Here is a 57,671-nt window from a genome sequence, read left to right as displayed (position 1 = left end):
TCATCTTCAAAAATCAATACCTTTTTTCTCATATCTTCATTATAATTCCAATGCTTTACTAAGCGCCCGCGTCTAGGTATTTTAAATATAACAGTAGATCGCTTACAGCAAATTACCATCATATTTTCAGGTGCCAAAGATAGAGAAGAATTTGAAATTATTACTCAACGAGCATTCAATGCATCATTAGTTTTTGAAATACTTCTTTTTTTATGCCTCTGATAGGGTAGATGTATCAAATAATTTACTTCACCTGTTAGCAGAATAGGTACGGTCGAGCCATATGATTGTGCTACGCTAAGTTAAGCAATCATATATCGACCTCTTCCTTCTTAAAGATATTGATTTTTTAAATATTTTGGTAAATTGCTCCCTATTCGTGACCAACTTTGTATCTATTTTATGGAAATCATTCTTTTAATATTACATTTAGCCTTAGTGGTATATGCGATTTATCGCGTGCTTAACTCTCCATCTTTAAGCAGTACGAGCCGATTATTATGGATTATAGGAATTCTTATCTTTCCATTTATTGGATCAATTGCATTTTTAGTATTCAGTTCAAGGTAATTATCGCATTGTCCAACACAAACAAATTTGTTTGGTCAAGTACGAGGGTGTTTTAGTGACGAACATCGAAAGTGCAATTTTCATCTTCATTAGAAACCACCATGATTAGATGTAAGATGCCGTAAAAAGAATCGCACGATCTTTGCTGCGCGTAGTACGAGGTTTAAAAAGTGGCGGCTATTAATGTATTTCTTTACCTTGGCAATATAACCAAACTATAACCATGAGAATCTCATCAATATGCCTTTTGACACAATTTTTTAGAGCATATGTATTGGTCGCGTTGCTCGGTGGTTGCTCTTCTACAGTTCAAACAGCTAAAGTAAGCACATTGACTGCTAATTATTGTACGCCCAACGTCCAATATGATCAAGAGATTAGTTTTGCTGGATTCTCAGATCAAGATAGTGTTGCCGTTAGGAGTTTATTATCCGAACACGACTTTGCACTTTGCAAAAATATAGGTCTGATATCCCATATCAATAAATATTTATTAGCTTCAGATACGTTGGAGAGCCTCGTTGCAAGGCAACACATTATCGATTATTACCTCATCTTTAGTACAGAGTTAGAAGCGATTGCTGCAGAGTTGGATTGTAACGGTGAGCGAATCGAGCAATTGGCCAACTATGTTGAAAAGCGTAACAATCGCATCGTGTCGCGGTTAACTGTTGCGTCGATAATTTTGGGATCGGCCACCGCACTAGCCAGTACTGCATTCGAAAATAATCCTGTTAACAATGTGATTAATATCTCCGGCGGAGTTGGCTCAGCGGTACTGGGTTTCTGGGCACTGAAACCGCATGAAAAAAAAGTGGACATGCGTATCGAACGCAACATGTTGCACAGCATATGGTATGGTACAAATGCAGATAATATTTATCCTTTGTCACTTTGGTCAATTTTGAACGAAAAGACGTTTAGTAATACTGCCAATACTTCGTTGATTGAGTCTATACGTATGCGCTGGGCGAAGTATGGTTTGGATGAGGAAACCGATGTGCAGGATTTAGCCATGTTGTATTTTAAAGATGGCGGCACATACACAGCAGAGCAGCTTCGCAATTTGGCCAACATGCATAACGAATTACAAGCTTCCATACGTGGTATCAATCAGGACTTACGAAGTCTTGTATATACCGTAGCCAAATTGAGGATACAGCGCTAACGCGCGAGGAAGTTGCATACCATTTTAGAAAGTTTCTGGTTACCTAGGATCTAGCAATATTATCTGTAGAAGTGGCTACATCTCTACAGTCAATGCATTCCTCATCAGCAAAAACGTCAACAATAACTCGTACTTTTATTTGTACGAATAAAATGGCAAAGCATGCAACATAGAACAGTATTCTTAACTTTTTTTCTTCTTATTCTTTCGATCAATATTGGTATAGCTCAGGACATACATCAGATTCCGGCTTTTCAACAGTTTAGTCGATACGATGATGGTAGGAGTTTTACCGTAGATTCATTGGCCATGGAAGGAGTCAATGTGTTGATTTTTTATGATCCGGGCTGCGGCCACTGCCAAGAGCTAGGAAATGATATCGCTGAAAACTGGGAGCAATGGAACTCGTCGACGTCTTTTTACTTCATATCGATGGGAGAAAAGGAGGATGTTGATCGATATACGCAACAATATGCCAAAGGGTTGGATCAAAAACCAAATGTCACTTTCTTGCACGATCCAGCTGGCGAGTTTATAACACTTTTCGACCCGCAAAACTTCCCCTCCACCTATATCTACTCAGGAAAGGAAGGATCATTGATCCAGTTCTACGATGGTATAAATAGCACTAAAGATATGAAACAGCACCTGAGCAGGTAATTGAACATGCTTAGGCATAGCGTCGGAGTTACTTCTTCTTGATTACTTCTCGAATAATTGCTAACGCAGTTTCATCCACAGGCTCATTACTGTTGGACAAAACGATCACTGCCGAGCGTTCGTCAGGAATAATGGCCATAAATGAGCTACTTCCTGCAGTGCCGCCATTATGCCAAAAAAGATTTTGATCTTCCAGCAAATCCGTATGCCAACCTAAGCCGATATCCATATTATCTTCTGGAATATAGAAAGTAAATAATTTCGTGGCTGACATTGCCCGTTGGATCGCGTTTTCGGGCGTAGCTAATTGCGTAATTGCGTAGCGCAGCATATCGTCAATTGTGGATTTGATTGCTCCTGCGCCGGCCATGGCCTTCCAGTTCCATATCGGTACCGCTGTACCATCTCTATATACGGTAAGGATATTTGCATTTTTAGCATCTGGTTTTAGTTCGGTCGCGCGCATATGCAATGGCGAAGTAAGCGTCTCTTTCAGGTACGTATCGAAAGATTTCTTGGAGATAATAGCTAATAATTCTCCCAACAAACCATATCCCAAATTACTATACGCATATTCTGTTTCTGGCTCATGATCGAGCTTTGCGTCGCGCAAGTAAGTAAAAAGTGCTTTGCGATCATAGTGGGCATATGGATCGGTTTCAACAAACGATGACGTTTTATTCCAGTTGTCTGGAAGCCGTGGCAATCCTGAAGTGTGGTTGGCCAAGCTACGGAAAGTGATCTTTTGCAAAGCTGGATTTTTCGCGATCGAATCCGGTAAGAATTTGACGATGCTATCGTCCAAGCTTATCACTTCACGCTCTACTAGATCGGCTAGCAATGTTGCGGTGAATGTCTTGGTAAGTGATCCAATTTCGTACACGCTTTCTTCGGTTGGTAGCGTCTTATTGCCTTTTTTCGTTTCGCCAAAGAAATACTTTTGCACCTGTCCGCGATGTATAATACCGATGGCTAGAGAGCGTGCATTTGTTTTCTGCGTATAAGTATTTGCAATATTGCGCAACTTAAACTCAAAAGGATCCATTGCCTGTGCTGAGGTCGTTGTATCATTTATGGACGTTTCTTGAGCAAGCTTCTCCGTCGCATCTTCTTTGTACTGTTGGAACAAAATGGTATGGTATCGATTAGTACTATCTACTCCGAGCACCAGCAGCAGACGTTCTGTGTCAAAATCAAGTCGGTAGCTCGCAATCCCACGCTCAAATTTAATCCGTTCCGCGTTTCTAATATTCCCCAGTGCGTACAACTGTTGCAACGTTGTGCTCAGTTGCTCTTGAGAAATCTGCGCCTGAAAGGTAGGATTGGCCAATTGGTAGATGGAGTCAGCCTGTTGAGTATTAAATAAATACTCAATTTGATTATACAAAGCCCGGTTCACCTTCTCGTCGGCAGATTGCGCAAATGCAGCCTGTCCACCAAGTAAAAAGCTCAGAAATAGCAGTAGATAGTTCTTGTACATTTATCAAAATTAGGCAAAGAAATTTTGAAAAGATAAGATTATTGAACTTCGAGGCTTCGAAAAATTGTCTTCATTTCCTCAATGGCCTTCGGATTGATATTATAGCCGATCATCGAAATGGCTTTATTAGTATCGAATCGAGTGATAAAATAGGCTTGGATAATCTCGCCGCTTCGTTTGCTTCGCAAATTGGCCATCACTTCTTCGGCTGGAGCTTCGCCCACATTCAACGGGCGTGAGAATAGTATCGAATCGACTTCAAATATTGATTGTACTTGATCTACAATAAACTTGGTTTGATCCGTTACCTCAGCAGCCAATGATTTGCGATCAATAAAAAATGAGGCGGGCGTCCAATTGTTTTTGTCTGCTTGTGTGTATTGTAAAGCGGATCCAGTCTTTCGACTAAAATGAAAAGATGTGCCGGCTGTATTAAGCTTAAAGCCCATATTTTTGAAAGGATCGACTACGACCTCAGGATGATAGCGTACAGAAAGGATCGTCTGCATAATAGCACTATCAAGATCTCTATCAGCATGATAAGGGTAATGGCAATTAAATGCAATCGTTTCTTTTTCATTACCCAAAACCAAAAAAATACGATGAAAAAGAGATGTGTCGGAATCTCCCTTTTGCGTACCTACATAAAGTCTTGCTGGCAGATTATTAATGCTATATTGTGCATGCTCGACCATTGTCGACTTATCATTATTGATCACAATAGGAATTGCTTGCGCAATATATTGTGAATATGGCGTAGCAACTTCAAGTACCATTATGGTACTTTGAGTTGCTAGGTTTTGAAGACCAGTGAAAGTAGTAGCTGGCTCGAATCCTGCTGCAGGAGCTAGGCTGACTTTAGCTCCTGCAATCATTTCATGTTGTGGCGTGGCTTCGTTGACAATCAATGTCTGCGCATCTGCGTTATACGACAAGATCAGCATAACACATGCAAAAGGAATCACCAGCCACCAATTTTTCATTTTACTTTAAGATCGTGAATTTTTTGTTCAATATCCTTGATGATAACGGAAATAAAATCTCGGCCAGTTAATTCTGAAGCTTGTTGTAACGCGCCAGGGCTAAATACGTTAATTTCCATGATCTTGCTGCCTACGATATCTAGGCCTACCAAGTACATGCCGTCTTTGACTAATTGATCGGCGACAAGTTTAACCAACTTCAGCGTACCTTCGTCAATATCTGCGGCATGCATCGTGGCACCTTGGTGCACATTACTACGGATTTCATTTTCAGGCTGCACGCGACGAACTGCCGCATATTTACCATCGATCTCAATCGGCTGGCCATTTAACAAGAAAAATCGAAGATCACCTTTACTGGCTTCTGGTAAGTATTCCTGCGCTATAATATAACCGTCGCGAGCGATCGCTTCTACCGTTTGTTTTAGGTTTTGCGCACTGTCTTTATTAATGAGGAATACATTTTTACCGCCCGATCCTTTCAATGGCTTTAAGATAATCTTCTCCTCATTTTTGTCGAAAAAATTCTGAACATCGACATAGTTTCGTGTTACAATAGTTTTGGGGCGAATGCTTTCATCAAAATTTTCGAGGTAAAGCTTATTGCTCGCACGCGTTAGTGCTTCCGGATTATTGATCACGAATACACCTTGTTGCTGTGCCAATTCAGCAAATTGCAATCCTGCCGCTGCTGCCCAAGGACGAGCGGTCATCTCGTCTGCCGCATCAAATCGTAACCAAAGCACGTCGATCTGATGCAGGTTGACTAAGCTTTTTTCTGTTTCGCGTACTACATGAATGAAGTCCGATTCAGTTTGTATACTTTCGTGTGGTGATACCTGCCGAGCATGCGCACCGACAACAATTTCTGGATCGTAGTAAAAGTCGGCTAGTCCGATATAAAACACTTCATGTCCGCGTTCTAGCGCTTTTAAGGCCAAGGAGGTAGTCGTATAATAAGCGGCCTCTTTGTGCGTTTGGTTGATAACGAATGCTATTTTCATAAAAATTATAAACTTAAGTGAAGATGCGCAGCCCATTCTAAGCTCTAATTGCTCAGAAAGCGCGACCGTGCTCTGTTATTGAATCATTTTAAAAATCCCGGAATTCTTTCTGAGCGCTTCCAGCTCGTGCAAATACGGTTTTTCTAGGTATCTCGGCTGCAATGAAGGCGGCTTGATGATACCTTTTAGCATTAATTCCTGAATGATCGGAATATATTCTTTACGGATCTTGCCCATCATCAGCAGCGTGATATCATGCCCTTCTTTAATGTATTTGACGAGTTCAATCAGACCTTGCAGATACAGCGCATCTTTGGTTAGTCCGCCGCTTCTGTATACTCGCATAGTCATTTGAAAGGCCGTTTCGTGATTAAAATTGTATCGTTCTACCAGCATGGAGAAGGTGTCAACAAACTTATTGCCCGCAATCATATGATATACCGCTACGACACGACCTGCCAAGATGCGTAGTCGTTCATTTGTCAATTCGCCCACCATGTATTCGGACAATACGGCTAATCCTTCTTGCAGCTTTTCGTATCCCGGTACGCCTAATTTAAAAAGATTAAAAGGTTGCTGTTTGCCATTAAAATATGTGACTATATGTGTGCCCACTTCATGCTGTATCAAAGCTTGTGCACGATTGCGTGGCAAACTATATTGTTTGCTAATGTTGAGCACGCCTTGATTCACCATCACACCAGAAATATCGTCGCGCAAACGTACGGTAGTATTGAATTCTGGGTGCTGCGCCTTTAAGTATTGGATCTCTTGCTCGGCCAAAGCAGCAAATTCTTTTGCGTGCATTATATCCTGCGCATTGGTACGGATCACGGTGTCGTCTTCAGTAATGGTGAGGATCGCTTTTGCTTTATCGAGCAAACTTTCAGCCACATTGCCAAATATTTGCAAGCTACCAAGCATAAACCCTTCTTTGCCCCGCTCACTCAACATAGTCATCATGGCATCTAGTTCACGGCGTTTGTCGCGAAACAGATAAGCGATCGTAGGATCGTAAAGGTCTTCTATGCGTAGATTGTACAAGTTGCGCTTAATGATATCGGGATCTATCGGCATGGGCCGATATTGAAATACGGGCGTTTTGCGGAAATTGTCTTTCTTGAACTGTAACCAAGCTTCGTGTGCATTTACTGGAGTGATGAGTAGTAAGAAATCAAAACGCTGACTTTCTTTGGCCAACTGCTGATCGATCTCCCACACGAGTGGTGCAATTTCATTCTGATGTACAATCTTAAACTCGGTAGGTTTTGCGGTAGTGTGAATGCGGATAAACTCAAAAAAGGTGCGCGACAAACTCTTGGAAAGGGTTTCGCGAAACTGCCGCATGAGAATGGGTAATATTTCATGCTTCTCATGCAAATAGTTATCCTTTACGCGCAAGCCGATGTACTGCACTTGGCTATTCTTCTTCTCTTTCAGGTCGATGATCGGTACAGCATCATCGGGCCCGGTCGTTTTGGTGCTAGTAATGACTTCTGCCGATAGAGCCGTGCGCTCCGCGTGAATGTGCTTCAATAAATAGTGTGCAACGGATTGTATGCTTTTGCGTGTTATTAGTAGATCAATATCATTGCGTTGCGTACTAGGAGCCACCCAAGCTTCCACGATTAGGCAACCACCGAATTCTTCTACTAATTTTTGAGCAATCGGCGCTAGCCATCGTTGTACTGGGAAATCGGCATCATGGATTGCCAAATAAGAATATTCGGTCTTCACCAGTTCGGCAAGCATCGGGTCTTCTTTCTCACCCATGCGGTACACAAATAGATAAGGTACAATCTTGTTGAAGACCAATTTGTTTTTTGTAGGCAATTGCACATGAAAAGGTGTTTTCATGTGAATATTCTGCAATATGCCTTCGAGAATGCTATTTTCGTTCTTCATTCGCAAAGTATTCATGTAGCATATCCGATGTATGTAGCAACAATTGTTTGTAGCTTTGCAATTTTTCTGGGTACACTTGCCCGGTCCATTCGTCCATAAAATCTTTTCGAAACTCTATGGAAAGCACACAGCCATACGCGCCATAATGATCTGTGATGTATTTCGCAAGATATCCGCCATTGAATTTTATGTTCTCTCGGATATCCACCAATGGTAGGCCTACTTCTTGCTTTCTAACGGCACCGATAAACGCATCGATCAGGTCACGCCATTTAGGGTTGTTGTGCGCTGTTCCCAGATTGATTTCTGGATTTTGATCCTGATCTATCTCCTCAAATTGATCTTTACGCTTCGCATTGTAGCTGTGAATATCGTAGATCACAAAGTAACCGTGTTGCTGAATGGTTTCCTGGACCAATGCATCAATCTGCTTAAACATCGCGTCATGAGTTTCGTGCAAGGTATTGATCAAACCAGTCGGCAGATCTTGATCATACACAGAGATGCCCCAAGCTTGATCTGGTCGTAGATATACAGCGTCTTTACGAATCCGATTCAAATCCAATTGAAAACGCGATGTGGCTGCAATAAATCGGTTAAAAGGTAATTCTGCTAACGTGCCCGTGTGTGGATCTTCTTCGCGCAAGCGCGTGTCGTCGTCCGCTAGTAAATAGGGAAGTAGTTCATCATCGATTTGATGCCCGTCGTGTATGGCAAAAGCCCAAAAAGGAGTGTTGGATTTTTCGATCAGATGTTTGTATTCCATGCGTAGGTGTTTTTCGTATGCTTCAAGCAATGCTAACTAGGTTTATAAACTATTGAGCCTGTAAAAAGTTTGACTTTGAAGAGCGGAAGACCAACGCAATAAATTATAACAGTAAGCTTTCACTACAAAATTTTTGCTCCAAATGGCAATGACATTACTCTGCTTTTCTCGTAATTTTGGCAATATGCTGCCTGCTCCTGAAAATAGACGTAAGATTATCCATATTGATATGGATGCATTTTACGCGTCGGTAGAGCAGCGTGATTTTCCTGAATTGCGCGGCAAAGCTTTGGCGGTAGGTGGCTCACCAGATGGGCGCGGAGTAGTGGCAACAGCCAGTTACGAGGCACGCAAATTTGGAGTCCGTTCTGCGATGTCTTCGCGGCAAGCACTTTCATTGTGCCCTCATTTGATCTTTACCAAACCGAGGTTTGAGGTGTATAAGCAAGTGTCCGATCATATTCGAGCTATATTTCGAAGATATACGGACCTAATAGAACCTTTATCTTTAGATGAAGCGTACTTGGATGTGACGGAAGACAAGGCAGGCATTGGCTCTGCCATCGATATTGCCCAAGCGATAAAGACCGCAATACAGCAAGAATTGCAGCTCACGGCCTCTGCAGGCGTGTCGGTCAATAAATTTATCGCGAAGATTGCTTCCGACATGCAAAAGCCCGACGGACTCACCTTTATCGGACCATCGAAGGTTATTTCATTTTTGGAATTGTTACCGATAGACAAGTTTTTTGGTGTAGGAAAGGTGACCGCACAAAAGATGAAGGGCATGGGCATACACAATGGGGCGGATCTCAAGCGTTTTTCAGAATCCGATCTTAATCGACATTTTGGCAAATCTGGAACATTTTTCTATCATATGGTGCGTGGTAATGATAATCGTCCGGTGCGACCAAATCGTATCTCGAAATCCATCGGTATTGAAGATACCTTCGAGGCAGATATTGCAGAAAGATCCGAGATGATGGATGAGCTGAAAACACTTTGCGAAAAACTGGAAAAAAGGCTAGAAACGAAGGGTAAAAAAGGTAAAACACTAACCGTGAAAATTAAGTTTTCGGACTTTACACAAATCACAAGGAGTAAAACTCAATTAGATGATATTTTCCGTGCAACGGATATGTACGAGTTGGTGCAGGAGCTGATGGATAAAGTGAATGTAGAAGGATTGAAAGTGCGCCTCCTCGGTGTTACGATGTCTAATTTTGCTGAACCGGTATCAATTCCCAAGGAAGGACGTCAATTGCGTTTATTTTAGGTGAAGCAATTTTATCCCCATCATTCTGCGGTGCTATTACGCCACAAAATCCGCTATATCAATATAGTTATCCGCTTTGCTTTTCAGACTTAATGGCACATTTTTCATCACATTGGTTAAACCATTTTGCAGGATGATTTCCAGTTGAATATCTGATTTTTGGGAACTCATTGGTACTGCATACTGCGCTAAAGCAGGCAGCTGTTCGTAGTTATTAGTGTTAATATTCCTAAATAGAAACTTCCGATTTTTCGAATCGTATACAGACAAATGGAAGAGCATCTCTTCAGAAGTTTGGGAGCGAATGTTTAGATTATTATTTGACTCTAATTTTCCGAACAAGGCACTCAGCAGCCTATTCTGATTCGATAATTCTTTCCGTATGGCGGCTACATGATAGCATAATACCAAAAAACAAAAGAATGCTATTAATGATAGGCCAGTTGCGAATAGGTTATCCATTGGTAGTGGTTTAGTAATTATCTACAAGATAAGAATAAAATGGAAATACTAAAAAGCTACCGATTGATCATGTAGCTATATGGTGCGTTTTTTGGTATTAAGGTTTCATTAACAAGTACTTCATAGGGGTTTTATATATTTGCGCCTACACGATCTTACGCCATTTTTATGAAGAAAACACTTTTATTTTGCTTATTCTTAGCTGTGCATACCCTTTTTGCTCAAGTGGAGCAAGTCAATGTTTTTCTCGGATCTTCTGGTGATCACGGCCAATTGTCGCCAGGTGCATCATCAGCCTTTCACCAATTGAGCATTTTACCTCTTACCAACCCGACGACCCATACCGGTTATGAATTTTTGGCAAAAGAAATTCGAGGTTTTACGCATAATCGCATGGAAGGCGTTGGTTGCCAGGGGGCAGGCGGCTTAATACTCATTCAGCCATACTTAGGTTCTGGTAAGCAAATTCCGGTTTTGCACAAGAAAACTGAAGATGCAGGTCCTGGTTTTTATGATGTGGAAACCACCGAGGGAATTGCTGCACAAATCGTTTCTTTTCAAGATTATGGTCGAGAAGTGTTTAGCTTTCCGGGTGGAGCAAAGGGTTTCTACCTCGATTTTTCGCATACCTTTAACAGCGCATTTGTCGATAATCATTTTGAGAGACAGGGAGATCGATTGGTGGGAGCAGTACGTGCTAAAACCACCTGTCATGTCGGTACCTACACGATTTATTACGCATTGGAAGTTCCGTTGGCATCTGAATGGCGTATAGAAGGTAATAAGATTTGGGTCACCTTACCAGAAGACACAGAAGAAGCAGAAGTAAACATCGCATTTTCCGCAGTCGATAGTCCTTCTGCTTTAGCACGATTGGAGCGTAATATGCCAATTTCCTATCTAGAATTAAGAAATGCCGTACAGCAAGATTGGAATCAATGGCTTGGCGCAATAGAAGTGCAGGGTGATCCAGCATTAAAACATATGTTTTACTCTCTGTTTTACCGCACTTTGCAATCGCCCTATCGTATTACCGAAATAGATGGAAGTTACCGCGCCACAGATGGTCAGATCCGAAAAAGCGAAACACCGCGCTTACATGGCTGGGCAGTGTGGGATAATTATAAAACGCAATTACCTTTATTAGAATTGGCATATCCAGCATTTTATCAGCAGGTAGCTTCGTCATTATCTGATCTATATCGTTATGGAAAGTACGATTTTGCTGGCCCAACCGAACCAGCGAATTCCGTACGTACCGAGCATGCTGCGGTAGTGCTACTCGATGCGCGGCGCAAAGGATATGATATTCATCTAGATGCAATCCGTGATTCGCTTATTCGCGATACTGCTCGCTTCGATTTTGCCAAGCCAGATAAAGCGCTCGAAGCAGCATATGATATGTGGGCGATGGATCAATTGTTTGAAGGGAAAGATCCTATATATAAAGAGCGAGCGCAGAGCTACAAAGCGGTGTGGAACAAAGAATTTAAGGATCTATCAAAGCGCGATGTCGATCGTATGTCTGCCCGCAATATGTATCAAGGTACCATAAGGCAATATCGTTGGAATGTACCTTTTGATGTGAAAGGATTGGTAGAGTTGGCCGGAGGCCAACAAGCCTTTACCGAGCAATTGGATGATTTCTACGACAACTACTATTTTAATAGAGCGAATGAACCCGATTTGCAATCATTCACCTTGTACAATGCCACGACCACACCGTGGCGCTATCAAGAATGGGTGCATCGCTTAGCATTGGATACCGTCGTACAATATTATTTCAATGATAATAGCCGCGGTATCGGCGCACATATTGATCGCATTTATAAGAACGAACCCAAAGCATTTGTGCGCACGATGGACGATGATGCAGGCGCAATGTCGGGCTGGTGGGTACTATCGGCTATTGGCTTGCATCAGCCATTGATCGGAGAACCGATCTACTATCTTTCTGTTCCTTTTTTTGATGAAGTTAGGCTAGCAAATAATGGGAAACCATTTTATATCAAAAGAAACGGCGCCGAAGGCGAACGTTATATTGAGCAAATCTTGCTAAATGGAAAAGATTTGGGCCGCGTATGGATTAGTAGACAAGAGATCGCACGTGGCGGGACGTTAGAAATAAAAACTTCAAAAGACCCCACACCATACGGGGCAGAGCAGCCATTTATAACGTCGCTCCATTAACCGCTCAATTATCAGAACAATCAAGGTATTATTTGTAAAAAAAATAACACCTTGATTGTTAGTGCATAGTGTAATTTTGACACTAAAAAGACTACCAATTACATAGATTATATCTTATATTTGCTCCCGAATTACTACTATCTCTATTCAAGCATGTACTGACGAAAGGCGTTAACGCAATTATCGAGATTAATTCTTGACCACTTTCGGTAGGTTACTACATTTAAATTTTTGTTTATATGCAAAGAAAAATTACTACTATTCCTCTTATTATTAAGCTCTTATTGGCACTTGTAGTTTTGCCTGTGTCTATAGTGTCTGCACAACAGCGTGTTGTAGAAGGATTAATTACCGAATCGCTTACAGGCCAGCCGATTGCTGGGGTAAGCATCCGTGTCGTGGGGCAACAATTTGGCGTTTCTTCGCAAGAAGATGGTCGCTATCGAATCGAAGTCAAGCAAGCGGACGCTCGTTTGGAATTCTCCTACGTCGGCTACGGAACTGTACAACGTACAGCAACAACTAATCGACTTGACGTAGCTCTGGAAGCTGCCAGTCGCGATTTGGGCGAAGTTGTGGTCGTGGCTTACGGTACATCGCGCCGCGAGAACATCACCGGTTCGGTCGGTACGATCAATGGCAAGCAATTAGAAAACAGACAAATTTCTAATCTTTCCAAAGGTTTAGAAGGTCAAGTTCCAGGTTTGCAGGCTGTTGCGGCATCCGGACAGCCTGGTGCCGACGCTACTGTACGAATCCGTGGTATTGGTTCAATCAATGCTTCGAGCAATCCGCTGTATGTGGTAGATGGCAATCCGTACGCCGGCGATATAAACGCCATCAATCCTAATGATATCGAATCCATCAGTGTATTAAAAGATGCGGCTTCTAGCGCTTTGTACGGTTCGCGCGGTGCGAATGGTGTTATTATCGTAACGACCAAAAAGGGCCGGGCTAGCGATCGCGCTGCAATCAACCTAAACATCACAAAAGGCATCTCTAACCGCGCAATTCAAGATTATCAACAACTATCTACTGATGATTATTTTCAGTTGTACTGGGAAGCTTTGCGTAACAAAAATTTGTCTAATGGACTGGCGGCAGATGTCGCGGCACGTAATGCAAGCGCGTCGCTCATCAACGATCTAGGGATTAATCCGTACGGTTCTAATTTTCCGCAACCGGTGGGACTGGATGGTCGTCTGGTACCTGGCGCACAGGCACTGTGGAATGATAGCTGGACCGATGTGTTGCAACGAACAGGCCAGCGTACTCAAGCTGATTTAAGTATTAGTGGAGGCGGTGAAAAACATAATTATTTTATTTCAGGAGGTTATTTAGATGATCAAGGAATCGCGATAGGATCTGGATTTAAGCGCTACAATGTGCGAGCCAACATTGATGCGAAAGCACGAGAATGGCTGAACGCAGGCTTCAATGTAGCAGCCAGCAGTGCTTTGCAACAGTTTCCACAATCGGAAGATAGCAACACGGCCAATATCATCAACTTTACTCGGCTTACACCAGGCTTTTATCCTTACTATGAGCGAGAAGCAGACGGCAGTTACAGATTGGATGCTAATGGCAATAGGATTTGGGATTTTGGTGAATATCGCCCAAGCGCTGCTATTCCCCGGTCTAATTTAGCCGCGTCTTTACCGTTGGACAAAAATGATATCCAACGCGAGAATGCGTCGATAAGGACTTATTTAGAAGCCGTATTTAGTGAAAATCTCAAATTCCGCTCGACCTATAGTGTTGATTACATCAATCGCAACGATCACTTTTATGTGAACCCATCCGTAGGTAGAGGGGTAGAATACTTGGGCTCAGTAAATAAAAGCAATGTGCGTACGGTTGGCCAAACTTGGAATAACATCCTGACTTATGACAAGCAATTTGGCTTGCATCATCTGAATGTATTGGGCGGACAAGAATTTTACAGCTTCCAAACAACCAACATGAGTGGCAGTCGCCAACGATTTGTATTGCCGGGTTTGGATGAACCAGTCGCGGCATCGCAACTGAATTCTTTCACTGGTTTGAGTCAAGATTATCGCCTGCTAAGTTTCTTAGGTCGTGCCGAATATGGCTATGATAATCGCTATTTATTATCGGGATCCATCCGTACAGACGGTTCGTCGCGCTTTGCGGCGGGTACACGTTGGGGAACATTCTGGTCACTCGGCGCAGCATGGAAAATCTCCAACGAATCATTTTTACAGGATCAACCATGGTTAGATCAGCTAACTTGGAGAGCAAGCTACGGCGGACAAGGGAATGATAACTTGGGAGTTTACTACGCTTACCAAGGATTGTATTCGATTCTCAACAGCTTAGGTCAGGGAGGTACAGTAACGAATCGATTGGCAACCCCAGATTTGAAATGGGAAACGAATCTCAACTTCAATACGGGCATTGATATCGCCATACTAAAAAATAGGATCGCCTTATCGGTCGAATATTTCAATCGCCAAAGTAAAGATTTGTTATTTACCATGCCGATGGCGTTATCTACCGGATATACAGGCTATGATGCAAACATCGGTACGATGCGTAATACCGGTATCGACGTGGATATCCGTACCATTCCGGTACGTAATGAAAATTTCCGATGGAATCTTGATTTGAACTTTTCACATTTTAAGAATCGTATCACCGAATTGCGACGGCAAACAACATTATCCGCGGAAATAAAATGTTGCGCTTAGGCGGATCAATCTATGATTTCTACTTGCCAACCTGGGCTGGTGTGAATCCAGAAAATGGATCTCCAATGTGGTACAAGGCTGATGAAAATGGCGTACAAACTGACGAAACAACATCAGTTTATGGCGATGCAGGTCGATTTATTCAAGGAAGTTCTTTACCAACACTGGTAGGCGGTATCACCAATAATATTACCTACAAAAACTTCGACTTAAACGCTTTATTGAGTTTCAGTTTGGGTGGTCAAATCTTGGATAATGACTATATACAGTTGCTTCATAATGGAAATAACCCTGGTCGTGCCTGGAGTCAGGAAATGCTAAATCGTTGGACTCCCGAAAACCGCGATACTGACGTGCCACGCCTAACGACTGATAATCTGAACTGGACGTCGGCATCAACACGCTTTTTGTATGATGGTAGCTTTGCCCGTCTTAAAAATCTGAGCGCTGGGTACACCTTCTCGGAAGCCACGATAAGCCGTATCGGTATTAGCCGACTCCGTGTATTTATTCAAGGGGAAAATTTATTCACTTTGTACAAACACAAAGGAATGGATCCAGAACAAACATTAGAAGGTGCGACTTATTTCCGTTATCCGGCTATTAAAACATTCTCCGGAGGAGTACAGATTGGATTGTAAGACTTTTTATAAAATGAACATGAATTTATTCGCAAAAAAATATACCCTATACGGATTCTTAATCCTTTTATGCGCGTTATCAGGCTGTAAAGATCAGTTAGATACGATGCCTACCGATGCGGTGACGGATACAGAGATTTATAAAAACACGAGCAATATCCAGACCGTGATCAATGGCACTTGGCGCTATTTGAATGATACTTATTTCACATTTGCAAACCCTGGATATTCGGCCTTTATGCGGACAAGTGACGCAATGGCAAATGACGTGGCAGTAACTACTAAATATGGTTATCGTGATCCTTATGCATTTACAGAACTGTTTGATCGTTCTACCAATCGGGTTAATGCTTTCTGGACTTTGCTTTACAAGGTAATTGATAATGCCAACAATGTGATCGCCAAGACAGAACAGGCAGAAGGAACACGCGAAGAGAAGGATCTGCTAATCGGGCAGGCCAAAACGCTACGCGCATTTGCTTATCTAAATTTTGCCTCTTTCTATCAATTTAGTTACCTAAAAGATAAAAATGCATTAACCGTTCCAATTTACACAGAGCCAAGCACAACAAGTACACAAGGTCGGCCAAGAGCTAGCCTCGAAGAGATCTATGCATTGATCACATCCGATCTGACTGATGCGGTGAATAAATTGGAAGGCTACGACCGCCCGAATACACAGAAATACCGGATAGATGCCCACGTAGCGAATGGTGTACTAGCTCGAGCATATCTGAATATGGGGCAGTGGGAATTGGCAGCTAACGCGGCAGCGAGCGCAGCAGATGGTTTTCCTCTGATGAACGCGGAGGCATATTATGCGGGCTTCAACGATGCGCAGAATCCAGAATGGATCTGGGGTCATTTGCAAACGACTGACCAAAGCACGGCAAGTTATACGTTCCATTATATGGATGTTTCTTCGTCAGGTTCATTTTACTTCAGCTTCATGGCCGATCCATTTTTCAAAGATCATTTTGCTCCGCAAGATGTGCGTACGGCTTTATTTGAGTGGGACGGATTACCAGGTCGCGAAGGTTTCTTGAGGTATAAGAAGTTTAAATTTAAGCAAAATTTGATTGGCGATATCGTATACATGCGTTCATCAGAAATGTGGCTAATTCAAGCGGAAGGCTATGCCCGTGCCGGCAATGAAACAGCTGCGGTAAATGCGCTCAATACCTTGCGCGAAGCTAGAAATGCCGATCTGTATGCGGCGCAAGAAGGTGATTTGATTGAGGCTATTTTGCTGGAAAGACGTAAAGAACTTTGGGGCGAAGGATTTGGTTTGTCCGACATCATTCGTAATCAGAAATCGGTGGTTCGTAGATCTTTTTTGGATGCTGAGGGAAGTCCGATCAAAGTGACGGTAACTACGCCGTCAGGAGAACAAAAACAAGTGAATGGGCAAGGACATCGCGTCGTGCGACTGCCAGACGGGAACGTATTTGAGGCCAATAGCCGTTACTATATTTTTGCTATTCCATTGGTCGAGCAGCAGCAAAATCCGAATCTGTAATCATAGATCGTGGTATTTATCAAAAGGCTTCATCAGATATGATGAAGCCTTTTTTTTTCCTTATAAACCTGTTTTCAGAGTACGCGTATCGTCAGGTTCATTTTTGTCGATAGTACCTTATTCAAGCGCCTACAAATACTGTTTTCCTGAAATAATCGTACTCCAGTGATACTATCGTTCTCCAGCGAGTTGATGCGGTATACTTGTATACCGTCTTGATAAACAGTCTGGAAAGTGTAAATACTGCATTTTGGGTAAATTAAACACATGTATGCGATATTTATTTTATCTTAAGATGATGTTGTGTACTAATAGTATTTGATCGAATGTGAGGAGGAGTGATTGTTTTTTATTTTTGGATTAAGATTGCTAGATGGCCAAATGGCTGTAACATTGTGTTGGAAAAGATGTATTTTTGAAGTAAATATGGATGGGCGATGAAAAATGTATGGTTTAGTGTAATCCTGTTGTTCGCAGCATTATATAGTACACCGGTTTGGGCGCAGAAAAAGCTGGCGGTGCTCGATTTTAGTGATGATTTGTGTACGTACAAAGGATATTATGATGCCAATCGGTATAATGATACGGTGCTAAATGATACCTATTTCCTGACGCGAGCTACATTGTATTTTGATGGTGATGATTTGACGGAGCTAGAAAACAGCTATACGGCAATTAAAAATCAATTTTCAAGCCTGAAAATCGTGCAAACGCCCGAATTTATTTTGGCTCGAGATTCGATGCTGCGTTATATCGAAGAATCTTATGCTATTCAAAAAGTACGTGTGCAAGCAATAGATGATCCTGAAGTACTCAAAGGTACATTTGAGGAAAATGAGCAAGTTAAACAATACGTAAACGCATTAGTAGCGGGTGGAGACGAGCTATTGGAAGAATACGGCTTGCTAGTGAAAGAACAGATGAAACGCAATGCGTATCCAGACGCATTGTGGAATAAATACGAGGCAAACATCAAGCTCGACCAACGATACGAAATCGCTTTTGACTATGTGCTTACCTATGGTTGGTGGAATCAGGTGAATGACCTGATCTATCACTATGATAACGATGGTAGCCTAACCGAAAAATTTCACGAGTTATTTGTACGAGTAGTTACGGTAGATTGCGATGAGGTTTAAAAAAGATATCCTACCTTTGCCGACTTAATAACGGCTTTGCACTAAGCAAAGCAGGCAGCGGTAGGTATGAAAAAAATTATTCTTCACAAGACAAAAGATAAGGCTGCATGGCAGCTACATCCATGGATTTTCTCGGGTGCAATTTCGCAAAAAGATCGTGACTTGCAGTCCGGAGATCTAGTTTCTGTGTTCAATGCGGATCGTGAGTTTATTGCTTACGGCATATTCAATTCGGTTTCTCGCGTTGCAATACGCTTGTTAGAATGGCATCCCGAGCGCGTGCCTGATGCCGACTGGTGGCGTACTCGTGTTAAGAAAGCCGTAGAGGCGCGTCGCCATTTATTGAACGATCAAAATAATACCTGCCGACTGATATTTGCCGAAGCTGACTTCGTCCCAGGATTGATCGCCGATTTGTATGGTGATTTTATCTCTATTCAAGTGCATGCCGCTGGTGTGGATCAAATTAAACATCTGATTGTAGACGAATTGGTGCAATTGCTAGCGCCAAAGGGCATCTACGAACGTAGCGATATCAAATCAAGAGAATACGAACAACTTGCCGATGACAATGGTGTACGCTACGGCGATACACCACCCGAATACGTAGAAGTTGTAGAGAATGGCATTCGTTATCATATCAACATCGTAGAAGGACAAAAATCTGGTTTTTATTGCGATCAGCGTGAGAATAGGCGATTAGTTGCTCAATTTGCGGCCAACAAATCTGTATTAGATTGTTTCTCGTATTCTGGTGGATTTACTTTAAATGCACTACAGGCCGGTGCTGCCCACGTGACCTCGGTCGATAGTTCGGCATTGGCCATCTCTACCTTAAAAGATAATGTGCAACTGAACGGTTTCGATACATCACGAAGTACGCCCGTACAATCCGATGTAAATAAATACCTGCGCCAATTGGGCGAAGAAGGCCAGAAATTTGATGTGATTGTACTCGATCCTCCCAAATACGCACCATCTAGATCCACTTTGGAAAAAGCATCACGAGCTTATAAAGATCTTAATAGGAGAGGGCTAATGCTGTTAGAAAGTGGAGGTCTGTTGGCCACATATTCGTGTTCAGGTGCGATGGATATCGAAACTTTTAAGCAAGTTATTGCTTGGGCGGCGTTAGATGCCGGTAAGGAGATCCAGTTTATCCATCAATTTCACCAACCTGAAGATCATCCCGTTCGGGCATCATTCTCCGAAGGAGAATATCTTAAAGGCTTATTAGTTAGGGTGGTCTAAAAGACCATCCTAACTTTTTTAGTGCTTGCTCGCATCAGAATCTGTTTCGAGATCATCATCTTTCGGTGATTCTTGCTTCGGGTTCACTACTTTGCGATCAACTTCAGTGGTATTCACCCGAGATTGTTCTGTGATTTCTTTACGTTCATCGATCTCGACCTCGGCAACTTCCGTCTTAATGACGACCTTATTTTTCTTTACTGTCGGCCGTCTTACTATACCCCATTTCATTAATAACTGCTGCGTGGAATTGCGCTGCAAATGCATGCGATCTGGCTCTCCGATCAAAAATCCGTACGCTTCCATCGACGGGATAGCGTCGAAAATTACTTTTATCGTTGCCACCATCGGCAGTGCCAAAATCAGACCAGCAAAACCGAAAATCATTCCGCCTAATAGGATCGCTATAATAGCCATTAGTGGATTGATACTCACTTTGCTACCCACAATATTTGGTGTAATGATATTTCCTTCCAGAAATTGTACGACTTGAAACCAAGCGATAACCCCCACTGCGTACCACGCGCTATCTTTGACAGCCAATGCAAATAGTGCAGGAAGAATGGATCCAATCGCAATGCCAATATATGGTAGCAGCATCAATAAAGAAGCCAAGGTGCCGAAGAACCAAGCATAATCAATGCCCAAGATCAAGAGGCCAATGGTGTTTAATATAGCCACGATTCCCATCACAGTGATCAATCCTAACAGATAGCTTTGTACTACATCGTATATACGATCGAGCGTATCGTGCACCTTTTGTTTAGGGACAGAATGAAAAGCTTTGAAGAAAAATTCACGGAAAAATACCCGATAATACAACAGGAAAAAGGTAAATAAAGGAACCAAAACGGTAGCCGCCAACATACTTCCTATCGAACCAAAAGTCGACGAAAGCATACCACCCACATTGTCCATCGCTTTGTCGCCCTGCTCGCGTAACTGCGCTAGCACTTGGTTGCGTTCTATGCCAAACGTATTTTGCAACCACGCTTCGCAGCTTTCCAATACTGACATCATTTTGTCTGTGATCGCCGACGCGTCTCTACCGATCACAATACTTTCGTACACGATAAACCATCCTAATCCGGAGATTACGATGATCGCTACTATGACGGCAAGTATGGCAGAAAATGCTTTTCCAAGATGCAATCGCTCAAATAATCGCGCTAGCGGATAGAGCATGATGGATATTAATATCGAAAACAACAAGGGTAGCACAACGCTACTTGTGTAGTAGAGAATGAAGATAATGAGGATCATAGCTAGCAAGCTACTGGCAAGACCCATCGAATAGTTGGTTGATTTATTTTGGTTGTTCATGTTTTAAAATAGGTCAATGTTTGCGTAGATCCCGTATATTATTACGAAATACCCTTATTAAAACTCAATATCAACTAAATTGTTTGTTTTCTGCGCGCTATTTCGGAACAAAAAACAGTTGCTGCTACAGCTACATTAAGTGATTCTGCCTTCCCGAACGCTGGAATGGTGACAGCGTGATTAATCTGATTCAAAAGAGTAGGCCGAATGCCATTACCTTCATTGCCCAGAATAATCAGGCCTTCATGCTTAAAATCGGTTTGGTAAATGGAGTCGCCATCCAAAAGTGCACCGTATGATGGTACAGCGTTTTCCTTAATCAATATTTCAATATCGGTATAAACTACTCGCATACGAGCAAGAGATCCCATAGTAGCTTGTACCACTTTGGGATTGTATACATCGACCGTATCTAGTGAAGCGATGATCTGGCGGAAACCAAACCATTCGGCCGTCCGTAAGATGGTACCCATATTCCCTGGATCTTGTACATCGTCCAGTACCAAGTTGTGATGACCCTTCAATTGTTCACGCGTGAGGTTGTCGGTGATTGGAATTTTCACCAATGCCACTGCACCCTGAGGATTCGTCAAAAAGCTTATTTTTTTTAATTCGTCTTCATTTACAGGTACAAGCTTTATATTTTGAGGTATTTTGCTCAATTTTGCAACGGCAGATGGCGTGGCAAATATCGTTTCTACCTGATAGGCTGAGTCGGCAAATTCTAAAATCGACTTAAGGCCTTCCACACAAAAGAGACCATGCTGTCTACGAAACTTTTTATGTTGCAGCGAAGTAATTAAACGAATGAGCGATTTTGATAACATGGCAGGATGATAAGATATCAGACGTATATTCTAGGTGCAATTATAATGCTTTTCGCCCTAATATCCACATCATGCCGATCTGCAAAATACTTGGAGGATGACCAAGCATTGGTCAAAGATATAGATATCGTGGGTGTACCTGCTGGTTTGCGCGAATCTGCTTCCCTTTACATCGCCAATGATATTCGACCAAATTCGCGTTTGTACTTGCAGATTTATAATCTATTCAATACCAAAAACGGACGATACAAAACAGAAGGTATCAAAAACGTAGGTGAACCGCCACGGATCCTCGATTCGGCGATGGTGGATCTGTCGGCCAACCAGATACAGCGATTCTTACAAACCAATGGCTACTTTGATGCAAAAATAACGCCCGAGATTGAAATTAATAAGAAAAAAGCAGCGATCGATTTTCGTGCAGATATGGGTACGAGATATCATATATCGGATATTGATCGCAGTTTTGCGGATGCAAATGTAGAGACCATTTTTCGAGCAGATGTGATGCCTGCTACTCAGGTGCGGATCGGAGGCCCATATATGGAACGTCATCTTTTTGATGAGCGAGAGCGCATGTATGTGGCGATGAAAAACAAAGGCTACTATGAGTACTTGCGGCAATACATGCGCGTGGGAGTGGATACGATTGGTCGGCAAAATCAGACTAAACTATTTATCAATTTTACTAACCCTGACTCTGCGCGACATCAAGTGTTTCATATCAATAAGGTACATGTAAGGATCAAGCAGCAAGATGATCTATCAGCAATACGCAACGAGAGTAGGGTGGATACTGCTCGGCGTATTCGATTTGAAGATCAGACTGGCAAATTCCGATTAAGACCTTTAGCGCGCTATCTCTTTTTGCGAGAAGGAATGCCGTATAGTTTGCATCGCGAGGAGTTGTCGTACAATCGCTTGTTCGAAACCAATGGTTTTCGATCTGTCAAGATCAATTATGAAAAGGTTGATTCGACTAAGCTCGATATACACTATGAGCTTACTCCTCGAGCTACCATGAGTAATCAGATTGAAGGCGAGTTTGTATTCAGTTCTGGTATGAGTGGTTTTAATGTGGCTAATACCTACTCGCATCGTAATATATTCGGTGGCGCGGAGCTGTTGGAAATTCGTGCGCGATATGGTGTGCTCTTCGATCCACGCTTGCCAGGCAGCATTACGAGCAAAATTTTTAATAATGATTTTCAAATCGGTGCTAGTATTGTTTTTCCGCGTATTCTAACTCCCTTTCGGGTACGTAGTGTTGGTTGGTATGGTCTGCCACGAACGACCATATCTTCTAGCTTACAATTGTTTTTTCAAGACAATACGTATTCGAATCGTTACTTTATCAATACGCTCAATTATTCGTGGCATCAGGCAGAAAATATCCTACACAGCTATACGCCTATTGTACTGGAATATCGCGTCGGTCGCTTGAATGAAGCATTTAGTCAGCGCCTGCGAGACCAGGGTTTTCAATTGTACGTAGAGACCAATGATCGGCAATATTTTGGTCTGGGGTCACAATACGCGATTACGTACAACGGTAATAAGCTGAATCGACTCGAAAATTTTTCGTTTATCCGTGGTATGGTGGATGTGAGTGGCAATACCTTGGGCTTGCTCAGTAATTTATTCAATTTTAATACCGATGATCAAGGTCAGCGCTTATTGTTTGGAGTGCCATACTTGCAATATATAAAGGGAGAGGCGGATTATCGCTTATATAGACATTTGGGAGGAAATCGACAATTTGTATTCCGCCTGAATGCAGGCTTGGCGGTGCCCTATGGTAACAATTCCACTTTGTTGATCTTCGAAAAGAGCTTTTTTGCGGGCGGTATGAATGGTATTCGTGCTTGGCAAGCACGAACATTGGGTCCGGGGAATTATAGCCGGGCAGATCTAACGGAAGATTTACGCGTTAATCTTCGAAACTTAGATCAGTTGGGAGAGGTGAAGTTGGAGACGAATGCCGAATTTCGTTTTCGGATTTTGAACAAGTTTTTAGGTGCAAGGCTGAACGGCGCTACTTTCATCGATGCAGGTAATATCTGGCGCTTGCGCGAACTAACGCCCAACCTCAATCCGGGAGGGGAAATCCGAGCAGATAAATTCTTTCAGCAGATTGCGATCGGAACGGGTTTTGGACTTCGCTTCGATATGAATTATTTTACCATTCGTCTAGATGCGGGGCTGAAGGTCAAGGATCCGCAGTTTAGCGGTTCTGAACAATGGGTTATTCAACATTTTTTCAATTCACGAGCTTTCAAAGATGCATATAATGCACGTTTTAGGCCAGATCGTTATAGTTTTATCCAGTACAACTTTGGAGTAGGTATGCCATTCTAGAGCAAACCACGCAGGCCAAAGAAAAAACTATCAATCAATTGTGAAACATCCAACCCTTTGGAGAAATGAAGGTAGACATATATCACCGCAATCGCTACGAAAACGACCAGCAGGCGCTTAAATGCATAGGCAATCAACAGTATAATTAATGGTAACAATACCAGCGTAAGCGCATTCACTTTATAAGGACTTAGGCCTTTTTCTGTTTTGCGGATAAAGTAAAATTTTCCGATTTCCGTCTCACGATTTTTGTGCTTGAAGAATACAAACGTGGAGGATTCTATTGGGTCTGCTACTACTGCCACGCCATCCGTAAAACGTAGATTCTGCTGAAAGCCATTAACACTAAAAAGAAAGTTTCCGCGTATTTTATCGTCCGCTCTTTCGGTAGTATCGACCGCAATAATAGCGAGCTTGCCATTTTGCGATAGGTTTTCTTTAACTAGAAAATCTGCTATTACCTGTGGCTGCGCAAAAAGGTGACCACACGATAATAGAAACAATATGAGAATGAAGAAACGAATCATGTTGATACTGCTTGTGCCTGCAAGTATACGCAAAATGCAGCTGACTAAAGGTAGGAAATCTGATTTCAAAAATTGTGAGTGATAACTTGATATATCGTTAGAAGATCACAGTTTATTTTTAGACATTTGTACTGTGGCTTACACTCTGTTTGATGAGTGTACTGGCTATGCGTCTTAAGAAGGTCGTAGTTGGCACTATGTACACGATTGAGGGAACACCGATTTTTTTAGTAAAAAATTATTATATACATATTTATGTTGCAGATTAGTTATATCCGTGAAAATCGAGACGAGGTAGTCGCGGGATTGCAGAAAAAGAACTTTAAAGAGTTACATTTAGTAGATGAGGTAATCGCATTAGACGAATCGCGCCGCTCCCTACAAAGTAATTCGGAGTCTATTGCTGCCGAAGCTAACTCCAGTGCTAAGCAGATCGGAGAGCTAATGCGACAAGGAAAAAAAGAAGAAGCTGAAGCGATCAAAATTGCGACCTCTGGTCATAAAGCAAAGTTGAAAGAATTGAATGACGCATTGGTGCAGACCGATACGGATTTTCATAATAAACTTGTTCAATTGCCAAACCTACCTCATTATTCGGTACCCGCGGGCGTGTCAGCAGATGATAATGAAGTTGTTTTAGAGCACGGTGCAATTCCTAACTTAGATACGGACGCACTGCCACACTGGGAGTTAGCCGCAAAATATAAATTGATTGATTTTGAGTTGGGAACTAAGATCGCTGGAGCGGGCTTTCCAGTATACACTGGTAAGGGAGCGCGGTTACAACGAGGATTGATTAACTTCTTTTTGGATGAAGCGGTCAAGATGGGTTATTCAGAGACGCAGGTGCCCCATGCGGTAAATGAATCTTCGGCTTACGCGACTGGTCAATTGCCTGATAAAGAAGGTCAAATGTACCATGTTACAGAAGATGATTTGTATTTGATACCTACAGCAGAGGTGCCATTAACAAATCTTTATCGTGATGAGATTGTAAAGGAAGAACAGTTTCCCATTATGCATTGCGCATATACACCATGCTTTCGTCGCGAAGCAGGTTCTTACGGTGCACATGTGCGTGGATTGAATCGGTTGCATCAGTTTGATAAAGTAGAAACAGTGCAGATCGTACAACCTGAGAAATCATACGAAGCCTTGGAAGCGATGAGCAGCTATGTGCAGTCACTACTACAGAAACTGGAGCTCCCGTATCGCGTTTTACGGCTTTGTGGTGGCGATATGAGTTTTGGCTCAGCGCTGACGTACGATATGGAAACATATAGTGCTGCGCAAGAGCGTTGGTTAGAAGTGTCTTCAGTATCCAATTTTGAAACATTTCAGTCGAACCGACTGAAAGTACGCTATCGTAATTCCGACGGTAAGATGATATTGGCACATACCTTAAACGGATCTGCTTTAGCGCTGCCTCGTATTGTAGCAACCTTGTTAGAAAATAACCAGACGCCGCAGGGTATTAAGATTCCTGAAGTTTTAAGACCTTATGTTGGCTTTGATTATATAGATTAGTCGTTGCATTGCGGCAAATAAAACAAGAAAGGCATGAAATTAATATTTCATGCCTTTCTTGCACATTATTGGGTTGACTCTTACAGTCTATTTATCTTTGTTGTCTTTTACCCATGCTTCATAACGATCTTTTTGCTCTGGAGTCAGAATAGCTTTAATTTTTGCGTGCTTTTCTTTCGCTCCTTCTTTGTACCGTTCCTTTTTTGCATCTTCTGTTATCGTCTGATCCGCTTTTAATGCTTCTTTCTGCACGTACATATCTAAAATTGCCTTGTGTACCGTACCTTGTTGATCAGGAGTAAGCTCCAGTTTTTCTGTTAACTCTGTTGATTTTTTGCGTGCTTTCTCTTGCGATTCAGCACTTTGTGCAAATGTTAATGTTACTGCGAATAGAAAACCTAATCCTGTTAAAAATAATTTTTTCATGACTTTTCTCTTATTTTGTTTATTACTCAATTAACTAACCATCTTGTTTGTAATAATAAAACTTTTTAATAGAGATAAAGTTTTTCCTTATATTAAATTAATGATTTTTTAACAATAATTAACAATTATAAATTCGAGCTAGGCTACTTGGATTTATGGTCTTGGTTCCATTCGTACTAGGTATTGATCTTCCTCATTTTCATACAATATTTGGACAACCCACCCTTCCTCATTCGCAATATTTATAAGAGTTTGTTGGTCAATATACAACCAAGGAAATTCGGGACCCTTTCGATCCTTGTACTCGTATTGGTACTTGATTTCACCAAAATAGTGGTTCGGCATTTCGACGTCAAAATCACGGTACAAGTAGGAAATGTCGGAAGTGTCAAAAAGTAGTTGCCCTCTTTCACTCAGCAAAGTTTTGCTATGGCGCAATAAAGTGCGGAAACCTGACAGAGTACCAGCAATGCCAATTCCATTCATCAAAAATAGCAATGTATCATACCGCATATTCTTGTGCTCAAAAAAATCAGCATGTACGATGTCTTGTACTCCACGTTGATGCATAATATTAGTAGCATGCCCGGATATTTCTAATCCAGTAACGCGAAACTTCTTATTTTGAAGATGCAACGAATGAGAGCCGGCTCCTGCACCAACATCCAATACATGTCCATCGCAAAGAGCTAATGCGATGGATTCCAGTTCCGAAAAATCTTCTTCGCTTCGCAAAAAAATGTCAACAGGCATTTCATCAGTATCGCCATAACTTGTATGAAGATAGAGTGGTGGGCGATGAGCTACTTGGTTATATTCGGCCAATAGCGCATCACCGTAAGGATCGTTTTGCATAGAAATTAGTGAATATTTAATATGTGTTTGGCTAGTGTAATCTCGCTTGGTCACCCGTATGTTTAAAGGGCTCGTCAGATAGTTTGATGACTGGGGTCCACTCACCTTCGTCTGGAAAAGCTTCCGTCATTTTTAAGACAATGTTCATGCGTGGTAATCCTACATCATTGGTGAAATCTGTACCTATGCCGAATGAATGACCAATCTTTCCTCGGCAAAAATTGACAATGTGAGCAACCTTTTCATAATCTAAGCCATCTGAAAATATGATGGTTTTGGAGAGGGGATCTATACCCTTATTTTTGTAATGTTGTATGGTTTTGGCCGCAAATTCGATTGGATCGCCACTGTCATGCCGTATCCCGTCAAAAAGTTTCGCTAACTTTTTGTCGAATTGCTTGAAGAAAACATCCGTCGTATATGTATCCGACAAAGCAATGCCTAAATCGCCTCTGTATACCTCTGACCAATGCTCTAAACCTAGTAGATTGGCCATCTTGTATCCATACTTTGCCGCGTGAAACATAAACCATTCATGTGCGTGTGTACCAATAGGTCGCGTCTCATATTTCATCGCAAAATGAACATTGCTAGTGCCTATAAAAGTAGTAGAATGATGAGATTGTAAGGTGCGTATAACTAGATCATGAACTTCATAAGAATGCCTTCTTCGCGTGCCGAAATCAGCAATGGTGATGTCGAGTGCGTCGTATTTAATAATTTTGTCACGCACAATACCTACTACATCTTGGTCGGAGATACGATGTTGACCAGTCATTTGATAAAATAATTCACATATCAGTGACATTATTGGCACTTCCCAAAGAATTGTCCTATACCAGTAACCTTCAATGTGTACATCAAGTTCCTCTCCATTTTGATGGATCTTGACCTCGGCAGGATCGTACCTATATCCTTGAAGAAAATCAAAATAAGCTGGATCGATATAAGGACAAGTGGATGAAAAAAAATCTTTTTCCTGTCGAGTCAGTCGCAGTTGCGCCATCTCATGAATTTTAATACGTAATCTATCACCAAATCCTGGAGGGTAGCAATGTTGACCTCGATTAATCAATTGATATCTAGCCCGTGCTTTGGGGAACAACTTCACAACGGCAAACTGCATCGTAAATTTATAGAAATCGTTATCTAAGAGGGAAGATACTTTTGGCATTTTATTGGTATTTATGACGTCTGGTGAAAATAGCAAATACTTTCGACTTTGTAGTTTCTATAATACGAATGCGGGAAGTAATCCCTTCCCGCATCCAAATATAAATAAACAATTAAATAGAAAATACAATAATTAATTATCTCCCCGCTCGGCCAGAGCTAGCACCTCGTTCTGATTTTGCAGCGTTTTCAGAGCTCCGTCTAGTCGATCTGTTATTCGATGAGCTACTTGACGACGAAGCATTACGACTGGATGAACTCACACGAGTAGACGAACTTGTTTCATTCCGTGGTCTCGATGCCCTTCCACTTCCAGACGTATTGTTTGATACACGTCCTTGCTCGGTACGTGTACTACCCCTGCTTTGTGTGCGGCTCTCCATATTTGGAGAAGCAGAACCTCTTGATCTATCTGATTGTCCTGTAGATCTGGTATTTGACGCTCGATTAGCTGGCGTAGTACGATTGGTGCTACCTCCTGTAGCGCGTGTTGCATTATTTGCTGCGCCTCGGGAAACACTAGTGCTACGTGCAGTATTGGAGGATGATCCTCTTCCTGAGCTCTCAAGTGCTCGGCCACTGGATTCTCTATTCACACCACGATTAACTGTTGATCTCTCTGTGGTACGCGATGCGGATCTTCCTGCTGCTGCAGTTCCACGGTTAGTAGCCGATGCTCGTCCGCTGCTAACAGAATTGGTGCTGGCATTTGTACGATCAGGTCTGTACACATTAACCGCTCTGTTCGATACGCCACGCGCGGTTGGCCGATCTGTATACGTTATTTGGTTCACGCGGACTCGGCCGCCTAAATTGCGCTCCATATTGCGCACGGATGGACCTCCGTAATAGTGATTGTTGTTCACTATATAAGTGTTGTTAATGACGGTAGTACGATTGTAAATATTGGTATTTCCTCTCCTCCAATATCGGTTTATATTATTTGAATGTATTCTGCGAGTTGGCGCAAAAATCCAAAAATTTATTGAAAGATTATTTGCTACGTACATATTTGGGCTCATTGGTGCCCAACCATAATAGCCTCCGCCATTACGCCATTCGACCCACGCAGGTCCCCATTCGTAGCCTGGAATCCATCCCCAACCTCTGTAGGGTGTGCGCACCCAACGACCATAATGAAACGGTGCCCAACCCCAATCATAGTTGGATACCCAAGTATTTCCATATTCAGTCATGGTCCAATAACCATTCGAACCATATGGCATAAAATCACCTCCAACCTGAGGAAACCAGATATCACCATAATTAGGATCATTTGTCCAATGTCCATATGGCGAAAGTTGCTCATAAAAAACGCCGAACGATATTTGGCCCTGCGCATATGTGCTTTTAATAGGAGATATGCTTAGTAATATGACGATAATAGGTAGCAAACCTGTGGGGATTAAGAATCTTTTCATGGCTCCAAGTTTTATTTCATAAGTCTATTTAATATTATGACTGCATAATAAATCACAAGGTTTAATCATAATTGCGATGGCATGTAGCCATTGGGTGGTAAGTCCTCATAATGGATTCCCCAATTGATTGCTTGAGTAATATCCATAAACAGTTCGTTGGCTTGTTGTTAGAGTGTTGATTTTTAGGGTGTAGCGCGTGTCGTTTCTACCTATGGCGGGGCGGTACAATGTTTTATAGCCAGTTATTCACCAAATGCGGTTCTATTTGTAGAATATGTCTATATTTTAAAAGATATTTTATAGAAAAAAGGGATCCTGTCGAGAATCCCCTTTTTTTCTATAAATATGTGTGATAGGTTCGTCAGCTACGCAGCTAGCGTGCCCGCAATTATTATACAAGATTTATCCATTAGCTACGCTTACTAACCTTCACCTGGATATTCGATCGTAAGCGATCATTATATGATTCTTGTGTTACCATACTTAGCGATTCGCTGTTTGTTGGCTACAACAGCTCCACCGATCGCGGCACCAGCACCCAACAATAGTGCAAAAAAGCCAAGTATCGCCGCTCTGCCAACGGCATCAGTTGCATCTTCACCGATTTCTTTAGCTTTCTCCTTAGCCTGCTCGGTAGCTTCTCTAACTTTCTGCTTTGCATTGTCGGCAGCTTCAGCCCAGTTAGACACCATTTCTCTGGCTTCTTGGTCAGATTTTCCGGTACGTGCTGATACAATATTCACTAGTGCATCTTGATCTGCGGCTGATAAGATGTCTTCTTTTAAGTCGAATAATTTATTAAATAGTGTTCTAGCTTCCTGATCTATTTTATTTGGGTCTTGCATTACCTCGTCAGATGCATCATCTAGCTTATCGGTGGCTTTGTTCAGTTTCCCTTCAATATTTTCAGGTTGTAGCTCTTTTTTGCCAGTTTGTCTTAAAGTCTTTAAAGCTTCATCCTTCAGTTTTTGCAAATCCTCCTTTTCGATTCCAATTTGATCGCCTACGAGAGATGATACATCAGGTGCAGCACTACTAACCACGCTTCCTACAGCGGACGCACTTTTTCCGACAATTGTACCTATACCTCCCAAAATACGTCCCACAGAAGATGTGACAATATATAGTGAAAGTAGTGTAAAAAGAGCCCAAGCTACAACACCATGTAGCATATTGTCTACTTTTTCAGAACTATACGACAGCCATCCAGTGACTAAACCTCCCGAGAAAAGCGCAATTAGCACAGATAATAACCACCATATTGAGGCGCCAGTACCATATCCGCTAAAAGGCGAATCATCTGTGGTTGGTGAAAAAGTCGAAAGCCCTACTCCCAGACCTAACAGAGATAAAAGTAGTTGTACAATTACAGCTACAATGACACCTGCCAGTATAGCGCTCCATGATAATCTCCTAAAAATAGTAGGTTGAGATTTATCCCTCATGTGATGTGATTCGTTCATAAAAAAATAATTTCTTTAAAATTTAATTAATTATTTATAATAACTATTATTAAATAATATTGTTCGTTTTATTTTTCAAATTTCTTTATTTTTTAATTTTTATTTTATAAATGTATTTTTTGAATTTAAAGGTCTCGTGGTGTGCTTGATAAAATGGTGCCTATCAAACATCATTAGTGCTTTTTTTTGACAATTTTAAAAACTTGAAGTAAAAAGAGAACGATTCGTAATACTGGTTTCATAATTGCATAGGTAAAGATGTCCGAAGTTAAGATTGGTCGATAATTAAGAGCACTATGGTCAATAATTGAGATTAAGACACAACGTTGGCTTAGCTTGAATATATCTTAAGCGTAATAATTAAGATGCGTCATGAATAGGAACTAAAAAAGTTTGTAACTTTGACCAGTTTTACAAAGAGGTCAGTTTAAGAAAAAGCAACTCATTTCCATGGGGAACAAGATCAAAACGTTGTTATTAGAATTTGCGAAGATCCATCGCTTTTTGATGCGTTTCTTTCGCGAAGTGGTCAGTCCGCCATACGAATTCAGGGAGATTATTCGTCAATGTTATGAGGTAGGATGGAAGTCTTTTCCACTTATCAGTCTTACGGGTTTTATCGTAGGTTTTGTTTTTACCAAACAATCAAGACCATCACTTGAGGAGTTCGGCGCATCATCATGGATTCCGGCCTTAATCTCTATTGCGATTGTACGTGCATTAGCCCCACTCGTAACGGCACTCATTGGATCGGGCAAGATCGGGTCTCAAATTGGCGCGGAACTTAGTTCGATGAACGTAACAGAACAGATTGATGCCATGGAAGTATCTGGTACCAACCCTTTCAAATTTCTAATAGTAACACGCATATTAGCTACTACATTTATGATTCCGATTCTTACGTTTTACGTAGCAGGAATTGGATTGATGGGAGGGTACTTAAGTATTATATCTAAAGATCAGTTAAGTATCTTGAGTTTTTTTACACAAGTGTTTAATTCGATCAAGATGATTGACGTTTTCGCGATGACTTTCCGAGCAATAGTGTTTGGCTTCACCATTGGATTTGTCAGTACCTATGTCGGTTACTTTTCATCAAAGGGCACAGAAGGTGTAGGAAAGGCAGCCAATAGTGCGGTAGTAGCTTCTATGTTTATTGTCTTTATTGAAGAGTTGTTAATTGTTCAATTGTTAGCATTACTCGTATAATTACATGGAGAAGAAGAAGACTATTATAGATCAGCAGGATATAGTAATTCATGTCGACAACGTCAGCAAGTCATTCGGTGATCTTCACATTTTGCGCAATGTAGATCTAAAACTCTTTAACCGAGAAAATTTGGTGGTACTAGGTAGATCTGGTACCGGTAAGTCCGTATTGATAAAAATGATTTCCGGTTTACTTATGCCAGATACAGGCGCGATACGTGTGCTTGGTCAGGAAGTAACAGACCTGTCGGAAAAAGAATTACAACAGTTACGTTTACGTATTGGTTTCTCCTTTCAAAACAGTGCGTTGTACGATAGTATGACGGTACGCGAAAATTTGGAATTTCCGCTGGTACGTAATAAGAGAAATCTAAGCAGAGCAGAGATAGATCGAGAGGTCGAAGATGTACTGGATGGCGTAGGGCTTTCGCAGACCATTAATCAGATGCCATCAGAATTAAGCGGTGGACAAAGAAAACGGATCGGTATCGCTAGAACGCTTATCTTACGACCAGATATCATGTTGTACGATGAGCCCACGGCTGGTTTGGATCCAATAACCTGTTTGGAGATAAACAACCTGATCAATAGCGTTCAGGAGCGCTATAAAACCTCTTCCATTATCATTACGCACGATCTTGCTTGTGCGAAACAAGTAAGCGATCGTATGGTAATGTTGCTAGACGGCCGGTTCGAGCGGCAAGGTACGTTTGAAGAAATATTTGATACAGACGATGATCGTGTCAAGCCATTTTATGATTATAATTTTATAACGTAGTAAAAGCTATGAGCAATACAACAGATACAAAACGTTCACTGGTAGTCGGCCTATTTGTCTTTATCGGCTTGATTATATTGGTTGCCGGTATATTAGTGTTAGGTACACAGCAAAATAGATTCAGTAAAAATATTGAAGTCACGACCAATTTTCACGATGTCAAAGGACTGAAAGTTGGAAATAATGTCTGGTTTTCCGGCGTGAAGGTCGGTATAGTGAAGCAGATCGCCTTCGAGAGCGTTGAAAATGTTCGCGTAGTAATGCATATCGAAGAAAAATCTAGTCAGTATATCCGCAAAGATGTGCAAGCATCATTAGGATCTGATGGATTAATTGGTAATGCCATTATCAGTTTAGAAGGTGGTACAGCATCCGCTCCAGCTATTGTAGATGGTGACCAGATCAGCTCAAAAGCTACCGGAGGTGTCGAAGCCATGCTACATACTTTACAGATTAACAACGAAAATTTACTAGAAATCACAAAAAACTTTGCCCAGCTATCCGCCAATCTTGTGGAAGGCAAAGGCACTGTAGGGGCTCTACTGGCCGATGAGTCGATTGCAAGTTCACTGAATGCATCATTAATATCAATGCAAAGTGCGATGGGCAATGTCGATCGTAGTATGAAAAATGTCGTAGCGTTGACTACTAAACTAAATAGTGAACAAGGATTGATTCATGATCTCACGACCGATACAGCCGTATTTGCAAGCTTGCGAGCTTCGGCCTCGCAGCTACAAGGTGTTACCCAAACGGCGAGCGCTTTAATGGTCAACCTAGATGAAGTCTCAAAACGGCTGAACGATAAGGATAATGCAATTGGTGTGCTTACCAACGATCCTGCTGCAGCCGAAGAGATCAAACAAATTTTGAGAAACCTCAATCTAAGTACCGAAAAGCTTGATGAGAATATGGAAGCATTGCAGAGCAACTTCTTGCTGCGCGGTTTCTTCAAAAAGCGTGCTAAGGCCGAGGAAAAAGCGCGTCAGGATTCTATAAAAAATGCCAATAACGGTCGATAAGGGGAGATAAAAGCATTGATGGGAATTTCGGATAAAGACGTTATTTATGAAGACAATCATCTAATCGCGATCAACAAACGCGGTGGTGATATTGTACAGGTTGATGTGACAGGCGATCTTTCGCTCGAGGATATGACCAAAGCATATCTGGCCAAGAAATACGACAAGCCAGCAGCATTTTTAGGCGTTATTCATCGCTTAGATCGTCCAGTAAGTGGTATGATCTTATTTGCAAAAACAAGCAAAGCACTAGACCGTATGAATCGCTTATTTCACGACCGAAAAGTGCAAAAAACGTATTTGGCAGTCGTACGAAACAAGCCGGAACAGGAAGAAGCGAAATTAATTAATTGGCTCTTGCGGGATCGTAAGAAAATGATCACTAAGGCGTACGATCGAGAAGTAAAAAATGGTAGCCGAGCTGAGCTAGATTATAAAGTAATAGGAGAGTTGAATGGTTTCTATTTGCTCGAAGTAACACCACTTACCGGTCGTACACACCAGATCAGAGCTCAGCTATCCTATATGGGATGTCCGATTGTGGGCGATAATAAATATGGTTATCCACGTGGAAGTCATCAACGTACCATATGTCTGCATTCGCGCGCCTTGGCTTTTGAGCATCCAGTAAAAGATGAACCTATGCGTATAGAGGCAGCTCTGCCCGTGGATGGATTTTGGGAAAAATTCAACTCACTATTATAATCGATTCCCTCAACAATATTTAATTGTTTATTTTTGTCTTATGGTTTATATCAGGCATTTCGTGTTGGCCTTAGTGATGACTGTGGCCCTATCGTCGATCATTCCGCTTCGCGGAGAAGCTCAGTGTGCGATGTGTACACTGAATGCTGAAAACAGCACCAAAGAAGGCAATATGCAAGGTAAGGGCCTCAATGATGGCATTCTTTTCCTATTAGCGATGCCGTTCATTATTGGCGCTGGGGTAGGAATTTTATGGTATAAAAAATTTCGCGTCAAGCCACAGAGCAAATATCTTTGATGCTAAAGCAGCCTCCATGCAAATCTTTAAAGATACTGCATGGTGCTGTCAAAAATAAATGCACGCTCTGCGTGATGAGTAGCTAGGTAACTCTGCAATTTTCCTAGGTATTCAGTTTTAAAATTCTCTAAAGTAGGGCGCTTATCAAACTTCAGTTGCAGCGAATAAGTATGACCTTCATGAGGCGAATCCAAAAGATTAAGTAACTGCGGATTGTGCTGTGTCGGGATAGATGGCACATACGTCGTAGTAATCCATTTCAACGCATCTGCCTGCGCCGAGTCTTCTAGGATAATAGAAATGTTGTACATATACATTGCACAAAAATACATTTTTTTGATTACGAATATTCGTCAACTACAAACATTCCCATCCCTGTAAAATTAAAGTTGCAAAACAGTCAAATCATTAAATTATTGCAATATTTGAACTAAGTGCAGTTGTCATGTATGAATTTTAGATATAAACACACTTCCTATCTCTATTTGCTGCTATTGCTCGTACTTTGTGCCTGTAATGCACCTACCAAGCAGAACAAGGTTATTCCTGTCGAAAATTTCATATTTAAAGCAGATCGTAGCCATTTCAAACTATCACCCGATGGTACTAAGATCGCTTATCTGGGCTTGCACGATCATTGCAAAAATATCTTCATCATGGATCTATCAGATGAAGATCAGTCCAAACAGTTGACCTATCAAGATAACTTAAATGTTCATAATTTTCATTGGGCTAATGATAGTGTTATTGTATTCTCCAATTCGCATTATACCGACGATATATTGCGGCTTTATGCTGTAAATGTAGAGACAGACTCTATCCTACAATTGGTAGATCCTATCAAAAGCAGGCTAAAATTTATGCAGCCAATTCGTGATTACGAGGGAGTTGTATATGCATCGATGAACCTGCGCGACTCGAGCGTTTTCGATTTGTACAAAGTATTTTTGGATGGGCGTAAGGCACAATTGGTGTACAAAAATCCTGGCATGATAACCTCATGGTTACCATCGGCAGATGGCGTAGTACGATTGGCAATGACGAGCGATAGCGTGCAGGAGTCTATTTTATACAGAGCAAATGAACAGCAACCGTTTCGTCAGGTAGGGGTTTATGATTTTAAGACTTCAGTAAATCCAATCGGCTATTTAGGCGAATCGACCACTTCGATTGTAGCTATGTCCAATCAAAACAGAGATAAATTTGCTATAGTAGAATATGATGTGTCTACTGGACAAGAAGTACAAGAGTTTTTTGCTGACGAGCATGTCGATGTAAATAATGAAGGATTTTCTTATCAGCGTCATCAGCAGCTGTATGCCACGACGAGTGCTTGTCGTAAAAAGTACACCTTCTTTAATGCCGAATTACATACCATTTACAAAAAATTGCAGCACCGCTTTGATGGTAATGCCATAGATTTTGTAGATATGGATAGCGAGCTGCAGCGTTTTATTGTTCGTGTGTATAGCGATGTACGACCTGGCGAACTATATTATTACGATAATGGGAGCGAGCAAGTAAAGCAATTGACCACCACTTTTGCTGATCTCAACGAAGATGATATGCTCCCGATGGAGGCTGTGAAATTCAGTGCACGCGATAACCAAGAAATTAATGGATTTATAACTTATCCAAAAGGTAATAAAAAGAATTGTCCGCTAGTGGTGCTGGTGCACGATGGTCCTAGTCGTCGAGATGATTGGGGATTCAATCCAGAAGTGCAGTTTTTAGCCAATCGTGGTTATGCTGTTTTTCAGATCAATTATCGCGGTACAGCAGGATATGGCAAAACTTTTTGGTCTGCTGGTTTTCGTGAATGGGGCGGTCGCATTCAATCAGATATTACAGACGGCGTCACTTGGCTGATTCACGAAGGTAAGGTCGACAAAAATAGGATGGCGATCATGGGTACAGGTTTTGGTGGTTACTCCGCGCTACATGCGGCTACTTTTAATCCATCTATGTACAAATGCATTATTTCTTCTTCGGGTTATAGTAATTTGTTTACCTATTTTAAAGAAATACCGCCGCATTTGAAGAAATATGTACAGATGTACTACCAGATTATTGGAAATCCAGAGCGCGAAACCGAATTTTTTAAGACGATCTCACCATTGTTTCATGCGGGTAAAGTAAAAAAACCAGTGCTGTTTTTTCAAGGAGGAAAAGATAAGTTTACATCCGTAACAGACGCCAATCAATTCGTCGCACGATTAAAACAAAATAATATTCCTGTACGCTACATCTTCAAAGAAGAAGAAGGTAGACGATTCAAGAACGAAGAAAATATGACCTTGTACTTTCAGGAAATAGAGAGCTTTCTGAAAAAATACTTACATTAAAAATTAAGATTAAGTGCCACAGCCTGTAGTTCGCTATCAAAAGAATTTTGGTTTGCTGATCGCCTTTTTAGCGATCGTCACCATACTCTATGTAGTAGCGGTTGGTCTTGCACGATCTACTATTATTAATCATGTCGAATCGGAGTTTTATAATCGAAAGACAGATGTTTTTGACGCCACCATAAAACCGTTCAACGAGTTTCTGTACAACGGTATTCCCGAGCTTTCGTATTATCAAGGATTTCTTGATTCGACTCAAGCGAGGCAATTTTCAGAACGAGCTCTCCGTAAAAACCCCTTTGTCGAAGAAGTCGTATTTTACGATGTAATGATCACCAATTCGCGTACTATAAACCGAGGTGTTCGCTATCGCGACAATTTGCTCTTCCATCCAAAATCGATTATCAGATTTAAACTAGATAATGCGCATCGATTGCAGATAAATTCCAACTTTCAGGAAGAGCCAGATCCTTATGCAGGAGATTTTAATAATGCCGCGATCAAATTTTTTGACTACCTAGCCAAAGTAAACGAGTCGACCACACTAACCGAGGATGAAATCTATCGTGTGTTTTACTCTTTGTCGCCCGGAAAGATTGGTTACCTAAATATTCCACGCATTAGTGATCTACTACTGTACAAAACCTTGTTGATTAATGATGGCCTTCCAGATGCTTTTTTCGAGCAAGATATGTTTTTGTTTCAGATCAATCCTCAAAAGTTGCGACTAACTAATACGCAGCCAAGGTACTACGAAAAAGTTTCTATTGCTCCGCTAACAGATCCGGCAGCTATGGAAGAGAAAACCTATTATTCTACCGAATTACCATTGCCTGGCGCACTATCTGATTTCAAGATCAAATTCGAGTCCTCTTTAGAATTTATTACAAAAGAGGTATATCGGTTGCTCATTCCCGTCGTACTCGGCATATCGGTGTTATACATCATCCTTCTGTCCATCGTATATTTAATATATCGCAACATCAACAACAACAATAGGCTCTATCGACTACAGTACGATTTTATCAACAACCTAACACACGAGTTCAAAACACCAGTGAGCGTCATTAAAATTGCGGGCAATAACATAAAAAGCGCACAGAGCGTGACCGACGAAGAGCGTTTCATGTATGGTCGAATACTCGATCAAGAGGCCGATAAGCTAAACAACTTAATGAATAAATTGTTGTCTTATGCGCAGATAGAGAACAAATCTATACCCTTCAAAGGAGAATGGATTAATTTGCACGAATTTTGTGAAGAGATATTCAAAGCATGCCGAATCAAATATACTGACTTGATGCTTACGTACAGCGTTGAGGTCACTGACGAACTGCACACCGATCCTGTTTTGTTGGCTTCAGTTTTTCATAACTTGGTAGATAATGCGTACAAGTATTCAGCGGCAGGACAGCGTATTGTTCACGTGGAGATACAGCAAACGAAGAAAAATTTCGTTATGATCTTCAGCGATAAGGGAATTGGGATTGCGAAAGCTGAATTAAAAAATATATTTAAAAAGTTCTATCGTATACAGAATCAATTTAATCAAGGGGGGAGCATAGGCTTAGGGTTAGCTTTTTGTAAAGAAATCACAGAGTTTATGGGCGGAGAAATCCGAGTGGAAAGTGTATTAGGTAAGGGCACTATATTTACGTTGGCCTTCCCTAGATAAAAGTAAGGAATCACATGGAAAGAGAAATAACTATTGCCGTTGTAGAGGATGATGAAAATCTTCGCTTTTTGGTCAGCCATCGTTTACAGACCGAAAACTATCAAGTCTTACAGGTCGCTAACGGCTTGGATGCGGAGAAGGTCATACTAGAAAAGCAACCAGATATCGTATTACTAGATTGGATGTTGCCTGGAAAGGAAGGTATCGAAGTTTGCGAAGCAGTGCGTAAAGCTGGCTTCGAAAATATCATCATTATGATGACTGCCAAGTCACAAGATGTGGATAAAATTGATGCCTATAGCTATGGAGTAAGTGATTACATCACGAAGCCCTTCAATATGGATGTATTGGTAGCGATGATCGAAAATAAGGTGCGCTTTTTCGTGCCTAAATCTGGCTCGGAAGTATATCATTTTGGGCAAACTGAGCATCATCCAAATATTCACTCGCTCGTGAGGGATGGCAAAAAGATAGAATTAACCATTTTGGAAAATCGTATTTTATTGCACTTTCTTCGTAACAAGGGAAACGATGTAACGCGTGACGAGCTGATGGAAGCGGTATGGGGATATAGTTCTAACGTAAATACCCGTACTTTAGATATGCATGTCGTTCGGTTACGTAAAAAAATCGAGAAAAACCCAGACAAACCATCCTACCTGCAGACCGTGCGTGGATTGGGCTATAAGTTTGTCGATGATATGTCCAAAATTCCAGATTAAATTTGGTTTTATAGATAAGGATCATTATTTTCGTGCTAATGAGCAAGGCCATGTTGTCCTATCTGGGCAGTATGGTCTTGCCTTTTTTATTGTCTTATGTTTAAAAAATAGTTTTATTTAGAAAGTTTATTATGGCAGAAGTAACTTATTATACAGAAGAGGGGCTGGCCAAGCTTAGAGATGAATTGCAATATCTGAAGACCGAAGGTCGTACGAAAATTGCCAACGCTATTGCAGAAGCAAGAGATAAAGGAGATCTTTCAGAGAATGCGGAGTACGATGCCGCAAAAGAAGCGCAAGGATTGCATGAAGCAAAAATTGCCAAGTTAGAAACAATTTTGTCTACTGCTCGGATTATTGATGAATCTAACTTAGATACCTCAAAAGTATTGGCGCTATCCATCGTAAAGATTAAAAATGTAAAAAATGGCGCGGTCATGACCTATCAGTTAGTTTCAGAAACAGAAGCAGATTTTAAGTCAGGAAAGATTTCTGTGAAATCACCGATCGCGCAAGGATTGTTGGGGTTACAGGTAGGTGACGTTGCCACGGTAACTGTTCCAGCAGGTGAGTTGAACCTAGAAATCTTGGAAATCTCACGTTAGATAAAGCGTAGTGGTTATGTGCGGTTCTGCCATAACCGCACGTAGTCACGCATAAGTATAGAAAGAAGTCGCGAATGCATTTCCCGACTTCTTTCTTTTTTTGTTATATTTGCTATTGATCACTGGGCGCAATTTTAGAGCCTTGCACTGTCAAACAAAAGTGCTGTGTAAGGTGTTTTCATATTCAGATACCAGTTCATTATACACTAATAGTAGTTATGTCTACAATATTTTCGAAAATCGTCTCTGGTGAGATACCTGCATACAAAGTCGCAGAAAGCAATGATTATCTTGCTTTTCTGGATGTGCGACCTATTGCCAAAGGACACGTGTTAGTGATTCCGAAAGAAGAGACAGATTATTTATTTGATATCGGCGATGATGCATATATGGGCATGTGGATGTTTGCCAAAATAGTTGCCCAAGGTATTAAAAAGGCTATTCCATGTGATCGTGTTGGTGTAGCCGTTGTCGGATTAGAAGTCGCACATGCACATATTCATTTGGTGCCAATCAATCAAATCTCAGATTTGAACTTTGAGAAGCCCAAATTGGAATTCTCAGAAGAGGATATGTTAGCGATTTCGGAAGAAATTCGTGAAGCCATCTCTAAAGTTACGCATGGATAAGCCGCCAACACCCTTTACGAGTTATCCAAATCTACAATCAGCAAATTTCATGATTGTCTTCCTGCAAGCAGCTGCGCAAGACGATATTAGGGGCGTTATTTGATCTATATGCAAGAGTTTCTATTATCATTTCAGCAATTGATGGATCCCGAATACCTGCTAAGTCATGGTGGGTTCTACATCGTCTGTATTATAGTATTTGCAGAGACCGGCCTGTTCTTCGGTTTTTTCCTGCCGGGAGATTATCTCCTGTTTTTGGCAGGTTTGTTTTGTGCTTTGGGCAAGATCGATGTTGATATTATCACACTATATTTAGGTATATTGGGTGCCGGTGTGCTCGGTAATTTTGTGGGCTACTGGTTTGGAAATCGTGCCGGGCCTATGCTGTTTAAGCGGCAGGATTCCATATTATTTAAGCGGAAGTACGTGGTGATGGCCGAAGAATTTTTCCAAAAATGGGGCGGTACTGCATTGATTATCGGTCGTTTTGTTCCGATTATACGTACATTTGCTCCCATATTTGCGGGAGTAGTACAGTTGAACTTTCGAAAATTCGTTTTGTACAATATTATTGGCGCCTTTTTGTGGGTGTCTTTACTAACATTGACCGGTTATTACCTCGGGGTGAAGTTTCCCGAAGTAATTAATTATGTAGAATATATCATCGTCGGTTTGATTGTAGTGGCATTTTTGCCGATAGCCATTGCCTTGCTACGACGTCGACTGAAAAACCTTAAAAACAAAGAAAACAATTAGTTAATACATTACATGAGTACACAACACCCTTGGCATCAGGTATCGCCTGGCGACGATTTGCCTAGCTCCGTAAATGCCATCATCGAAATCCCAAAGGGATCCAAAGCAAAGTATGAAATCGACAAAGATAGCGGCTTAATCAAGTTGGATCGCGTCCTTTTTTCGTCGGTTATGTATCCGGCTAACTATGGTTTCATTCCGCAGACATACTGTGATGACAAAGATCCTTTAGATATCTTGGTACTCTGTTCCGTAGATGTATATCCGATGAGTTTGATCGAAGCTAAAGTGGTTGGTGTGATGCACATGATCGATGGCGGTGAGCAAGATGATAAAATCATTGCGGTAGCAAAGCACGATATGTCGGTCAATTACATTAATGACCTTTCGGAATTGCCTCCTCACACGATGAAAGAGATCGTTCGTTTCTTCCAAGATTATAAAGCATTGGAGAACAAAAATGTGACGATCGAAAATTTATATGGCAGAACTTATGCAGAAAATGTTATTTTAGAGAGCATTGAATTGTATAAAAAAGAGTTTGGTAATAAATAGATACAATAAGTAAATGGGTCTCGATATTTTTTGGACAATCTTCTTGGTTCTTGCTAACGGCTTTTTCGTGGCGGCAGAGTTCGCTATTGTGAAAGTTCGGGCATCACAGATTGAGCTTCAGGCTAAATCTGGTAGCAAAGTGGCCACGATGGCCAAAAATATTACTGAGCACCTGGATGGTTACCTTGCCGCTACTCAGCTCGGAATTACTTTGGCTTCCTTAGCATTAGGTTGGGTAGGTGAGAAGGTGATGACGGACATTGTTAATAATATGTTTGGTTTCTTCAATATCGAATTGACCGGACGTTGGGCCACAAATTTGGGGCATGTATTAGCTTTCGCGATTATCACCTTCCTGCATATTGTTTTTGGTGAGTTGGCTCCAAAATCTATCGCCATCCAAAAACCTGTAGCGACCACGATGCGGATCGCTTTGCCGCTACAGTTCTTTTATTACGTTTTCAAACCCATCATTTGGGTATTGAATGGCTTTGCCAATCAATTGTTGAAGCTCATAGGAATTCAGGTGAATGCGCATGAAGTAAGCCATTCTTCTGAAGAGTTACAATATCTATTAGAAAAAGGTCGCGAAAGTGGTGCCTTGAATACTTCGGAGCATGAATTGATCAAAAATGTGTTTGACTTTAACGAACGTATTGTCAAAAATATTATGGTTCCGCGTACCAAGATCGTTGCGGCAGAAGTGAATGAAACACCAGAAGATTTCATCATTCGGGTTACCGAAGAAGGATATTCTCGTGTGCCAATCTACCAAGATAATATCGACCAGATTATTGGTTTGGTTCATACCAAGGATCTACTTCCTATTGTGGCCAAAGGGAAGGAAGTTGTGCTCAAACGGATTATGCGAAAGCCTTACTTCATTCCAGAAACCAAGAAGATCAATGATCTGATGGCGGAATTTCAGCAGAAACGTATACAAATTGCCTTCGTGTTGGACGAGTTTGGCGGTACGGCTGGTATGGTGACGCTTGAAGACATTGTAGAAGAGTTGGTAGGCGATATTCAAGATGAGTACGACGAAGAAACGCCATTAGTGGAACGTATCTCGGATACCGAATTTATGGTAGATGCGGGTGCTAATGTACACGATGTGAATGAATTCTTGCCTTTGGAATTGCCGGAAAGTTCTGATTATGATACGATTGCTGGCTTAGTTAGTCATGTTTTTGAGCGTATTCCTGATGTAGGTGATAGCTGCGAAGACTTGGGTTACAACTTTACCATCATGAAAAAGACACAGCAAAATATTGAATTCGTGAAATTAGATTTGGTGGAAACGCCGAACGATGATACCGTTTACGACGATTAATTTATGTTGTTATTTTATACACCAGATGTGCGGTATACGCACAGCGAATACCTTTTATCGGAAGAAGAAAGCAAGCACGCCATACGCGTGCTTCGTTTGCAAATAGGTAGTACGATTCATTTGGTGAATGGGATTGGAGATCTTTTCCAAGCTGAGATTATCGATGCACACCCCAAACGTACTGCTTTACGTATTGTATCGCACGAGCGTGACTATCAGAAAAGAGATTACTACTTGCACGTAGCAATAGCGCCTACAAAAAATATGGATCGCTTAGAGTGGTTTATAGAAAAGGCTACCGAGATTGGGGTAGACGAGATTACGCCAATTATATGTGAACACTCCGAGCGCAAGGAGGTCAAGATTGATCGATTGATTAAAGTGGCAGTAGCTGCGATTAAACAGTCTCTAAAGGCATACCTCCCACAGATCAATCCGGCAGTTTCCTTTTTACAGTTTTTGGAACAACAACGCGCTGCTAACCCATCGCAGCACAAAGCTATTGCACATTGCGTTGATATGGAGAAAGCGTATCTCAACACTTTCTTTCCGCCAAAATCTGCTTACCTGATCTTAATAGGTCCAGAGGGAGATTTTTCGGAGAACGAAATTTCATCTGCATTGGCTGATGATTTTAATATGATGTCGCTCGGGCAAAGCCGGCTTCGTACGGAAACAGCAGCACTAATGGCTACCGCCGAAGTGGCTCTACTAAATAGATCATAGGGTCTTGATGGCATAAAAAAGGGTTTTCTGCCGTTAGACAGAAAACCCTTTTTTATGTCGTAAATACCGAATTATTTCACCACTACGGCATCTACAATTTGGATCTCAGAATTTCCTTTTAGTGGCTCGGGGTTAAATACCATCTTGCCTCTTAATTTGATTGGCTCATCCGAGAATTTGACGGTTGTGCCATTTTTCATGATAATTTCTACCATTGGCGGAATGCCGTTGGTACCGCAAAACTGACATTGCGCCAGTGGCAGAACAGATATCATAAACGTATTATGATTCCTGCCACTTTTCAAAGGTACCATGTATCCGGGCAAATCTACCTGTTTGTTTTCCAGTGCTTTGAGTACGGGCGGATATTCGGGTGTATATATTTTCTTGTTGCCTTGGGTAGTTACTTTGTACATCATTTTGTCGATGGCCTCCCATGTTTTGTTCATCATAGGAGTGTGATCTGGCACTTCCATTCCCGGAAATTGATTCCCACCGATCTGCGCTTTTGCAGCATATGTGCTAAAAATTAATACGATAGCTATTAAAATCTGTTTCATTGTGTTGTGTATCTATTTTATTTGTCACCCAAAATGGTGGATATTGTTGTGTTATAAGCTTTAATAGCGGGTAATATGGCGGCAATCGTTCCAATTGCTGCCGCGATGATAAGTATCAATAATTCTGTTGGGCTCACGGCCAATGCTTGAATGAAATCGGCACTTTGGCCGGTCTGTGTACTAATATAGTACAAGGCCAAGTGGCCAATTATTAATCCTACAATGCCGCCAATCAAGGTAATGACTAATCCTTCGACTATTACTAACGTGAAAAGTTTAGTTTTGCCGGCACCAAGAGAGCGCATGATAGCAAGATCATATTTGCGTTCTTTCAGCGCATTATACAGACTAATAAATACGCTCAAACCAGCAATTAACATAATCACGTAGGCTAAGATTTCTAAAGAATCGATACCTACACCTAATAGGGAGAATAAACGTGTTGTTTCCATCGCAGGTGAAGCAGCTTGCATAGCCGTCGATTGATTGACCATGCGTGGTAACGTGCTAATTGCTGCTGGACTGCTATACCTTACTAACAAGGAGGTAATCTCCAAACCTTGGGATTTGTATACGTCATCTCCGATACTTTTTACATGAACAGTTGATGTATCTGGAGTAGGCTCCTCATCAGAAACCGTTGCGTGGGTGTGGTCATGTTCTTCATGCGCATGATGGTGATCGGCGTCATGCGTGTGTGCATGATCATGATCTTCATGATGATGGTGGTCATGGGCATCTCCATGTTCGTGATCATGTTCGTGATTCTCATCGTGAGCAATATCATGAACATCCCAGATACTGGCTAAGTCACATAGGAGCAGATTGTCTACAACCGTTCCGGTAGGCGACAATATCCCTACTACTGTAAATGGGTGTTCGTCATGGACATGGCCGTTTTCTGCCAATCCATGTGCGCTATGAACTTGATCACCTATTTTCAGCTTATTTTTGCGCGCGGTTTCGCTACCGATCACTGTTTGGAAACTCTTATTCCACATTTGTCCTTGCGCGATCTCCAACTCGTAGAGGTCAAAATAGCTGCTGTCAGTTCCGATAATACGATGCCCGTTGAAATTATCGCCCAATGACATCGGAACAGCTAAATCAACTAGTGGATTGTCGCGAAACTCAAGCGCATCCGACAGTAAGATATTACCCGTAGGGTAATCTACGTGATAAATGGAGCTCAGTATTAATTGTAATGGACTTCCTTTGGCACCGATAACCAGATCAATATTTTTACTGTTATTATCCAGTTGTTTTTCAAATGTATCACTCGTAATATAGATCACAACTAAGATGGCTACACCAAAGGCGGTAAGCAAGATGCTCAAAAGTGCCGAACCTAGTTGTTGAGTTATGTTCTTCCAAACTAATTGTAAAATGCTCATATCAATAGTATCTATTAAAGGAAGTAGGTATTAGTGAATTCGTCTTTGACGCGTTTATCGTGAGTAGCAATGATGAGTGTTGAACCATATGTATCGGCCATTTCTCGCAATAACGTCAATACGCGCTGTGTATTATTATCATCCAAAGAAGCTGTTGGCTCATCAGCAAGCAGGATTGCTGGCCGATTGATGATCGCACGTGCGATAGCTGCTCGCTGTAGCTGTCCGCGACTTAGTTGATTAGGATGCTTATGGCTGTGCTCTTTGAGTTGTAATTGTGCCAACAAAGCGCTTATTTTTTCGTGATCTACTTTATATCCGGCCAAAGATTGGGCTAATTGAATATTTTCTGCTAGTGTTAGGTTTTTCAAGAGATGAGCTTCTTGAAAAATGAATCCAATATTTTGAGATCTAAATTTGTCTAAAGCCGATTCAGAAAGCTGGTATATGTCTTCGTTTTTAATATTTACGTAGCCAGAGTTGGGATGGGAAAGGCCTCCCAAAAGATTGAGAAGTGTACTCTTTCCAGTTCCGGAGTCACCGAGCAATAGGGTATGCTGCTGTTTGCTAATTTGGAGATCTTTAAAGGCTAGCATTGAGCTTTGAGATCCGTAACGAAAAGTCAGTCCTTCTGTTTTCAGTACGTAATTGTCCATAGTTTACCCTCTTTTTATCTGCAAATTAATACTTTTTTTAGGCTTAAACTAATTTGAAGGGGTGCTAGTAGCTATCTTATTAAAAAAGATACAAAAAGCATAAAAGCGTTAAAATAAATAGCGCCGGCAGATAGATCTGCCGGCGCTATTGCATTATATAATATCTTAGAGTTGTACTAGAAACCTACAGTCCAACCTTTCGCCCACTCTGGCTGATTTACACCGTTACCGGCTCCAGTTGCGCTTTCATTTTCTGTAACCATTTTGCTGATGTCAACAGCAGTACCACCAGAGCTTGTTCCCTTTACTTTAGTACCTACGTTCACAAATTTTACGTTAGTAGCTTTCAAAGATCCCGCATTTACAAAAGCAATACTTTCGTCGTGCTGAATATCAAATCCTGTACCCCACGTAGACAAGACGATGTTATCAAAATTTCCGTTGGTACCTACACGCATTTTCACAGCTTGGTTTTCTTCACCATCGTTGTTACCAATTAAGGTAATGTTGCGGAGTGTTGGGTTAGATATCGGTGTTAATGTAAATGTTGTACCATTGTTATCAGCTTCGATACCTCTATTTCCATTGTTTGTTCTTTTTCCGTACCAAAACTCACCTGTACCGTTCCAACCTTCCGTCCAATCGAATAGATCGTCACCTGCCAATTTATTATCAGCATTGTTGTTGATAACCACTAAGTAGCGAGAATCAACCGTTCCACCGAACCATTCGAAACCGTCATCAGAACCTTCATAAGCTTGAACGTACTCAATGGTAGTACCTTTACCGACAGCGAACATAGATAATCCGTTGAATTCTTTCTCATCATTGAATGAGTAACCGGTGTACTCTAAACGTAAGTATCTAATTGAGCCAGAATTGTCGTTTGCATCAGTACCGCCGTATGTCAATTCAGAAACCTCTGCAGTAGCCTTTTCGCCTTTGTTGATTGGTGCTTTACCACAGATTACCAATCCACCCCATTTACCTGGAGCTTTGCTAGTAGCGGTCATTACTACTGGGCTAGTGGCTGTTCCTTTAACATTGATTTTTGCGCCTTGACCGACTGCGATGTAACGGATCTCCTGTTGTGTCGTAGTCACATCTGTTGCTTCGATAACAACACCTTGTTCGATGGTCAATGTCGCGCCATCTCTTACCTCTAACTTACCTGTTAATTTGTACGTACCAGAGCTCAATACTACTTCACCATCAGTGATTACACCTCTTAAGTCATCACGATTTAATTCGAAGCTAGATGTTGGTCCTGTAGTTGGGTTGTCACTGTCGCAAGAAACCATGGTGATCAAACATACAGCGGCTCCTAAAGCAGCTTGTTTAAAATTGGTCAAAAATTTGTTTTTCATTTCGTGGATAGATTTTTTCTGTTTCAAAAGTATGCTTACGATTTGTCCTATGTTTTACCGTAATGTTATGATATTGTTAAAGGCGGTATCTAACTCCTACAGAGAATCGCACCCCTTTTTTATAGTTGAAAAGTGTCGGTGCGGCAATTGAACTGTCTGTGCCAGTTTGATTTTCCTGAATGCGGTCGAAGCTAGGATTGGTCACATTCAAGATGTTTGCATCTACTCCAAATCGATTGTTGATTTTGTATTTTAAGATAAAATCTAATGTGCCTACTCCTTTGTCAATTTGATTGCCACGTCCTTCAGATCCTAAGGCATACAATCTGTCGGAGAAATAATTGTAGACTACAGTAGCCATTACATCAGAGCCATTTTGGAAAGCTTTGTAATAGGCTAGGTCGGCATTGACCAAAAAGTTGGAGGCACCTGTAAATCCAGAGCGTGAATCCGTCAAGTTGATATTGTATGAACCTCCTGATGGGAACTGGGTTTCGCGGCGTACCTTCTCCGAGTCGATTTCCTGATCTGTTTGAAGATAGGCAGCATTAGCACCGATTGATAATTTTCCGAATTGTTCACTAGCGAGTAGTTCTTTCTTGAACTCGACTTCGACCCCATATACTGTTCCATAGGCGCCAATGTTAACATAAGAAATATCATTCGACGAAGAGGCTAGCTGCACCTCATTGATTGGGTTTTGTATATATTTACCGAACAAAGTTGCAGAAAGCAATTCAGATGATTTAGGGAACGCTTCCCAACGTAGATCTAAATTGTAATCGGTAGAAGGGTAAAGGTTGGGATTACCTTGTTTGGATTCGTTGATATCTCTATAGATAAAGAATGCGCGCTCTTTAAACTGAGGTAAGGTATACGTTCTGCTTAATCCCATACGAAGATTTTGATTGTCTTTTAAGATATATTTCAACAATAAGCTAGGGAGCACTTCATTTCTCGTAATACTATTAGTATTACCGCTTCTATCCAATTGCGTCATGAAGCTTACATCCTGACGAATGTTTTCATAGCGCAATCCTAATGTTCCACTCAATCGTTCGTTCAAGTTGTACTGTAAATTCGTAAACGGAGCATGTGTTTTCAGATCGCCGTCGTAAGTTTGTGGCAAATCGGCGTTGAAACCTTCTTGCGTAAACAACTCCGAATCAAGATTCGCTTGATTGAAAAACTCGTCTAAATTTGTAGGATCAATGGAGCGAGTAGTTGGTACTCTAAAATTGACCTGAAAATCTTCGAATGCTCGTTTTTTCATCTTACCGTTGTATCCGACCGACCAAACGCCTTTGTCATCATCCAGTTTGTAACTGGCAGCGACGTTAAGCGCGATCTCATTTTCTGTAAGATCTTGAAAGTACCTATGGTTGTCGGTGACGGTGTTGCGGATAAATACATAATCCTGCAACTGATCGTCGAATTTCATGTAGTTTTGAATACGATCTGGTATTTTGGTTTTGACATTATTGTACGATAAGCCCCAGTTAAGGTCGATTTTGTCATCCAGCTTGTGCTTACCTAGCAATTGATTCGCCGTTACCGTGTTTTGAATAAAGGTAGAACGTCTGATCAATCCGCTACCATCTTCTGCCATGTCACGCAGTTCACCTGTATATGTGTCATAAAACTGATCCGATGAATTCATCAACAGAAAGTTGTATGTGATACTATGATTCGGATTGAAAACGTAATTAGCCGTCAACATGCCAGTAGAATTGGTGGTATATCCTTGGCGAATCTGATATAGATCATTAATGGTTTCTCGACCTGTGCTTAAACGCCTGTTCACTCCTTCGCGATGGTACGTATCGCTCGTAAAATTTGCAGAAGCAAAGAGGTTCAATTTATGCCCGTTTCCGAATTGAAATGATTTTCCACCTAATACACCCAAGTTGCCAGCGATTGGCGTTTTCTTTACTGGGTTCATACTGTTTTGGAAATTGAAACCACCTAGAGGATCATTGGGTACACCGTAGTTTGCAAAACCCAATGGGCTAGGTCCGTCTTGTAAATAGAAGGAATTCCAGTTTTTCAATACATTGGTATTGGTGTTGGCGCCGAGCTTTACTTCTAGAAAACCTTTTCCATTGTAATTTTTGGAGGCAATATCTACGTTTCCACCTGCGAAGTCGCCTGGCAAATACGTGCTGTAAACTTTATCGATTGTGATGTACTCAATAATATCCGAGGTGAATAAACCCAACTCCAGGTTTTTTAATTCAGGGTCATTGGATGGTACTGGCAGTCCATTCAGGGTCGTATTATTATAGCGGTCGCCCAGTCCGCGAACGAAAACTTCGTTGCTACCTTCTTGTCGCGACACACCTGTCATACGATTTACGGCAGCTCCCGCATCGGAGATACCTTTTCTAGAAAGCTCCTGTGCGCCCATATACTCTACCATTAGATTGGACTGACGGCGCATATCCAGCAAAGCAATTTCACTAATCCGTTCGCGTCTTCTCGAAATTACAATCTCATCCAGTACAGAATTTTTACTAACTAAGGATAATGTCGCAAAATCAATGTCATCTTGTCCTCTTCTTACGATTAAGGTATCAGGCATGTAGCCTATTAATCCGGCAATAATGGTGTATTGTTTGTCACCTTTTGGAAGGTCGAAGAAAAAATTTCCTTCTTTGTCTGTCGCACTTTCTCGATTTCTTTCAAGTAGGCGAACAGATGCTCCCTCGATAGGTTTCATCGATTCGACGTCTAATATGACGCCCTTAATGCCATACTGTTGTGCCGAAGCGAAAAAAAACAAGCCAAAGGCTAAGGCGAATGCCAAAAATAGATGCTTGGTAGATTGCATAGTAGATATTGTTGTCTTTATCCTAAAAAGTTTAAATTCCTTTATCCCACTAAAGGAAGCATGACTTTCAGACTAAAGCATTGTTAATATTATGTTGCAAATCTATAAGCAGAATGTTATCAAGAGATTAATCCTAGATTATGTTAATGGTGATGATGTGTTAATTAATTGTAAACTATGCAAAGAGCGATGGAGAACTATTTGATTAGCTGTTGCATTTAGTATACCGGAAAATCCGCATCTCATGAATGCAGATTCCGGTACGAGTCGATTGAATAACTATTTTTTATCCTAATTGCAATTCCTGTCGTTGTCCTGTATCGCAAGAGCGATAAATCGCATCGATAATTTTCAAATCTTGCAGACCAACCTTGCCATCTACCGGCAATATGGGTTTTTTGCCCTCTAAAATAATCTGTGCCATCTCATCCATTTGTACCGTTTGGTGAACGGTGTGAGGTTGGTTCAACGGCCCGTTTTTCGTGCGCCCTTTTATTGGGCCATATCCGGTCGAAGGTTGCATCTCTACAAAATCATCGTTGCCCACCAAATAAAAGCGATCAAGGTGATTCATACTGTAAGTAGAAAGGCAGGAAGCGACAGCACCGCTAGGAAAACCCAATTGAAATAGAATCGTTTCATCGACTCCTTCTTTAAATGTTTCAAAATCCGTCTTTGTTTCCTGCGCTGTTACCCAAATCGGATCTTCGCCGACCATGTAGCGAGCACCATTGATTGCATAAATACCAATATCCATTAACGAACCTCCGCCTGCAAGTTCCTTATTGACACGCCATTGATTCGGATCGCCGATTTTAAAACCGGTTTGCCCTTGAAAAAACTTGATTTTTCCTAGCTTGCCTGTTTCTCGCATTTCTACCGCTTTCAGGGTATTTGGTTCGAAACGCATACGATAGCCTACCAATAATTGTACACCAGCTGCGGCACAAGCATCCACCATTTCTTGTCCTTCTTGTGCATTGATTGCCATCGGTTTCTCGCAGATCACGTGCTTGCCTGCTTTGGCTACGCGAAGCGTTTGGCTATGATGCAAGGCGTTTGGCGTGATGATATATACGGCATCAATTTCTGGATTATCCTTAATCTGATCAAAATTCTCATAATTATAACGACTACCTTCCGCAACGTTATATTTCGCGCCCCAAGTTTTTAACTTTTCTGGTGTACCACTAATTAATCCCGTAATCTTTGCACGCGTGCAGGATTGCATAGCTTCTGCTACGCGTTCTGCGTAACCGCCCAATCCCATTAGCGCCACTTTTAAAATAGGTTTGTCATTAGCTAAGCCAGATGACTGATGCGATAGCGGAAAGGGATAGGCATTTAAAGCAGGGACTGCAAGCGCAGACAATGTAAGCTGTTGTAGAAAACGACGACGAGAATTATTCATAGGGAAGTATTTTTTAGTTCAATAGGTTTTTAGTAAACAGTTGACCATCAGAATGGTTTTTAATATTTCTTAAGTTAGTGATTTTATTGGGATAGTGATGCGGTTGTCATATTTTTCTGGCAGCATAGTCAGGCACAGCGAAGTTAGGGTTAATATTAATGTATACTAATTTGGTAGATTATTGAAATATGGCTAACTTCGTGCATGAAAAATAGCTTTCGCCTATCCGCAGATCTATTCAACGTCATTTACTTATAATACTAATTAACATGTATAAAAAACTAATTGTATTCATCAGCTTTCTAGTAGGAATACTTGCTATGGGCTATGCCCAAGAAAGTCGCCCATTAAACTTATCCGGTACGATAAAAGGATTGAAAAATGGCACTATCTACTTACAACGCTACGACAATAAGGTCTTTAAACTAGTTGATTCTGCACAAGTGGTCAAAGGAAAGTTCGCTTTCAAGACCGCAGTTCCGCTACCAGAATTATATGGTTTAAGCTTACAGCCTAGTGGTACAGAATTGCAAGTGTTTTTGGACGATCAACCTACCAAAATCACGGTGGCTAAAGATCAGGATTTGAGAAAAGCAAAAGTATCTGGATCCAAATGGCAGGCACAATTTGATGCATACAAAACGAGAGCTAGTGAAATCACGGCAAAAGATTTTATTAAAGAGGATCCCCAATCAATCGTAGCAGCCTTTGCTTTATTTCGAAACTACTCATACGACCTCTCTCCGCAAGAAATTAGAGAACATGTGGCACTGCTAGATCCTTCCTTAGCCAATACCCAGTATGTACAGATTCTCAACGATTTGGCTACTAAGCAAGAAGCGGTCTTGCCTGGCAAGAAGGCAATTGACTTTGTTTCTACTGATCCCGAAGGTAATCAAGTGCGCTTCTTTGATCAATTGGGCAAAGGCAATTACGTGTTGTTGGATTTTTGGGCTGGCTGGTGTCCGCCTTGTCGAGCAGAAAATCCAAATATCGTCAAAGCATATCAGCAATACAAAGACAAGGGATTCGATGTATTTGGCGTTTCGCTGGATCGTACCAAATCCTCCTGGCTAAAAGCTATTGAAGATGATAAACTGGATTGGACACAGGTATCAGATCTTGATTTTTGGGATACCGAAGCTCCTGCTTTGTATGGTGTTCGTTTTATCCCTTCCAACTTTCTGATCGATTCTAATGGCACCATCGTAGCGCGCAATGTAGTAGGTGAGGAGCTACATCAATTGCTGGCAAAGTTGTTAGATAAATAACCTTTCATCCATCTTCACCGCAAAAAGCGCTTGATGAATAAGCTTATTCATCAAGCGCTTTTTGCGATATGGTAGTATGAAGTGCTTTTTGCCGAGCTACTTTTTATCGGTAGGGTAGGTGGTAATTACTTTGCTAACTTTCCAGCCTTCACTAGTGGAGTGCAGAGTTACATAATCCACTCGTGTAAATTCTTTGAATGCCATCGTTACTTTTGCCAAACTCGTATTGCCAGTTTCATCCAAAACTTGGTAGCTAGTAACACAATCAAATTTTAAACCTTTGTTAGCTTTCAAGAATTGCAAATATTGCTTGCGGGTATACGTAGTTTCCGTTACGTCAGTTGCGTTGCGGTACTCGAAGTCTTTGGTGAACAACAATTTGTTGTAATCGTGAAGCCCCTCTGTAAGCGATGCAACATAAGCCGACAAGGTTTTGTTAGATGTGTTAGACGCGCCTGCATGAATAGGAGCTGCGGCGAAAGATGAGAAGCTTACGATCATTAATAAAGCTGCTGTGATGATGGTGATTGATTTTTTCATGATTTCTATGTTTTAAAGTTTTTTGTTTGTTTCTATGGTTCAAAAGTAGCACGTAAACGCTCCATAGAGAATGCATAATAGATCAGGAGCAGGATTTTTTCGGTGAATGAATGGATTAGCTCGGCAGAAAAATAGATAGAAAATGAAAAATCGGTAAAATGCACAATCCGCTTGGCTATAGCTGAAAAATAAATCCCGTAGCGGGGAGCTACGGGATTTAAACCAAACCAATTATTAACCTAAATTATGAAAATTTACATATATAACGCCGACTTGAATATCAATATTATCTGACGTGCGAATTATTTTTAAATATTTTTTATCACTTGTTATCTTTCGCTATCAAATCTGCAATAAACGCTACTAAACCGCTATACCATGAGATTTGTAAACACAATTTTTTCGTTATGTTGCAAAAAACCTTTGAGAATAAATGCATAGAGAATCTCTAGATAGTGCAAATATCACTTTCATAATTCACTAAAACGTTTTTGTATCGCCAGACTTATATATTATCCCTATATTGAAACACTAAAAAAATAAACTAATTATGTTTAAGTTGAAATCCGTACTCTTGTTATCAAGTGCAATAGCGCTCTCTCAGGGTACTTTTGCTCAATCCGATCCGGTGAATCAAAAACCCAAAACACCGGTAGATTACGTAAATCCATATATGGGAAATATCAGTCACCTATTGGTACCTACTTTCCCGACAGTTCATTTGCCCAATAGTATGCTTCGCGTATATCCAGAGCGCAATGACTTTACGACCGATCAGTTACGCGGATTGCCTTTGGTCGTCACGAGTCATCGCGGGCGTTCAGCGTTCAATCTTAGTCCGGTGAACAGCATAGCGCAAGAATCGTGGAAAAATGTCTATCCGTATGCATATGACAACGAAGAGATCAAACCTTATTACTATGGGGTATCATTGTTGGATGAACAAATCGACGTACAATATGCACCATCGCATCAGTCTGGTATTTATGCGTTGAACTTTCTACTAGGAAAAGATAAGTCTATCGTATTTAACTCTGGATCGGGTAGCGTACAGATCAAAGGTAATAGCATAATCGCTTCGCAGCAACTTCAAAATAATACTACCGTATATTTATATGGTGAGTTTGACCAGAAAGCCGCTTCTTCTGGGGTCTTGGAGAATGGAAAATTACTGACCAAGAAAACAGAAATCTCGGGCAAGCAAGCCGCTGTGGTGTTTACTTTCGCAAAAGGCGATCAGCCTTTGCATTTTCGATATGGTATCTCATTTATCGATGCCGAGCAAGCCAAGCGCAATTTGCAACGCGAGATTTCGCACTTTGATGTGCAACGCGTTGCCAATACCGGTCGCGATATCTGGAATGAAAGCCTATCTACCGTACAGGTTGCTGGCGGCAAAGCCGATGATCGCGCTGTATTTTACACCTCTTTGTACCGATGTTTTGAACGTCCTGTAAATATCAGTGAAGACGATCGCTATTTTAGTGCATTCGATGGCAAAGTACACACGGATTCTCGTCCTTTCTATACCGATGACTGGATTTGGGATACATATCGTGCTACACATCCATTACGCTTGTTGATTGATGAGAAAGTAGAGTCAGATATTTTACAATCGTATGTACGCATGGCAGAGCAAATGGATCAATTCTGGATGCCAACATTCCCAGAGATTACAGGCGATTCTAGAAGAATGAATTCTAATCACGGCGTCGTGACGGTTGCCGATGCGTACGCCAAAGGATTGTGCAGCTTTGAAATCGACAAAGCGTATGAAAGTGGGAAACGTGCCGTACAGGAGAAAACACTGGCTCCCTGGTCGGCTGCACCTGCCGGTTGGTTAGATGATTTTTATAAAAAACATGGCTACATTCCGGCATTATATCCGGGTGAAGAAGAAACGGTGCCCGAAGTACATCGTTTTGAAAGACGTCAGCCGATTGCCGTTACATTAGGTACTTCGTACGATGAATGGGCTTTGGGAAGATTGGCGCAAGCGCTGGGACATACTACCGATGCTGATTTGTTCTTGAAAAATGCCTTAAACTACCGTAACTTGTATAATGCCGAAACGAAATTCTTTCACCCGAAAGATAAAGACGGAAAATTTATTATGCCATTCGATTACCGTTATGATGGTGGACAAGGTGCGCGCGAATATTATGGAGAAAACAACGGTTGGGTATACCGCTGGGATGTACCACACAATGTCAGTGATTTGATCTCGTTGATGGGTGGTAAGGAGCAATTTAATTACGAGCTGGATCGCACCTTCCGCGAACCGCTTGGCAAAAGCAAATTTGAATTTTACAGCCAATTGCCCGATCATACCGGCAACGTCGGCCAATTTTCGATGGCCAACGAGCCGAGCTTGCACATTCCATATTTGTATAACTTCTCGGGCAAGCCGTGGATGTCGCAAAAGCGAATTGATGATTTGATCCATCAATGGTTTAGAAATGATTTGATGGGCATGCCTGGTGATGAAGATGGCGGTGGCATGTCGGCGTTTTTAGTCTTTTCGATGGCTGGATTCTATCCTGTAACGCCAGGTATTCCTGTGTATACTATTGGTACACCATTCTTCGAAAACATCACGATGAAATTATCAAACGGCAAAGAATTCACTATTCGTGCAAACGGACGTTCTGCCAAAAAT

General features: G+C 41.4%; 51 protein-coding genes (2 of these 51 cut by a window edge). 28 read left to right on the top strand and 23 right to left on the bottom strand.

Features of this window, described 5'->3' with window-relative positions:
* Positions 1–32, bottom strand: the 5' portion of a protein-coding gene (locus A0125_RS14655; RefSeq protein ID WP_066757977.1) for a response regulator. The gene continues 328 nt to the left of window position 1, outside the view; only the first 32 of its 360 coding nucleotides appear in the window; it begins with the start codon at positions 30–32; its stop codon lies beyond the left edge, outside the window.
* Between the two features lie 370 nt (positions 33–402).
* Here A0125_RS14655 and A0125_RS16680 point away from each other — a divergent pair, with 370 nt between their 5' ends.
* The 3 genes from A0125_RS16680 (at position 403) to A0125_RS14645 (ending at position 2,398) form a co-directional block, all read left to right on the top strand.
* Complete coding sequence (locus A0125_RS16680) at positions 403–570, top strand: PLDc N-terminal domain-containing protein (RefSeq protein WP_082785053.1); 168 nt, start codon at positions 403–405, stop codon at positions 568–570.
* 223 nt (positions 571–793) lie between these two features.
* The gene (locus tag A0125_RS14650; RefSeq protein WP_156472569.1) at positions 794–1,738 is read left to right on the top strand and encodes a hypothetical protein; all 945 of its coding nucleotides are present in this window, start codon (positions 794–796) and stop codon (positions 1,736–1,738) included.
* A gap of 162 nt (positions 1,739–1,900) precedes the next feature.
* Entirely contained in the window at positions 1,901–2,398 is a 498-nt protein-coding gene (locus A0125_RS14645) for a peroxiredoxin family protein (RefSeq protein ID WP_066757972.1), read from the top strand.
* A 28-nt stretch (positions 2,399–2,426) separates the two neighbouring features.
* On the opposite strand, the gene A0125_RS14640 is transcribed toward A0125_RS14645, so the two are convergent.
* The 5 genes from A0125_RS14640 to A0125_RS14620 all read right to left on the bottom strand — a co-directional run bounded on the left by A0125_RS14640 (position 2,427) and on the right by A0125_RS14620 (position 8,536).
* A complete protein-coding gene (locus A0125_RS14640) occupies positions 2,427–3,878 on the bottom strand; it encodes a serine hydrolase (RefSeq protein WP_066757970.1) in 1,452 nt (483 codons plus the stop codon).
* A gap of 38 nt (positions 3,879–3,916) precedes the next feature.
* Entirely contained in the window at positions 3,917–4,861 is a 945-nt protein-coding gene (locus A0125_RS14635) for a hypothetical protein (protein ID WP_066757969.1), read from the bottom strand.
* Entirely contained in the window at positions 4,858–5,865 is a 1,008-nt protein-coding gene (locus A0125_RS14630; protein ID WP_066757968.1) for an ATP-grasp domain-containing protein, read from the bottom strand. Before A0125_RS14630 ends, A0125_RS14635 begins: the two co-directional genes overlap by 4 nt.
* Before the next feature lie 75 nt (positions 5,866–5,940).
* Complete coding sequence (locus A0125_RS14625; RefSeq protein ID WP_066757966.1) at positions 5,941–7,770, bottom strand: flavohemoglobin expression-modulating QEGLA motif protein; 1,830 nt, start codon at positions 7,768–7,770, stop codon at positions 5,941–5,943.
* Positions 7,754–8,536 carry an N-formylglutamate amidohydrolase gene (locus tag A0125_RS14620; protein ID WP_066757964.1) on the bottom strand — a complete coding sequence of 261 codons (783 nt, stop codon included), beginning with the start codon at positions 8,534–8,536 and terminating at the stop codon, positions 7,754–7,756. Before A0125_RS14620 ends, A0125_RS14625 begins: the two co-directional genes overlap by 17 nt.
* Before the next feature lie 148 nt (positions 8,537–8,684).
* On the opposite strand from A0125_RS14620, the gene dinB reads away from it, so the two are divergent.
* Positions 8,685–9,812 (top strand): DNA polymerase IV, encoded by a 1,128-nt coding sequence (dinB, locus tag A0125_RS14615; RefSeq protein WP_231863244.1) that lies wholly within the window; start codon positions 8,685–8,687, stop codon positions 9,810–9,812.
* Between the two features lie 36 nt (positions 9,813–9,848).
* Here dinB and A0125_RS14610 read toward each other — a convergent pair whose 3' ends face one another.
* A complete protein-coding gene (locus tag A0125_RS14610; protein ID WP_066757962.1) occupies positions 9,849–10,274 on the bottom strand; it encodes a hypothetical protein in 426 nt (141 codons plus the stop codon).
* Positions 10,275–10,442: 168 nt separating this feature from the next.
* Here A0125_RS14610 and A0125_RS14605 point away from each other — a divergent pair, with 168 nt between their 5' ends.
* The 6 genes from A0125_RS14605 (at position 10,443) to A0125_RS14585 (ending at position 19,725) form a co-directional block, all read left to right on the top strand.
* Positions 10,443–12,464, top strand: coding sequence for a glycoside hydrolase domain-containing protein (locus A0125_RS14605; RefSeq protein ID WP_066757959.1), 2,022 nt, complete (start codon positions 10,443–10,445; stop codon positions 12,462–12,464).
* Between the two features lie 239 nt (positions 12,465–12,703).
* Complete coding sequence (locus A0125_RS14600) at positions 12,704–15,175, top strand: SusC/RagA family TonB-linked outer membrane protein (RefSeq protein ID WP_231863240.1); 2,472 nt, start codon at positions 12,704–12,706, stop codon at positions 15,173–15,175.
* Positions 15,163–15,816 carry a SusC/RagA family TonB-linked outer membrane protein gene (locus A0125_RS16230; RefSeq protein WP_231863239.1) on the top strand — a complete coding sequence of 218 codons (654 nt, stop codon included), beginning with the start codon at positions 15,163–15,165 and terminating at the stop codon, positions 15,814–15,816. Before A0125_RS14600 ends, A0125_RS16230 begins: the two co-directional genes overlap by 13 nt.
* Before the next feature lie 19 nt (positions 15,817–15,835).
* Positions 15,836–17,335: a RagB/SusD family nutrient uptake outer membrane protein gene (locus A0125_RS14595; protein ID WP_066758039.1), complete on the top strand. Its 1,500-nt coding sequence runs from the start codon at positions 15,836–15,838 to the stop codon at positions 17,333–17,335.
* Between the two features lie 437 nt (positions 17,336–17,772).
* Entirely contained in the window at positions 17,773–18,474 is a 702-nt protein-coding gene (locus A0125_RS14590; protein ID WP_066757954.1) for a hypothetical protein, read from the top strand.
* A gap of 66 nt (positions 18,475–18,540) precedes the next feature.
* Positions 18,541–19,725 carry a class I SAM-dependent rRNA methyltransferase gene (locus tag A0125_RS14585; RefSeq protein ID WP_066757948.1) on the top strand — a complete coding sequence of 395 codons (1,185 nt, stop codon included), beginning with the start codon at positions 18,541–18,543 and terminating at the stop codon, positions 19,723–19,725.
* Between the two features lie 18 nt (positions 19,726–19,743).
* Here A0125_RS14585 and A0125_RS14580 read toward each other — a convergent pair whose 3' ends face one another.
* Together A0125_RS14580 and A0125_RS14575 are read right to left on the bottom strand one after the other, a co-directional pair.
* The gene (locus A0125_RS14580) at positions 19,744–21,048 is read right to left on the bottom strand and encodes an AI-2E family transporter (RefSeq protein WP_082785052.1); all 1,305 of its coding nucleotides are present in this window, start codon (positions 21,046–21,048) and stop codon (positions 19,744–19,746) included.
* 74 nt (positions 21,049–21,122) lie between these two features.
* A complete protein-coding gene (locus A0125_RS14575) occupies positions 21,123–21,875 on the bottom strand; it encodes a TrmH family RNA methyltransferase (protein WP_066757946.1) in 753 nt (250 codons plus the stop codon).
* A 45-nt stretch (positions 21,876–21,920) separates the two neighbouring features.
* On the opposite strand from A0125_RS14575, the gene tamL reads away from it, so the two are divergent.
* Positions 21,921–24,233, top strand: coding sequence for a translocation and assembly module lipoprotein TamL (gene tamL / locus A0125_RS14570; protein WP_231863238.1), 2,313 nt, complete (start codon positions 21,921–21,923; stop codon positions 24,231–24,233).
* Here the strand turns inward: tamL and A0125_RS14565 are convergent.
* Complete coding sequence (locus A0125_RS14565) at positions 24,230–24,760, bottom strand: hypothetical protein (RefSeq protein WP_066757942.1); 531 nt, start codon at positions 24,758–24,760, stop codon at positions 24,230–24,232. The genes tamL and A0125_RS14565 overlap by 4 nt on opposite strands.
* A 255-nt stretch (positions 24,761–25,015) precedes the next feature.
* Here A0125_RS14565 and serS point away from each other — a divergent pair, with 255 nt between their 5' ends.
* On the top strand, positions 25,016–26,287 hold the full coding sequence (gene serS / locus A0125_RS14560; RefSeq protein ID WP_066757941.1) for a serine--tRNA ligase: 1,272 nt from the start codon (positions 25,016–25,018) through the stop codon (positions 26,285–26,287).
* Positions 26,288–26,374: 87 nt separating this feature from the next.
* Here serS and A0125_RS14555 read toward each other — a convergent pair whose 3' ends face one another.
* The 5 genes from A0125_RS14555 to A0125_RS14535 form a co-directional block, all read right to left on the bottom strand.
* Entirely contained in the window at positions 26,375–26,713 is a 339-nt protein-coding gene (locus A0125_RS14555; protein ID WP_066757940.1) for a hypothetical protein, read from the bottom strand.
* A gap of 153 nt (positions 26,714–26,866) precedes the next feature.
* Positions 26,867–27,568, bottom strand: a complete 702-nt coding sequence (locus A0125_RS14550) for a class I SAM-dependent methyltransferase (protein WP_066757937.1) — start codon at positions 27,566–27,568, stop codon at positions 26,867–26,869.
* A 31-nt stretch (positions 27,569–27,599) separates the two neighbouring features.
* Positions 27,600–28,742, bottom strand: coding sequence for a nicotinate phosphoribosyltransferase (gene pncB / locus A0125_RS14545; protein ID WP_066757935.1), 1,143 nt, complete (start codon positions 28,740–28,742; stop codon positions 27,600–27,602).
* A 136-nt stretch (positions 28,743–28,878) separates the two neighbouring features.
* Positions 28,879–30,162, bottom strand: a complete 1,284-nt coding sequence (locus A0125_RS14540) for a DUF6600 domain-containing protein (protein ID WP_066757933.1) — start codon at positions 30,160–30,162, stop codon at positions 28,879–28,881.
* 458 nt (positions 30,163–30,620) lie between these two features.
* Entirely contained in the window at positions 30,621–31,625 is a 1,005-nt protein-coding gene (locus A0125_RS14535) for a hypothetical protein (RefSeq protein WP_156472568.1), read from the bottom strand.
* 450 nt (positions 31,626–32,075) lie between these two features.
* Between A0125_RS14535 and A0125_RS14530 the strand changes: the two genes are divergently transcribed.
* From A0125_RS14530 to A0125_RS14510, 5 genes are read left to right on the top strand one after another with little or no spacing between them, the layout of a single operon-like run.
* Positions 32,076–32,834, top strand: coding sequence for an MlaE family ABC transporter permease (locus A0125_RS14530; RefSeq protein WP_066757928.1), 759 nt, complete (start codon positions 32,076–32,078; stop codon positions 32,832–32,834).
* A gap of 4 nt (positions 32,835–32,838) precedes the next feature.
* Positions 32,839–33,612 carry an ABC transporter ATP-binding protein gene (locus tag A0125_RS14525; RefSeq protein ID WP_066757922.1) on the top strand — a complete coding sequence of 258 codons (774 nt, stop codon included), beginning with the start codon at positions 32,839–32,841 and terminating at the stop codon, positions 33,610–33,612.
* A gap of 8 nt (positions 33,613–33,620) precedes the next feature.
* Positions 33,621–34,634 (top strand): MlaD family protein, encoded by a 1,014-nt coding sequence (locus tag A0125_RS14520; RefSeq protein ID WP_066757920.1) that lies wholly within the window; start codon positions 33,621–33,623, stop codon positions 34,632–34,634.
* 18 nt (positions 34,635–34,652) lie between these two features.
* Complete coding sequence (locus A0125_RS14515) at positions 34,653–35,339, top strand: RluA family pseudouridine synthase (protein WP_066757919.1); 687 nt, start codon at positions 34,653–34,655, stop codon at positions 35,337–35,339.
* A 40-nt stretch (positions 35,340–35,379) separates the two neighbouring features.
* Positions 35,380–35,637: a hypothetical protein gene (locus A0125_RS14510; RefSeq protein ID WP_197464892.1), complete on the top strand. Its 258-nt coding sequence runs from the start codon at positions 35,380–35,382 to the stop codon at positions 35,635–35,637.
* 26 nt (positions 35,638–35,663) lie between these two features.
* Here the strand turns inward: A0125_RS14510 and A0125_RS14505 are convergent, their stop codons facing one another.
* A complete protein-coding gene (locus A0125_RS14505) occupies positions 35,664–35,948 on the bottom strand; it encodes a DUF4286 family protein (RefSeq protein WP_197464891.1) in 285 nt (94 codons plus the stop codon).
* Positions 35,949–36,086: 138 nt separating this feature from the next.
* Here A0125_RS14505 and A0125_RS14500 point away from each other — a divergent pair, with 138 nt between their 5' ends.
* From A0125_RS14500 to A0125_RS14460, 9 genes are all read left to right on the top strand, one after another.
* Positions 36,087–37,982 (top strand): S9 family peptidase, encoded by a 1,896-nt coding sequence (locus A0125_RS14500; RefSeq protein ID WP_066757915.1) that lies wholly within the window; start codon positions 36,087–36,089, stop codon positions 37,980–37,982.
* 13 nt (positions 37,983–37,995) lie between these two features.
* Positions 37,996–39,657: a sensor histidine kinase gene (locus tag A0125_RS14495; protein WP_066757912.1), complete on the top strand. Its 1,662-nt coding sequence runs from the start codon at positions 37,996–37,998 to the stop codon at positions 39,655–39,657.
* A 14-nt stretch (positions 39,658–39,671) separates the two neighbouring features.
* Positions 39,672–40,379 carry a response regulator transcription factor gene (locus A0125_RS14490; RefSeq protein WP_066757907.1) on the top strand — a complete coding sequence of 236 codons (708 nt, stop codon included), beginning with the start codon at positions 39,672–39,674 and terminating at the stop codon, positions 40,377–40,379.
* A gap of 131 nt (positions 40,380–40,510) precedes the next feature.
* The gene (greA, locus tag A0125_RS14485) at positions 40,511–40,984 is read left to right on the top strand and encodes a transcription elongation factor GreA (protein ID WP_066757905.1); all 474 of its coding nucleotides are present in this window, start codon (positions 40,511–40,513) and stop codon (positions 40,982–40,984) included.
* 218 nt (positions 40,985–41,202) lie between these two features.
* Positions 41,203–41,613 (top strand): HIT family protein, encoded by a 411-nt coding sequence (locus tag A0125_RS14480; RefSeq protein ID WP_066757902.1) that lies wholly within the window; start codon positions 41,203–41,205, stop codon positions 41,611–41,613.
* A gap of 108 nt (positions 41,614–41,721) precedes the next feature.
* The gene (locus A0125_RS14475) at positions 41,722–42,369 is read left to right on the top strand and encodes a DedA family protein (RefSeq protein WP_066757896.1); all 648 of its coding nucleotides are present in this window, start codon (positions 41,722–41,724) and stop codon (positions 42,367–42,369) included.
* Positions 42,370–42,381: 12 nt separating this feature from the next.
* Entirely contained in the window at positions 42,382–42,924 is a 543-nt protein-coding gene (locus A0125_RS14470; RefSeq protein ID WP_066757895.1) for an inorganic diphosphatase, read from the top strand.
* 13 nt (positions 42,925–42,937) lie between these two features.
* Entirely contained in the window at positions 42,938–44,257 is a 1,320-nt protein-coding gene (locus A0125_RS14465) for a hemolysin family protein (RefSeq protein WP_066757893.1), read from the top strand.
* Positions 44,258–44,260: 3 nt separating this feature from the next.
* Complete coding sequence (locus tag A0125_RS14460) at positions 44,261–44,983, top strand: 16S rRNA (uracil(1498)-N(3))-methyltransferase (protein ID WP_066757886.1); 723 nt, start codon at positions 44,261–44,263, stop codon at positions 44,981–44,983.
* A gap of 71 nt (positions 44,984–45,054) precedes the next feature.
* On the opposite strand, the gene A0125_RS14455 is transcribed toward A0125_RS14460, so the two are convergent.
* The 6 genes from A0125_RS14455 to A0125_RS14430 all read right to left on the bottom strand — a co-directional run bounded on the left by A0125_RS14455 (position 45,055) and on the right by A0125_RS14430 (position 53,201).
* Complete coding sequence (locus tag A0125_RS14455) at positions 45,055–45,543, bottom strand: DUF3299 domain-containing protein (protein ID WP_066757884.1); 489 nt, start codon at positions 45,541–45,543, stop codon at positions 45,055–45,057.
* A 17-nt stretch (positions 45,544–45,560) separates the two neighbouring features.
* Positions 45,561–46,937, bottom strand: coding sequence for an ABC transporter permease (locus A0125_RS14450; protein ID WP_066757880.1), 1,377 nt, complete (start codon positions 46,935–46,937; stop codon positions 45,561–45,563).
* A 14-nt stretch (positions 46,938–46,951) separates the two neighbouring features.
* Positions 46,952–47,593 carry an ABC transporter ATP-binding protein gene (locus A0125_RS14445; RefSeq protein WP_066757877.1) on the bottom strand — a complete coding sequence of 214 codons (642 nt, stop codon included), beginning with the start codon at positions 47,591–47,593 and terminating at the stop codon, positions 46,952–46,954.
* A 176-nt stretch (positions 47,594–47,769) separates the two neighbouring features.
* Positions 47,770–48,960 (bottom strand): hypothetical protein, encoded by a 1,191-nt coding sequence (locus A0125_RS14440; RefSeq protein ID WP_066757876.1) that lies wholly within the window; start codon positions 48,958–48,960, stop codon positions 47,770–47,772.
* A gap of 76 nt (positions 48,961–49,036) precedes the next feature.
* Positions 49,037–51,790: a TonB-dependent receptor domain-containing protein gene (locus tag A0125_RS14435; protein WP_066757874.1), complete on the bottom strand. Its 2,754-nt coding sequence runs from the start codon at positions 51,788–51,790 to the stop codon at positions 49,037–49,039.
* A gap of 286 nt (positions 51,791–52,076) precedes the next feature.
* Positions 52,077–53,201, bottom strand: a complete 1,125-nt coding sequence (locus A0125_RS14430) for a Gfo/Idh/MocA family protein (RefSeq protein WP_066757871.1) — start codon at positions 53,199–53,201, stop codon at positions 52,077–52,079.
* 269 nt (positions 53,202–53,470) lie between these two features.
* Between A0125_RS14430 and A0125_RS14425 the strand changes: the two genes are divergently transcribed.
* Positions 53,471–54,472 carry a TlpA disulfide reductase family protein gene (locus A0125_RS14425; RefSeq protein ID WP_066757867.1) on the top strand — a complete coding sequence of 334 codons (1,002 nt, stop codon included), beginning with the start codon at positions 53,471–53,473 and terminating at the stop codon, positions 54,470–54,472.
* Positions 54,473–54,568: 96 nt separating this feature from the next.
* Here the strand turns inward: A0125_RS14425 and A0125_RS14420 are convergent, their stop codons facing one another.
* A complete protein-coding gene (locus A0125_RS14420; RefSeq protein ID WP_066757865.1) occupies positions 54,569–55,012 on the bottom strand; it encodes a nuclear transport factor 2 family protein in 444 nt (147 codons plus the stop codon).
* A gap of 550 nt (positions 55,013–55,562) precedes the next feature.
* Here A0125_RS14420 and A0125_RS14415 point away from each other — a divergent pair.
* On the top strand, positions 55,563–57,671 hold the 5' portion of the coding sequence (locus tag A0125_RS14415; protein WP_066757863.1) for a GH92 family glycosyl hydrolase. It continues 162 nt past the right edge of the window; only the first 2,109 of its 2,271 coding nucleotides appear in the window; its start codon is at positions 55,563–55,565; the stop codon falls past the right edge of the window.

It is taken from the genome of Sphingobacterium populi, from assembly GCF_001586775.1.
Classification (GTDB): domain Bacteria; phylum Bacteroidota; class Bacteroidia; order Sphingobacteriales; family Sphingobacteriaceae; genus Sphingobacterium; species Sphingobacterium populi.
Note: the sequence above shows the minus strand (reverse complement) of the source record. Positions and strands in the feature narration are given on the sequence as shown.

Excerpts from the sequence above, each read along its gene's own strand:
- A0125_RS16680 (WP_082785053.1), top strand. The coding sequence starts at position 403 with ATGGAAATCATTCTTTTAATATTACATTTAGCCTTAGTGGTATATGCG.
- A0125_RS14650 (WP_156472569.1), top strand. The coding sequence starts at position 794 with ATGAGAATCTCATCAATATGCCTTTTGACACAATTTTTTAGAGCATAT.
- A0125_RS14645 (WP_066757972.1), top strand. The coding sequence starts at position 1,901 with ATGCAACATAGAACAGTATTCTTAACTTTTTTTCTTCTTATTCTTTCG.
- A0125_RS14640 (WP_066757970.1), bottom strand. The coding sequence starts at position 3,878 with ATGTACAAGAACTATCTACTGCTATTTCTGAGCTTTTTACTTGGTGGA.
- A0125_RS14635 (WP_066757969.1), bottom strand. The coding sequence starts at position 4,861 with ATGAAAAATTGGTGGCTGGTGATTCCTTTTGCATGTGTTATGCTGATC.
- A0125_RS14630 (WP_066757968.1), bottom strand. The coding sequence starts at position 5,865 with ATGAAAATAGCATTCGTTATCAACCAAACGCACAAAGAGGCCGCTTAT.
- A0125_RS14625 (WP_066757966.1), bottom strand. The coding sequence starts at position 7,770 with ATGAAGAACGAAAATAGCATTCTCGAAGGCATATTGCAGAATATTCAC.
- A0125_RS14620 (WP_066757964.1), bottom strand. The coding sequence starts at position 8,536 with ATGGAATACAAACATCTGATCGAAAAATCCAACACTCCTTTTTGGGCT.
- dinB (WP_231863244.1), top strand. The coding sequence starts at position 8,685 with ATGACATTACTCTGCTTTTCTCGTAATTTTGGCAATATGCTGCCTGCT.
- A0125_RS14610 (WP_066757962.1), bottom strand. The coding sequence starts at position 10,274 with ATGGATAACCTATTCGCAACTGGCCTATCATTAATAGCATTCTTTTGT.
- A0125_RS14605 (WP_066757959.1), top strand. The coding sequence starts at position 10,443 with ATGAAGAAAACACTTTTATTTTGCTTATTCTTAGCTGTGCATACCCTT.
- A0125_RS14600 (WP_231863240.1), top strand. The coding sequence starts at position 12,704 with ATGCAAAGAAAAATTACTACTATTCCTCTTATTATTAAGCTCTTATTG.
- A0125_RS16230 (WP_231863239.1), top strand. The coding sequence starts at position 15,163 with ATGTTGCGCTTAGGCGGATCAATCTATGATTTCTACTTGCCAACCTGG.
- A0125_RS14595 (WP_066758039.1), top strand. The coding sequence starts at position 15,836 with ATGAATTTATTCGCAAAAAAATATACCCTATACGGATTCTTAATCCTT.
- A0125_RS14590 (WP_066757954.1), top strand. The coding sequence starts at position 17,773 with ATGAAAAATGTATGGTTTAGTGTAATCCTGTTGTTCGCAGCATTATAT.
- A0125_RS14585 (WP_066757948.1), top strand. The coding sequence starts at position 18,541 with ATGAAAAAAATTATTCTTCACAAGACAAAAGATAAGGCTGCATGGCAG.
- A0125_RS14580 (WP_082785052.1), bottom strand. The coding sequence starts at position 21,048 with ATGAACAACCAAAATAAATCAACCAACTATTCGATGGGTCTTGCCAGT.
- A0125_RS14575 (WP_066757946.1), bottom strand. The coding sequence starts at position 21,875 with ATGTTATCAAAATCGCTCATTCGTTTAATTACTTCGCTGCAACATAAA.
- tamL (WP_231863238.1), top strand. The coding sequence starts at position 21,921 with ATGCTTTTCGCCCTAATATCCACATCATGCCGATCTGCAAAATACTTG.
- A0125_RS14565 (WP_066757942.1), bottom strand. The coding sequence starts at position 24,760 with ATGATTCGTTTCTTCATTCTCATATTGTTTCTATTATCGTGTGGTCAC.
- serS (WP_066757941.1), top strand. The coding sequence starts at position 25,016 with ATGTTGCAGATTAGTTATATCCGTGAAAATCGAGACGAGGTAGTCGCG.
- A0125_RS14555 (WP_066757940.1), bottom strand. The coding sequence starts at position 26,713 with ATGAAAAAATTATTTTTAACAGGATTAGGTTTTCTATTCGCAGTAACA.
- A0125_RS14550 (WP_066757937.1), bottom strand. The coding sequence starts at position 27,568 with ATGCAAAACGATCCTTACGGTGATGCGCTATTGGCCGAATATAACCAA.
- pncB (WP_066757935.1), bottom strand. The coding sequence starts at position 28,742 with ATGCCAAAAGTATCTTCCCTCTTAGATAACGATTTCTATAAATTTACG.
- A0125_RS14540 (WP_066757933.1), bottom strand. The coding sequence starts at position 30,162 with ATGAAAAGATTCTTAATCCCCACAGGTTTGCTACCTATTATCGTCATA.
- A0125_RS14535 (WP_156472568.1), bottom strand. The coding sequence starts at position 31,625 with ATGAACGAATCACATCACATGAGGGATAAATCTCAACCTACTATTTTT.
- A0125_RS14530 (WP_066757928.1), top strand. The coding sequence starts at position 32,076 with ATGGGGAACAAGATCAAAACGTTGTTATTAGAATTTGCGAAGATCCAT.
- A0125_RS14525 (WP_066757922.1), top strand. The coding sequence starts at position 32,839 with ATGGAGAAGAAGAAGACTATTATAGATCAGCAGGATATAGTAATTCAT.
- A0125_RS14520 (WP_066757920.1), top strand. The coding sequence starts at position 33,621 with ATGAGCAATACAACAGATACAAAACGTTCACTGGTAGTCGGCCTATTT.
- A0125_RS14515 (WP_066757919.1), top strand. The coding sequence starts at position 34,653 with ATGGGAATTTCGGATAAAGACGTTATTTATGAAGACAATCATCTAATC.
- A0125_RS14510 (WP_197464892.1), top strand. The coding sequence starts at position 35,380 with ATGGTTTATATCAGGCATTTCGTGTTGGCCTTAGTGATGACTGTGGCC.
- A0125_RS14505 (WP_197464891.1), bottom strand. The coding sequence starts at position 35,948 with ATGTACAACATTTCTATTATCCTAGAAGACTCGGCGCAGGCAGATGCG.
- A0125_RS14500 (WP_066757915.1), top strand. The coding sequence starts at position 36,087 with ATGAATTTTAGATATAAACACACTTCCTATCTCTATTTGCTGCTATTG.
- A0125_RS14490 (WP_066757907.1), top strand. The coding sequence starts at position 39,672 with ATGGAAAGAGAAATAACTATTGCCGTTGTAGAGGATGATGAAAATCTT.
- greA (WP_066757905.1), top strand. The coding sequence starts at position 40,511 with ATGGCAGAAGTAACTTATTATACAGAAGAGGGGCTGGCCAAGCTTAGA.
- A0125_RS14480 (WP_066757902.1), top strand. The coding sequence starts at position 41,203 with ATGTCTACAATATTTTCGAAAATCGTCTCTGGTGAGATACCTGCATAC.
- A0125_RS14475 (WP_066757896.1), top strand. The coding sequence starts at position 41,722 with ATGCAAGAGTTTCTATTATCATTTCAGCAATTGATGGATCCCGAATAC.
- A0125_RS14470 (WP_066757895.1), top strand. The coding sequence starts at position 42,382 with ATGAGTACACAACACCCTTGGCATCAGGTATCGCCTGGCGACGATTTG.
- A0125_RS14465 (WP_066757893.1), top strand. The coding sequence starts at position 42,938 with ATGGGTCTCGATATTTTTTGGACAATCTTCTTGGTTCTTGCTAACGGC.
- A0125_RS14460 (WP_066757886.1), top strand. The coding sequence starts at position 44,261 with ATGTTGTTATTTTATACACCAGATGTGCGGTATACGCACAGCGAATAC.
- A0125_RS14455 (WP_066757884.1), bottom strand. The coding sequence starts at position 45,543 with ATGAAACAGATTTTAATAGCTATCGTATTAATTTTTAGCACATATGCT.
- A0125_RS14450 (WP_066757880.1), bottom strand. The coding sequence starts at position 46,937 with ATGAGCATTTTACAATTAGTTTGGAAGAACATAACTCAACAACTAGGT.
- A0125_RS14445 (WP_066757877.1), bottom strand. The coding sequence starts at position 47,593 with ATGGACAATTACGTACTGAAAACAGAAGGACTGACTTTTCGTTACGGA.
- A0125_RS14440 (WP_066757876.1), bottom strand. The coding sequence starts at position 48,960 with ATGAAAAACAAATTTTTGACCAATTTTAAACAAGCTGCTTTAGGAGCC.
- A0125_RS14435 (WP_066757874.1), bottom strand. The coding sequence starts at position 51,790 with ATGCAATCTACCAAGCATCTATTTTTGGCATTCGCCTTAGCCTTTGGC.
- A0125_RS14430 (WP_066757871.1), bottom strand. The coding sequence starts at position 53,201 with ATGAATAATTCTCGTCGTCGTTTTCTACAACAGCTTACATTGTCTGCG.
- A0125_RS14425 (WP_066757867.1), top strand. The coding sequence starts at position 53,471 with ATGTATAAAAAACTAATTGTATTCATCAGCTTTCTAGTAGGAATACTT.
- A0125_RS14420 (WP_066757865.1), bottom strand. The coding sequence starts at position 55,012 with ATGAAAAAATCAATCACCATCATCACAGCAGCTTTATTAATGATCGTA.